This is a genomic window from Actinosynnema sp. NPDC050801 (genome assembly GCF_040673975.1).
Lineage (GTDB): Bacteria > Actinomycetota > Actinomycetes > Mycobacteriales > Pseudonocardiaceae > Actinosynnema.
The window spans coordinates 50,366-105,384 of record NZ_JBFAQZ010000002.1 but is presented as its reverse complement, the minus strand read 5'-3'; the positions used below and the strand labels follow the sequence as shown (position 1 = coordinate 105,384).

At 72.2% G+C, this 55,019-nt stretch carries 58 protein-coding genes, 2 pseudogenes and 1 riboswitch (1 of these 61 cut by a window edge); of the genes and pseudogenes, 31 read left to right on the top strand and 29 right to left on the bottom strand.

The features are described 5' to 3' along the window. On the top strand, position 1 holds a 1-nt sliver of the coding sequence (locus AB0K14_RS05385) for a phosphatase PAP2 family protein (RefSeq protein ID WP_360448236.1). 1,397 nt of this gene lie to the left of the window's left edge; a 1-nt sliver of its 1,398-nt coding sequence is all that appears in the window; its start codon lies beyond the left edge, outside the window; its stop codon straddles the left edge of the window (only 1 of its three bases is visible, at position 1). Positions 2-39: 38 nt separating this feature from the next. Further along, a complete protein-coding gene (locus tag AB0K14_RS05380) occupies positions 40-936 on the top strand; it encodes a helix-turn-helix domain-containing GNAT family N-acetyltransferase (protein ID WP_360447719.1) in 897 nt (298 codons plus the stop codon). Between the two features lie 52 nt (positions 937-988). On the opposite strand, the gene AB0K14_RS05375 is transcribed toward AB0K14_RS05380, so the two are convergent. Then, the gene (locus AB0K14_RS05375; RefSeq protein WP_360447717.1) at positions 989-2,059 is read right to left on the bottom strand and encodes a ScyD/ScyE family protein; all 1,071 of its coding nucleotides are present in this window, start codon (positions 2,057-2,059) and stop codon (positions 989-991) included. Between the two features lie 185 nt (positions 2,060-2,244). Here AB0K14_RS05375 and AB0K14_RS05370 point away from each other — a divergent pair, with 185 nt between their 5' ends. The 5 genes from AB0K14_RS05370 to AB0K14_RS05350 all read left to right on the top strand — a co-directional run bounded on the left by AB0K14_RS05370 (position 2,245) and on the right by AB0K14_RS05350 (position 7,409). After that, positions 2,245-3,006 carry an IclR family transcriptional regulator gene (locus tag AB0K14_RS05370; protein WP_360447715.1) on the top strand — a complete coding sequence of 254 codons (762 nt, stop codon included), beginning with the start codon at positions 2,245-2,247 and terminating at the stop codon, positions 3,004-3,006. Between the two features lie 103 nt (positions 3,007-3,109). Beyond that, positions 3,110-3,820 carry an MIP/aquaporin family protein gene (locus AB0K14_RS05365; protein WP_360447713.1) on the top strand — a complete coding sequence of 237 codons (711 nt, stop codon included), beginning with the start codon at positions 3,110-3,112 and terminating at the stop codon, positions 3,818-3,820. Between the two features lie 34 nt (positions 3,821-3,854). Continuing rightward, complete coding sequence (glpK, locus tag AB0K14_RS05360) at positions 3,855-5,360, top strand: glycerol kinase GlpK (RefSeq protein ID WP_360447710.1); 1,506 nt, start codon at positions 3,855-3,857, stop codon at positions 5,358-5,360. After that, positions 5,353-6,909 carry a glycerol-3-phosphate dehydrogenase/oxidase gene (locus tag AB0K14_RS05355; RefSeq protein WP_360447708.1) on the top strand — a complete coding sequence of 519 codons (1,557 nt, stop codon included), beginning with the start codon at positions 5,353-5,355 and terminating at the stop codon, positions 6,907-6,909. The genes glpK and AB0K14_RS05355 overlap by 8 nt, the downstream gene beginning before the upstream one ends. A 47-nt stretch (positions 6,910-6,956) precedes the next feature. Next, the gene (locus AB0K14_RS05350) at positions 6,957-7,409 is read left to right on the top strand and encodes a thioesterase family protein (RefSeq protein WP_360447706.1); all 453 of its coding nucleotides are present in this window, start codon (positions 6,957-6,959) and stop codon (positions 7,407-7,409) included. A gap of 43 nt (positions 7,410-7,452) precedes the next feature. On the opposite strand, the gene AB0K14_RS05345 is transcribed toward AB0K14_RS05350, so the two are convergent. Then, positions 7,453-7,797, bottom strand: a complete 345-nt coding sequence (locus AB0K14_RS05345) for a hypothetical protein (protein ID WP_360447704.1) — start codon at positions 7,795-7,797, stop codon at positions 7,453-7,455. 260 nt (positions 7,798-8,057) lie between these two features. Here AB0K14_RS05345 and AB0K14_RS05340 point away from each other — a divergent pair, with 260 nt between their 5' ends. After that, complete coding sequence (locus AB0K14_RS05340) at positions 8,058-8,303, top strand: hypothetical protein (protein ID WP_360447702.1); 246 nt, start codon at positions 8,058-8,060, stop codon at positions 8,301-8,303. A gap of 54 nt (positions 8,304-8,357) precedes the next feature. Here the strand turns inward: AB0K14_RS05340 and prcA are convergent, their stop codons facing one another. The 5 genes from prcA to AB0K14_RS05315 all read right to left on the bottom strand — a co-directional run bounded on the left by prcA (position 8,358) and on the right by AB0K14_RS05315 (position 14,402). Continuing rightward, positions 8,358-9,161 (bottom strand): proteasome subunit alpha, encoded by an 804-nt coding sequence (gene prcA, locus AB0K14_RS05335; RefSeq protein WP_360447700.1) that lies wholly within the window; start codon positions 9,159-9,161, stop codon positions 8,358-8,360. A 55-nt stretch (positions 9,162-9,216) separates the two neighbouring features. Then, entirely contained in the window at positions 9,217-10,065 is an 849-nt protein-coding gene (gene prcB, locus AB0K14_RS05330) for a proteasome subunit beta (RefSeq protein WP_360447698.1), read from the bottom strand. Between the two features lie 34 nt (positions 10,066-10,099). After that, entirely contained in the window at positions 10,100-10,294 is a 195-nt protein-coding gene (locus AB0K14_RS05325; RefSeq protein WP_053716644.1) for a ubiquitin-like protein Pup, read from the bottom strand. A gap of 84 nt (positions 10,295-10,378) precedes the next feature. After that, entirely contained in the window at positions 10,379-11,872 is a 1,494-nt protein-coding gene (gene dop / locus AB0K14_RS05320) for a depupylase/deamidase Dop (protein ID WP_360447696.1), read from the bottom strand. Between the two features lie 52 nt (positions 11,873-11,924). Next, positions 11,925-14,402 carry an FtsX-like permease family protein gene (locus AB0K14_RS05315; protein ID WP_360447694.1) on the bottom strand — a complete coding sequence of 826 codons (2,478 nt, stop codon included), beginning with the start codon at positions 14,400-14,402 and terminating at the stop codon, positions 11,925-11,927. A 171-nt stretch (positions 14,403-14,573) separates the two neighbouring features. Between AB0K14_RS05315 and AB0K14_RS05310 the strand changes: the two genes are divergently transcribed. Then, a complete protein-coding gene (locus AB0K14_RS05310; protein WP_360447692.1) occupies positions 14,574-14,870 on the top strand; it encodes a DUF6191 domain-containing protein in 297 nt (98 codons plus the stop codon). Here the strand turns inward: AB0K14_RS05310 and AB0K14_RS05305 are convergent. From AB0K14_RS05305 to AB0K14_RS05290, 4 genes are all read right to left on the bottom strand, one after another. Next, positions 14,842-15,762: an aldo/keto reductase gene (locus tag AB0K14_RS05305; protein ID WP_360447690.1), complete on the bottom strand. Its 921-nt coding sequence runs from the start codon at positions 15,760-15,762 to the stop codon at positions 14,842-14,844. The two genes, AB0K14_RS05310 and AB0K14_RS05305, sit on opposite strands and share 29 nt — an antisense overlap. Positions 15,763-15,829: 67 nt before the next feature. Beyond that, on the bottom strand, positions 15,830-16,000 hold the full coding sequence (locus AB0K14_RS05300) for a hypothetical protein (protein WP_360447688.1): 171 nt from the start codon (positions 15,998-16,000) through the stop codon (positions 15,830-15,832). Between the two features lie 334 nt (positions 16,001-16,334). Next, positions 16,335-17,102 carry an ABC transporter permease gene (locus tag AB0K14_RS05295; protein ID WP_360447686.1) on the bottom strand — a complete coding sequence of 256 codons (768 nt, stop codon included), beginning with the start codon at positions 17,100-17,102 and terminating at the stop codon, positions 16,335-16,337. Further along, a complete protein-coding gene (locus AB0K14_RS05290; RefSeq protein ID WP_360447684.1) occupies positions 17,099-18,007 on the bottom strand; it encodes an ATP-binding cassette domain-containing protein in 909 nt (302 codons plus the stop codon). Before AB0K14_RS05290 ends, AB0K14_RS05295 begins: the two co-directional genes overlap by 4 nt. Positions 18,008-18,121: 114 nt before the next feature. Here AB0K14_RS05290 and AB0K14_RS05285 point away from each other — a divergent pair, with 114 nt between their 5' ends. From AB0K14_RS05285 to AB0K14_RS05270, 4 genes are all read left to right on the top strand, one after another. Further along, positions 18,122-19,225, top strand: coding sequence for a histidine kinase (locus tag AB0K14_RS05285; protein ID WP_360448234.1), 1,104 nt, complete (start codon positions 18,122-18,124; stop codon positions 19,223-19,225). Further along, the gene (locus tag AB0K14_RS05280; protein WP_360447682.1) at positions 19,222-19,866 is read left to right on the top strand and encodes a response regulator transcription factor; all 645 of its coding nucleotides are present in this window, start codon (positions 19,222-19,224) and stop codon (positions 19,864-19,866) included. Before AB0K14_RS05285 ends, AB0K14_RS05280 begins: the two co-directional genes overlap by 4 nt. 171 nt (positions 19,867-20,037) lie before the next feature. Then, complete coding sequence (locus AB0K14_RS05275) at positions 20,038-20,238, top strand: hypothetical protein (RefSeq protein WP_360447680.1); 201 nt, start codon at positions 20,038-20,040, stop codon at positions 20,236-20,238. Further along, positions 20,235-20,384 (top strand): hypothetical protein, encoded by a 150-nt coding sequence (locus AB0K14_RS05270; protein WP_360447678.1) that lies wholly within the window; start codon positions 20,235-20,237, stop codon positions 20,382-20,384. The genes AB0K14_RS05275 and AB0K14_RS05270 overlap by 4 nt, the downstream gene beginning before the upstream one ends. A gap of 127 nt (positions 20,385-20,511) precedes the next feature. Here the strand turns inward: AB0K14_RS05270 and arc are convergent, their stop codons facing one another. Continuing rightward, on the bottom strand, positions 20,512-22,311 hold the full coding sequence (gene arc, locus AB0K14_RS05265) for a proteasome ATPase (RefSeq protein WP_360447676.1): 1,800 nt from the start codon (positions 22,309-22,311) through the stop codon (positions 20,512-20,514). Positions 22,312-22,549: 238 nt separating this feature from the next. Between arc and AB0K14_RS05260 the strand changes: the two genes are divergently transcribed. Next, positions 22,550-23,359 carry a hypothetical protein gene (locus AB0K14_RS05260; protein WP_360447674.1) on the top strand — a complete coding sequence of 270 codons (810 nt, stop codon included), beginning with the start codon at positions 22,550-22,552 and terminating at the stop codon, positions 23,357-23,359. A 69-nt stretch (positions 23,360-23,428) separates the two neighbouring features. Here the strand turns inward: AB0K14_RS05260 and AB0K14_RS05255 are convergent, their stop codons facing one another. The 3 genes from AB0K14_RS05255 to AB0K14_RS05245 form a co-directional block, all read right to left on the bottom strand. Next, a complete protein-coding gene (locus tag AB0K14_RS05255) occupies positions 23,429-24,256 on the bottom strand; it encodes a tRNA (adenine-N1)-methyltransferase (protein ID WP_360447672.1) in 828 nt (275 codons plus the stop codon). Positions 24,257-24,322: 66 nt separating this feature from the next. Continuing rightward, positions 24,323-24,526 (bottom strand): hypothetical protein, encoded by a 204-nt coding sequence (locus AB0K14_RS05250; RefSeq protein WP_360447670.1) that lies wholly within the window; start codon positions 24,524-24,526, stop codon positions 24,323-24,325. Then, on the bottom strand, positions 24,526-25,101 hold the full coding sequence (locus tag AB0K14_RS05245; RefSeq protein WP_360447668.1) for a hypothetical protein: 576 nt from the start codon (positions 25,099-25,101) through the stop codon (positions 24,526-24,528). Before AB0K14_RS05245 ends, AB0K14_RS05250 begins: the two co-directional genes overlap by 1 nt. A gap of 109 nt (positions 25,102-25,210) precedes the next feature. Here AB0K14_RS05245 and AB0K14_RS05240 point away from each other — a divergent pair, with 109 nt between their 5' ends. Then, entirely contained in the window at positions 25,211-26,326 is a 1,116-nt protein-coding gene (locus AB0K14_RS05240) for a histidine kinase (protein WP_360447666.1), read from the top strand. Further along, the gene (locus AB0K14_RS05235; protein ID WP_360447664.1) at positions 26,323-26,961 is read left to right on the top strand and encodes a response regulator transcription factor; all 639 of its coding nucleotides are present in this window, start codon (positions 26,323-26,325) and stop codon (positions 26,959-26,961) included. Before AB0K14_RS05240 ends, AB0K14_RS05235 begins: the two co-directional genes overlap by 4 nt. Before the next feature lie 63 nt (positions 26,962-27,024). Here AB0K14_RS05235 and AB0K14_RS05230 read toward each other — a convergent pair whose 3' ends face one another. Both AB0K14_RS05230 and AB0K14_RS05225 read right to left on the bottom strand, forming a co-directional pair. Then, a complete protein-coding gene (locus AB0K14_RS05230; protein ID WP_360447662.1) occupies positions 27,025-28,155 on the bottom strand; it encodes a site-2 protease family protein in 1,131 nt (376 codons plus the stop codon). A gap of 90 nt (positions 28,156-28,245) precedes the next feature. Next, entirely contained in the window at positions 28,246-28,962 is a 717-nt protein-coding gene (locus AB0K14_RS05225; RefSeq protein ID WP_360447660.1) for a TetR/AcrR family transcriptional regulator C-terminal domain-containing protein, read from the bottom strand. Positions 28,963-29,049: 87 nt separating this feature from the next. On the opposite strand from AB0K14_RS05225, the gene AB0K14_RS05220 reads away from it, so the two are divergent. The 4 genes from AB0K14_RS05220 to AB0K14_RS05205 all read left to right on the top strand — a co-directional run bounded on the left by AB0K14_RS05220 (position 29,050) and on the right by AB0K14_RS05205 (position 32,671). Next, complete coding sequence (locus AB0K14_RS05220) at positions 29,050-30,225, top strand: FAD-dependent monooxygenase (RefSeq protein WP_360447658.1); 1,176 nt, start codon at positions 29,050-29,052, stop codon at positions 30,223-30,225. A gap of 66 nt (positions 30,226-30,291) precedes the next feature. Beyond that, entirely contained in the window at positions 30,292-31,158 is an 867-nt protein-coding gene (locus AB0K14_RS05215; RefSeq protein ID WP_360447656.1) for a RecB family exonuclease, read from the top strand. 63 nt (positions 31,159-31,221) lie between these two features. Further along, entirely contained in the window at positions 31,222-31,995 is a 774-nt protein-coding gene (locus AB0K14_RS05210; RefSeq protein ID WP_360447654.1) for a thioesterase family protein, read from the top strand. Between the two features lie 43 nt (positions 31,996-32,038). Next, entirely contained in the window at positions 32,039-32,671 is a 633-nt protein-coding gene (locus AB0K14_RS05205) for a phosphoribosyltransferase family protein (protein ID WP_360447651.1), read from the top strand. Here AB0K14_RS05205 and AB0K14_RS05200 read toward each other — a convergent pair. The 3 genes from AB0K14_RS05200 to AB0K14_RS05190 form a co-directional block, all read right to left on the bottom strand. After that, on the bottom strand, positions 32,656-32,943 hold the full coding sequence (locus AB0K14_RS05200) for an antibiotic biosynthesis monooxygenase (RefSeq protein ID WP_360447649.1): 288 nt from the start codon (positions 32,941-32,943) through the stop codon (positions 32,656-32,658). The two genes, AB0K14_RS05205 and AB0K14_RS05200, sit on opposite strands and share 16 nt — an antisense overlap. Beyond that, positions 32,940-33,203: a phosphoribosyl-ATP diphosphatase gene (locus AB0K14_RS05195; RefSeq protein WP_033434999.1), complete on the bottom strand. Its 264-nt coding sequence runs from the start codon at positions 33,201-33,203 to the stop codon at positions 32,940-32,942. Before AB0K14_RS05195 ends, AB0K14_RS05200 begins: the two co-directional genes overlap by 4 nt. Before the next feature lie 123 nt (positions 33,204-33,326). Then, on the bottom strand, positions 33,327-33,782 hold the full coding sequence (locus tag AB0K14_RS05190; protein WP_360447647.1) for a GNAT family protein: 456 nt from the start codon (positions 33,780-33,782) through the stop codon (positions 33,327-33,329). Between the two features lie 82 nt (positions 33,783-33,864). Between AB0K14_RS05190 and AB0K14_RS05185 the strand changes: the two genes are divergently transcribed. Next, positions 33,865-35,040 carry a GNAT family N-acetyltransferase gene (locus AB0K14_RS05185; protein WP_360447645.1) on the top strand — a complete coding sequence of 392 codons (1,176 nt, stop codon included), beginning with the start codon at positions 33,865-33,867 and terminating at the stop codon, positions 35,038-35,040. Between the two features lies 1 nt (position 35,041). Here AB0K14_RS05185 and AB0K14_RS05180 read toward each other — a convergent pair whose 3' ends face one another. Together AB0K14_RS05180 and AB0K14_RS05175 are read right to left on the bottom strand one after the other, a co-directional pair. Continuing rightward, positions 35,042-35,791, bottom strand: coding sequence for a nucleotidyltransferase domain-containing protein (locus tag AB0K14_RS05180; RefSeq protein ID WP_360447643.1), 750 nt, complete (start codon positions 35,789-35,791; stop codon positions 35,042-35,044). A gap of 22 nt (positions 35,792-35,813) precedes the next feature. Then, positions 35,814-36,743: a LysE family transporter gene (locus AB0K14_RS05175; RefSeq protein WP_360447641.1), complete on the bottom strand. Its 930-nt coding sequence runs from the start codon at positions 36,741-36,743 to the stop codon at positions 35,814-35,816. Positions 36,744-36,761: 18 nt separating this feature from the next. Here AB0K14_RS05175 and AB0K14_RS05170 point away from each other — a divergent pair, with 18 nt between their 5' ends. From AB0K14_RS05170 to AB0K14_RS05160, 3 genes are all read left to right on the top strand, one after another. Further along, on the top strand, positions 36,762-37,427 hold the full coding sequence (locus AB0K14_RS05170) for a (2Fe-2S)-binding protein (protein ID WP_360447639.1): 666 nt from the start codon (positions 36,762-36,764) through the stop codon (positions 37,425-37,427). A 54-nt stretch (positions 37,428-37,481) separates the two neighbouring features. Beyond that, a riboswitch (cobalamin riboswitch) is annotated at positions 37,482-37,666 on the top strand. Between the two features lie 30 nt (positions 37,667-37,696). After that, on the top strand, positions 37,697-37,900 hold the full coding sequence (locus AB0K14_RS05165; RefSeq protein ID WP_360447637.1) for a CbtB-domain containing protein: 204 nt from the start codon (positions 37,697-37,699) through the stop codon (positions 37,898-37,900). A gap of 10 nt (positions 37,901-37,910) precedes the next feature. Then, complete coding sequence (locus tag AB0K14_RS05160) at positions 37,911-38,651, top strand: CbtA family protein (RefSeq protein ID WP_360447635.1); 741 nt, start codon at positions 37,911-37,913, stop codon at positions 38,649-38,651. On the opposite strand, the gene AB0K14_RS05155 is transcribed toward AB0K14_RS05160, so the two are convergent. Further along, positions 38,640-39,302, bottom strand: a complete 663-nt coding sequence (locus tag AB0K14_RS05155) for an HAD family phosphatase (RefSeq protein WP_360447633.1) — start codon at positions 39,300-39,302, stop codon at positions 38,640-38,642. The genes AB0K14_RS05160 and AB0K14_RS05155 overlap by 12 nt on opposite strands. Positions 39,303-39,530: 228 nt before the next feature. Between AB0K14_RS05155 and AB0K14_RS05150 the strand changes: the two genes are divergently transcribed. Together AB0K14_RS05150 and AB0K14_RS05145 are read left to right on the top strand one after the other, a co-directional pair. Beyond that, the gene (locus AB0K14_RS05150; RefSeq protein ID WP_360447631.1) at positions 39,531-40,427 is read left to right on the top strand and encodes a PAC2 family protein; all 897 of its coding nucleotides are present in this window, start codon (positions 39,531-39,533) and stop codon (positions 40,425-40,427) included. Beyond that, on the top strand, positions 40,424-41,635 hold the full coding sequence (locus AB0K14_RS05145; protein ID WP_360447629.1) for an MFS transporter: 1,212 nt from the start codon (positions 40,424-40,426) through the stop codon (positions 41,633-41,635). The genes AB0K14_RS05150 and AB0K14_RS05145 overlap by 4 nt, the downstream gene beginning before the upstream one ends. Here the strand turns inward: AB0K14_RS05145 and AB0K14_RS05140 are convergent. From AB0K14_RS05140 to AB0K14_RS05125, 4 genes and pseudogenes are all read right to left on the bottom strand, one after another. Next, positions 41,592-42,755, bottom strand: a pseudogene (locus tag AB0K14_RS05140) (MFS transporter); the annotation flags it as partial. The gene AB0K14_RS05145 and the pseudogene AB0K14_RS05140 sit on opposite strands and share 44 nt — an antisense overlap. Then, positions 42,752-43,309, bottom strand: a complete 558-nt coding sequence (locus AB0K14_RS05135; protein ID WP_360447627.1) for a helix-turn-helix domain-containing protein — start codon at positions 43,307-43,309, stop codon at positions 42,752-42,754. The pseudogene AB0K14_RS05140 and the gene AB0K14_RS05135, both read right to left, overlap by 4 nt. Before the next feature lie 51 nt (positions 43,310-43,360). After that, positions 43,361-44,953, bottom strand: a complete 1,593-nt coding sequence (locus AB0K14_RS05130) for an ABC transporter permease (RefSeq protein WP_360447625.1) — start codon at positions 44,951-44,953, stop codon at positions 43,361-43,363. After that, positions 44,950-45,870, bottom strand: coding sequence for an ABC transporter ATP-binding protein (locus AB0K14_RS05125; RefSeq protein ID WP_360447623.1), 921 nt, complete (start codon positions 45,868-45,870; stop codon positions 44,950-44,952). The genes AB0K14_RS05130 and AB0K14_RS05125 overlap by 4 nt, the downstream gene beginning before the upstream one ends. Positions 45,871-45,963: 93 nt before the next feature. Between AB0K14_RS05125 and AB0K14_RS05120 the strand changes: the two genes are divergently transcribed. From AB0K14_RS05120 to fxsT, 3 genes are all read left to right on the top strand, one after another. Next, positions 45,964-46,473 carry a MarR family transcriptional regulator gene (locus tag AB0K14_RS05120; protein WP_360447621.1) on the top strand — a complete coding sequence of 170 codons (510 nt, stop codon included), beginning with the start codon at positions 45,964-45,966 and terminating at the stop codon, positions 46,471-46,473. A 196-nt stretch (positions 46,474-46,669) separates the two neighbouring features. Continuing rightward, the gene (locus AB0K14_RS05115) at positions 46,670-48,475 is read left to right on the top strand and encodes a S8 family serine peptidase (RefSeq protein ID WP_360447619.1); all 1,806 of its coding nucleotides are present in this window, start codon (positions 46,670-46,672) and stop codon (positions 48,473-48,475) included. 100 nt (positions 48,476-48,575) lie between these two features. After that, positions 48,576-50,903: an FxSxx-COOH system tetratricopeptide repeat protein gene (gene fxsT, locus AB0K14_RS05110; RefSeq protein ID WP_360447617.1), complete on the top strand. Its 2,328-nt coding sequence runs from the start codon at positions 48,576-48,578 to the stop codon at positions 50,901-50,903. Here the strand turns inward: fxsT and mshC are convergent. After that, positions 50,900-52,138: a cysteine--1-D-myo-inosityl 2-amino-2-deoxy-alpha-D-glucopyranoside ligase gene (gene mshC, locus AB0K14_RS05105; RefSeq protein WP_360447615.1), complete on the bottom strand. Its 1,239-nt coding sequence runs from the start codon at positions 52,136-52,138 to the stop codon at positions 50,900-50,902. The genes fxsT and mshC overlap by 4 nt on opposite strands. A gap of 103 nt (positions 52,139-52,241) precedes the next feature. Between mshC and AB0K14_RS05100 the strand changes: the two genes are divergently transcribed. Together AB0K14_RS05100 and ctaD are read left to right on the top strand one after the other, a co-directional pair. Continuing rightward, the gene (locus AB0K14_RS05100; protein ID WP_360448231.1) at positions 52,242-53,030 is read left to right on the top strand and encodes an SPFH domain-containing protein; all 789 of its coding nucleotides are present in this window, start codon (positions 52,242-52,244) and stop codon (positions 53,028-53,030) included. 70 nt (positions 53,031-53,100) lie between these two features. Then, a complete protein-coding gene (ctaD, locus tag AB0K14_RS05095; RefSeq protein WP_360447613.1) occupies positions 53,101-54,891 on the top strand; it encodes a cytochrome c oxidase subunit I in 1,791 nt (596 codons plus the stop codon). Positions 54,892-54,932: 41 nt separating this feature from the next. Here the strand turns inward: ctaD and AB0K14_RS05090 are convergent. Next, a pseudogene (locus tag AB0K14_RS05090) lies at positions 54,933-55,019 on the bottom strand (GntR family transcriptional regulator); the annotation flags it as partial.

Here is a 55,019-nt window from a genome sequence, read left to right as displayed (position 1 = left end):
AGGTTGACTCAGTCAACGGTTTCGTTGAAGGAGTCACAGATGACGGTCGCGGACGTCCGCGCGTTCAACCGCTTCTACACCGGCGTGATCGGCCTGCTCGACCGCGGCTACCTGTCCTCGCCGTACTCGTTGACCGAGGTGCGGGTGCTGTTCGAGGTGGCGGCGGGCCCCTGCGAGGTGCCCGACCTGCGCACCTCGCTGAACCTGGACGCGGGCTACCTCAGCCGCATCCTGACCGGCTTCGACCGCGACGGCCTGGTCACCCGCACGCCGTCCGAGCGCGATTCCCGCCGCCACGTCGTGGCCCTCACCCCGCGCGGCGAGTCGGTGTTCGCCGAGCTGAACGCCCGGTCAGACGCCGAGATCGGCGCACTGCTGGAACGGGTGCCGCCGTCGGACCGGGCCGGGTTGGTGGCGTCGATGCGCAAGATCGAACGCCTGCTCACCGGCACGCCGAGGGCGTACCTGCTGCGCCCGTTGCGGCCCGGTGACCTGGGGTGGGTGGTGCAGCGGCACGGTGTGCGGTACGCGGAGGAGTGCGGTTTCGACCAGACCTTCGAAGCGCTGGTGGCGCGGGTCGCGGGCGAGTACGTGCAGCACCACTCCCCCGACCGCGAGGCGGCGTGGATCGCCGAGGTCGACGGCGAGCCGGTGGGGTCGGTGTTCTGCGTGCGGGTCGACGACCGCACCGCCAAGCTGCGCCTGCTGCTGGTCGAGCCGGCCGCCCGGGGCCTGGGCATCGGTGCGCGACTGGTCGACGAGTGCCTCCGCTTCGCCCGGCGGGCCGGGTACGAGCGGGTGGTGCTGTGGACCGTGGCCGGGTTGGCCGCGTCGCGGCACATCTACGAGAAGGTCGGCTTCACCATCGAGCAGAGCACGCCCGAGCGCCTGTTCGGCCGTGACGTCGAGGCCCAGACCTGGTCGCTGGACCTCTAGCCGACGACCCGACGGGTTCGGCCGCGCCGTCGCGCGGCCGAACCCGGACCGGTCAGCCGAGGGGGATGCGCACGACCGTGCCTCCTCCGGGGCACACGCCGCAGTTGGAGACGTAGGCCGCGCCGTCGCGGATCGCCAGGCCGCCGGGCATGACCAGGCCCTCCGACGCGACGACCGTGTGCGAGCCGTCGCGCTCGACCCGGATCAGCGCGCCGGTCGGGTCGCCCGAGAGCAGGCCGTTGTGCGCGATCTCCAGCACGTAGAGCCTGCCCCGGTGGTCGAAGGCGACGTCGATGATGTTGGTGAAGCCGGTGGCGAACACCGTGGCCCCGCGCCCCGGCTGCACGCGGTGCACCCGCGCCTGGCCGGGCGGGAACGGGAAGCCGGTCAGCTCACCGACGTAGAGGGCGTTGTCCCGACCGTGTGCCACCGAGGTCGGCACGGCCTGCACCGGCTGACCGTCGATCGTCCTGGTGTCGAAGACGGCCAGCGTCGAGATCCCCTGGTGGTGGGCCAGCAGCAGGGCGTTGCCGCCCGCGTCGACGACGGCCTGGCCGCCGGGCACGCTGAGCACCGAGTTGGGATTGGTGTCCGGCAGGCCGCCGTCCGGGTTCGCCTCCGCCTCGTAGGTGCCGATGTCGGCCACCTGCCGCCAGCCGTCGTGGTGGCCGCGCAGCAGCCAGGCGGACGCGTTCTGCCCCAGTGGTGGCAGCCCGGCGCGCACGGCGGGGTCGGCGCCCAGCCCGACGGTGAAGTACAGCCCGCCGCGACCGAACGGGTCCACGTCGCTCGGGCCGATCGCGCCGGAACCGTCCGGCGCGGCGATCGAGGGCAGACCGGTGATCACCCGGTTCTGCGCGCCCCCGGCGATCCGGGTGATGGCCCCGGAGTCGCCGAAGCACACCTCGCCGCCTTCCGGGCCGGGGAAGCACGGCCCGGCACCGCCCCGGCCGGACTCGGCGACGTACAGCGCGCCGTCCGGGGCGAATGCCAGGCCGCGTGGGCCGTCCAAGCCCTGGGCCACCACCGTCATCCCACCGGCGTTCGCGGTCGCGGTCGCGGTCGCGGGCGTCAGCACGGCCACGACCACCGCACCCACCGCGGCGAGCACTCGGGTCCTCATGTCCACTCCTCTCGTAGGCCACCCCCTCGGGGAGTTTGCGCCGAACGGCCCAACGCGGCCATTGGTCCAACCGGTCGAGTGACCCTCCGGCAGGTCCGGCCGCACGGCGCCGGTACCGAGGTCGCGACGAACCCGACCGGGTCGGAGTTCGACATGGTCGAACGGTCAAGCGCTAGAGTGATCTCGTGCCGGGACCCATCCAGTCCATCGAACGGGCAGCCGCGGTGTTGCGACTGCTGGCCAGTGGCGCGCGGCGGATGGGGGTCGCGGAGCTCGCCCGAGCCCTTGAGCTGCCCAAGCCGACCGTCCACGGCATCCTCAGGACGCTCCAGCTGGTCGGGTTCGTCGAGCAGTCGCCGGACAGCGGCAAGTACCAGCTGGGCGCGGCGCTGTTCCACATCGGCAGCAGCTACCTCGACGGCAACGAGCTGCGCACGCGCGCCCTGAACTGGTCGGACTCGCTGGCCTCGCGCAGCATGGAGAGCGTCCGCATCGGCACCCTGCACGAGAACCAGGTCCTGGTCGTGCACCACGTGTTCCGCCCGGACAACTCGCGCCAGGTCCTGGAGGTCGGCGCCCTGCTGCCCTCGCACGCCAGCGCGCTGGGCAAGGTCCTGCTCGCCGACGACCCCGTCGGCCTCACCGACGAGGAGCCCCTCAAGGCCTACACGGCCGCCACGATCACCGACCCCGACCGGCTCGGCGACGCGTTGGAGCAGGTCAGGCAGCGCGGCTGGGCCTCCGAGGTGGAGGAGCTGGTCGAGGGCGAGGTGTCGCTGGCCGCGCCCATCCGGGACCGCCGGGCGGTGACCGTCGGCGCGGTCGGGATATCCGGTCCCGTCGAGCGGTTGTGCGACGAGCACAAGCAGCCGCGCACCGAACTCGTGTCCTACGTCCGCGAGGCCGCGCGCTCCATCTCGCGCGAGCTCGGCGCCATCCCCTGGTAAAGCGGACGTTCCGAGAGGGTTGACATCTTGTGAGCGTCGGCACAGGATTCACGCGCACCGTACGACATTGTCGAACGGCATTCAGGCCAGAGAGGGCGCGTGGATGACCAACCAGTCCATCTTCATCGGTGAGTTCCTGGGCACCGCACTGCTGTTGCTGCTGGGCAACGGCGTCGTCGCGGGCGTGGTGTTGGCGAAGTCGAAGTCCAACGGCGCGGGCTGGGTGGTGATCACGTTCGGCTGGGGCTTCGCGGTCCTCGCGGGCGCCTACGCGGTCGCACCGCTGTCCGGCGCCCACCTCAACCCGGCCGTCACCCTGGGCCTGGCCATCCACAACGGCGACTGGGGCACCGTCCCGATCTACCTGCTCGCCCAGTTCCTCGGCGCGTTCACCGGCGCGGTCCTGTGCTACCTCGCCTACCTCGGCCAGTTCCGCGCCAACACCGGCGAGGTGCTCGGCATCTTCGCCACCGGCCCCGAGATCCGGCACCGCGCGCAGAACCTGACCACCGAGGTCATCGCCACGTTCGTGCTGGTGTTCGTCATCCTGGCGACCGGCCAGACCAAGGGCCTGGAGACCTCCGGCACCGGCGTGCTGATCGTGGCCCTGCTGGTCGTCGGCATCGGCATGTCCCTGGGCGGGCCCACCGGCTACGCCATCAACCCCGCGCGCGACCTCGGTCCCCGCCTCGCGCACGCCGTCCTGCCGATCCCCGGAAAGGGTGGATCGGACTGGGGATACGCCTGGATCCCCGTAGTCGGTCCGCTGATCGGTGGAGCATGTGCCGGTCTGGTCGACATCGCCGTCTTCTGAATCGCCGTCTCGTAGGCAGCTGAGGAGCAACCCCGTGAGCACCTACTCCGCCCGTTCTTTCGTGGCCGCCATCGACCAGGGCACCACGTCCTCCCGCTGCATCGTCTTCGACCACGGGGGCGGGATCGTGTCCGTGTCGCAGAAGGAGCACCGGCAGATCTTCCCCAAGCCCGGCTGGGTCGAGCACGACGCCGAGGAGATCTGGGCCAACGTGCTCGACGTCGTGCACGGCGCGCTGCAGAAGGCCTCGCTGACCGTGCACGACCTGGCCGCGGTCGGCATCACCAACCAGCGCGAGACCACGCTGGTGTGGGACAAGGCCACCGGCAAGCCGGTGCACAACGCCATCGTCTGGCAGGACACCCGCACCGACCAGCTGGTCAAGGAACTCGGCGAGCAGAACCGGTTCCGGGACAAGTGCGGGCTGCCGCTGGCCACCTACTTCTCCGGCCCCAAGGTCCGCTGGCTGCTCGACCACGTCGACGGCCTGCGCGAACGGGGCGAACGCGGCGAGGTGCTGTTCGGCACCATGGACACCTGGCTGATCTGGAAGCTCACCGGCCGCCACGTCACCGACGTCACCAACGCCAGCCGCACCATGCTGATGAACCTGGAGACGCTGGACTGGGACGACGAGCTGGTCGACGCGATCGGCGTGCCCAAGGCGATGCTGCCCGAGATCCGCTCCTCCGCCGAGGTCTACGGCCACGCCACCGGCACGCTGGAGGGCGTCCCCGTGGCGTCCGCGCTCGGCGACCAGCAGGCGGCGCTGTTCGGCCAGACCTGCTACTCCCCCGGCGAGGGCAAGTGCACCTACGGCACCGGCAGCTTCCTGCTCGTCAACACCGGCGACAAGCCGGTCGTCTCGGAGAACGGCCTGCTCACCACGGTCGGCTACAAGATCGGCGACCAGCCGGCCGCGTACGCGCTGGAAGGCGCCATCGCGGTGACCGGCGCGCTGGTGCAGTGGTTCCGGGACAAGATGGGGCTGATCTCCAGCGCCCCCGAGATCGAGACGCTGGCCAGGTCGGTCGAGGACAACGGCGGCGCGTACTTCGTGCCCGCGTTCTCCGGCCTGTTCGCACCGCACTGGCGGTCGGACGCGCGCGGCGTCATCGCGGGCCTGACCGGCTACATCGACAAGGGCCACATCGCCCGCGCGGTGCTGGAGGCGACCGCGTGGCAGACCCGCGAGGTCGTGGACGCGATGAACGCCGACTCCGGCGTCGAGCTGGTGGCGTTGAAGGTCGACGGCGGCATGACGGCCAACAACCTGCTCATGGGCTTCCTGTCCGACGTGCTGGACGTGCCGGTGGTGCGGCCGATCGTCGCCGAGACCACGTGCCTGGGCGCGGCCTACGCGGCGGGCCTCGCGGTCGGCTACTGGTCGGACACCGAGTCCCTGCGGGAGAACTGGCACAAGGCCGCCGAGTGGCTGCCGACCATGGACGCGAAGACCCGCGACAAGGGCTACCGCAAGTGGAAGAAGGCGGTCGAGCGGACCGTCGGCTGGATCGACGAGGACGACAACGATGAGTGAGCAACGGGCCAGGGCGCGCGAGGCGTTGGGACACGGCGCCTTCGACCTGGTGGTGATCGGTGGCGGCGCGCTGGGCATCGCCACCACGTGGGCGGCGGCCCGGTCGGGCCTGCGGGTGGCGCTGGTGGAGGCGGGCGACTTCGCGGGCGCCACGTCCAGCGCCTCGTCCAAGCTCGTGCACGGCGGCCTGCGGTACCTGGCGATGGGCCCGGGCGCGGTGCCGATGGTGCGGGAGAACCACGCCGAGCGGCGCGCGTTGGGCGACCACCTGGCACCGCACCTGGTCCGGCCGCTGCCGTTCCTGGTGCCGGTGTACCGGGGCGGACCGCACTCGCGGTCCGTGCTGGGCGCGGGCGTGGTGCTGTACTCGGCGCTGTCCGGGTTCGGCGACGGCGTCGGCAAGGTGCTGTCCGCGCGGCGGGCCGTCGAGTACGTGCCGCACCTGCGCACGGAAGGGCTGCGCGGCGCGGCGCTCTACTACGACCACCAGATGAACGACTCACGCGTGGCCATCACGGCGGCGCGTGCGGCGGCCGAGGCCGGTGCCGTGCTGCTCAACCACGTCGAGGTGGTGGGGATGCGCAAGCGCGGCGGGCTGGTGACCGGTGTCGAGCTGCGCGACCGCGTGGACGGCTCGGCCTTCGGGTTGGACGCCTCGGTGGTGGTCAACGCGACCGGACCCTGGCTGGACGCGTTGCGGCGGATGGAGGACGCGGCGGCCGAGCCGAGCATCCGGCTGTCCAAGGGCTCGCACCTGGTGCTCAAGACGGACACGCCGTGGCGTGCGGCCATGACCATCCCGGTGGACGACGTGCGGGTGTCGTTCGCCATCCCGTGGGAGGGGCAGCTCCTGCTGGGCACCACCGACGAGGCCTACGAGGGCGACCCGGCCGACGTGCGGTGCTCGCAGGCCGACATCGACCAGATCCTGGGCGAGGCGTCGGTCGGCATCAACCCGTCGGCGTTGGACCGGTCGCGGTTGGCGTACACGTTCGCCGGGCTGCGCGTGCTGCCCCGCGGTCCGGGTGACAGCGGGTCCGGCGACACCAGCCACGCCAGGCGCGAGACGGTGATCACCCGCGGGCGCGGCGGGATGATCAGCGTGGCGGGCGGCAAGTGGACCACGTTCCGGCGCATCGGCGCCTCGGTGCTGGCCCGCGTCGGCGAGTCGCTCGGGCGCGACCTGTCGCACGCGTTCGACGGCGTGCCGTCGGCGTTGCCGGGCGCGGCGCTGCCCGAGCGGGTGAGCGCGCAGCTGGGCCGTGAGCTGCCGTCGGTGCCGCACGACGTGCTCCGGCACCTGGCCACGCACTACGGCACGGTGAGCCACGAGGTGCTGGCGCTGGCGCTGGACGACCCGTCGTTGCTGGACCGGGTGCACCCGGACGGACCGGACATCTGGGCGCAGGTGGCGCACGCGCAGCGCTACGAGTGGGCGACCGAGGTGGACGACGTGCTGCGGCGGCGGACCACGGTGGTGGTGCGCGGGCTGGACACGCCTTCGGTGCGTGAGCGCACGAGCCGGTTGCTGGCCGAGGCGGTCGCTTGACCGGGTGACCGGCGGGTGGTGCCGGTGGGGGTGCGCATACTCGGCGCATGCCCTTCACCAGCACCACCCACGTGCGCTGGCCGGACGTCGACCAGAACGGCCACATGCGCACCACCGCGTACCTGGACGCGGCCGAGGACAACCGGATGCAGTACTTCGCCTCGGCGGACTTCCCGGTCACCGAGTTCGCCGCCCGCCGCATCGGCCCCGTCTCCCACGGCGACGACATCCGGTACCGCGCCGAGATGCGCCTGCTCGACCCGATCGTGGTGGAGCTGCGCCTGGCCGGCCTCGCGGCGGACGGCGCGCGGTTCCGCCTGCACAACAGGATCATCAGGGCGGACGGCCGCACCGCCGCCACCGTCGTGACCACCGCGGGGTGGCTGGACCTGGACGCCCGCAAGCTCACCGCGCCGCCCGCCGACCTGCTCGCCGTGCTGACCTCGTTGGAGCGCACGAAGGACTTCACCGACCTGCCGTCACCACTGGCGCACGCCTGAGGACAGGCGAGAGGGGCACTCTCCCGAGTGCCCCTTCGCCGCGTCAGCCCCGCCTCCGGGTCCTCTCTCCCGACCAGGACGCACGTCGCGCGATCATCGCGACCAGCCCGAACAGGCCGATCTGACCGGCGGTCAAGCCGACCGTCGCCCACACCGGGAAGTCCACCGGGACCGCCCTGAGCGTCAGCACGGGGCCGAGGACCACCCCGCTCATCACCAGTGCCAGCACAGCCGCGTGCAGGAGGCGGGGCGCTTGGTTGGAGGGCACGGCCACTTCAACCTTGAGACCCGACTTCTCCACGCGCACTCGCGCTTCGCGGGTCGGGTCGCCCCAGCCCGCCGGGTTGTCGGTTCCGGGCGTGCCCGGTTCCGGCGTTGCGATACTCATGCGAGGCGCCTTTCTCTCCCCCCTCCCCCCTGCACCCACGTAGGTGCAGAACGTCGGAGGAACCAGGGTTGTCGTGATGGCCGGCTGTCACCCCCACGATCGCCGGCCGACCACGCCCCTCGGTTCGAGGCGCCGCGTGAACTCGCAAGTTGATCCTGCCACGCACTCGTGCCCGGAGTCCACACTTTCACCACCGAATCTGTGGCGGATTCGCACAGATGGTGCAATGCTGGGCAGAACAACGGGGAGCGGGGTGCGCCATGTCGTCGGTCGAACGGGTCGCGTCGGACAAACCTGCCGTGGCGGACCGGGTCAACGTCGCGCTCATCGCGGAGGCGGTCGCGGCGTTGGGCACGTTGCAGGAGCGGACCGGGCTCAAGAAGGTCGACCTGGTCAACCGGGCGTTGCTGGTCTACGAGTTCATCGACTCGGAGCTGCGCGCGGGCAACCAGGTGGTGCTGCGCGACCCCGAGGGGCGCGACCAGCTGGTCAAGATCTTCCTGTAGCGCGATGAAGGCCCCCGGCGGTGTGCCGGGGGCCTTCGCGGTCGGGTGCGGAACCTACGCCTTGTCGTCGTTCGGCGGCAGGTTCACGTCCGTCACCGGCTTCTGCTTGCCGCCCTTGGCGGGCGGTTCCTCGGCCTCGGCAGGCGCCGGGTCGTCACCGGGCAGCAGGGCCGCCAGGGCGGCGCCGGTGATGCGCCGGAACGCGCGCCGCGGCCGGGAGCGCTCCAGGACCGCGACCTCCAACTTGCCGCGGTCGAGGATGTCCGGCTTGCCGTTGCCGGTGGTGGTGCTGCCGGAGCTGAGGGCCTTCACCGCCGTGCGCACGGCGTCGGCCAACGGCTGGGACTCGGTGTAGGCGTCCTTCAAGGCCGTGCTCGTCGCCTCGGCCTGGCCGCCCATCACGACGTACTGCGGCTCTTCCACGATCGAACCGTCGTAGGTCAGCCGGTACAGCGTGTCCTGCTCGGGCGCGGTGCCGACCTCGGCCACGCAGATCTCCACCTCGAGCGGCTTGATCTGCTCGGCGAAGATCGAGCCCAGGGTCTGGGCGTAGACGTTGGCCAACGACCGGCACGTCACGTCGCGCGGGTCGTTCTGGTACCCGCGGATGTCGGCGAACCGGATGCCCGCCTGGCGCAGGTTCTCGAACTCGCTGTAGCGGCCGACCGCGGCGAACGCGATGCGGTCGTAGATCTCGGACACCTTGTGCAGGGTGGCGGAGGGGTTCTCCGCCACGAACAGCACGCCGTCGGCGTACCGGAGCACGACGACGCTCCGGCCTCGGGCGATGCCCTTCCGGGCGTACTCCGCGCGGTCGCGGAGGATCTGCTCGGGTGAGGCGTACAACGGCATCGTCACTGCTGCGGCTCCCGGGCTCGGCGGATGCGGGTGGGGATGGGGGTCGGCACGGCGCTCAGCCCGCCGGCCTGATCCGACGGCCTTCGACGACCGACTCGGCCAGCGTGGCGGTCTGCTCGTCGGTCATGTGCGCCGCACCGTCGGCGGTGATCGTCACGACGACCGGGTAGATCTTGCGGATCACGTCCGGGCCGCCGGTGCCGGAATCGTCGTCGGCCGCGTCGTACAGCGCCTCGATCGCGGTCCTGGCGGCCCGCTCGGCGTCGGCGTCCGGGTCGTAGAGCTTCTTCAGCGCCGACTTCGCGAACAGCGAGCCCGAGCCGACGGCCTGGTAGCCCTGCGACTCCTCGTAGCGCCCGCCGGTCACGTCGTAGGACACGATGCGGCCCGCGCGGTCCGTCTCGGGCGCGTCGGTGTCGAAACCCGCGAACAGCGGCACGACCGCGAGGCCCGCCAGCGCGGCGTCCAGGTTGCCTTTGATCATCGCCGAGAGCCGGTTCGCCTTGCCGTCCAGCGACAGCGAGACGCCCTCGATCTTCTCGTAGTGGCGGAGCTCGACCGCGTAGAGCCGGACGATCTCGACCGCGATGCCCGCCGTGCCCGCGATGCCCACCGCCGAGTAGTCGTCGGTGATGAACACCTTCTTCATGTCGCGCTGGGCGATCACGTTGCCCATCGTGGCGCGCCGGTCGCCCGCGATCACCACACCGCCCTTGAACGTGAGGGCGACGATGGTCGTGCCGTGCGGGGCCTGCACCGCGCTGCCCTCGGGCAGGGTGCGGCTCGACGGCAGCAGTTCGGGGGCCTGGGCGCGGAGGAAATCGGTGAACGACGACGACCCCGGCCTGAGGTAGGCCGGGGGCAACGACGCGGCCGGGTAGCGCCCGGTCGAGCTGTGGTCCATGTGTGCGTTCTTCTCCTGTCCCGCCGGCGGCTTCTTACTCGCCGCCCTTTTGCACGTATGCGCGGACGAAGTCCTCTGCGTTCTCTTCGAGCACGTCGTCGATCTCGTCGAGGATGGCGTCGACGTCCTCGCCGAGCTTCTCCCGGCGTTCCTGGCCGGCGCCGGCCGCGCCGTCGCCGTTCTCGTCGCCGTCACCGCCGCCTTGGCGCTGAACCTGTTCCTGGGCCATGTCGACCTCCCGGTCCTCGGGTCCTGCGAGTTAAACACTACCCACCAGGTACGACATCCTGCGCCTGCCACTCGGGTCTGTTGATCAGCCCCGGGTCAGCGCCTCCACCAGTTGCTCGGCCGTGTCCGAGGCCTCCAGCAGGGCTCCGACGTGCGCTTTCGTGCCGCGCAGTGGTTCGAGGGTGGGGATCCGGACGAGTGATTCCCGGCCGAGGTCGAAGATCACCGAATCCCACGATGCGGCGGCCACCGAAGTGGGGTAGCGCTCCAGGCAGCGGCCGCGGAAGTAGGCGCGGGTGTCCTCCGGCGGCGCGAGGATGGCCGCGCGCACCTCCTCCTCGCTGACCAGGCGTTTCATCGAGCCGCGCGCCACCAGCCGGTTGTACAGGCCCTTGTCGAGCCGCACGTCGGAGTACTGCAGGTCGACCAGCGACAGCCGGGGCGAGCCCCAGGCCAGGCCGTCGCGGGCGCGATAACCTTCGAGCAACCGCAGCTTCGCCACCCAGTCGAGCCGGTCGGCGCACTCCTGCGGGTCGCGGGCCAGCGCGTCGAGCACCTCGCCCCACACGCGCAGCACGTCCCGGTCGCCGTAGCCCTCCTGCTCGACGAACGCGGAGGCGCGCTCGTAGTAGGCGAACTGCAGGTCCAGCCCGGTGAACTTGCGCCCGTTGGACAGCTCGACCTTCACCTTGAGCGTCGGGTCGTGGCTGATCTGGTGCACCGCCCGGACGGGCTCCTGCAGCCGCAGGTCGTCGAACCGGCGGCCGGCCTCGATCATGTCCAGCACCAGCGACGTGGAGCCGCACTTGATGTAGGTGGAGTACTCGGCGAGGTTCGCGTCACCGATGATCACGTGCAGCCGGCGGTACTTGTCCGCGTCGGCGTGCGGCTCGTCGCGGGTGTTGATGATGCCGCGCTTGAGCGTGGTCTCCAGCCCGACCTCGACCTCGATGTAGTCGGAGCGCTGGGACAGCTGGTAGCCGGCCTCCTCGCCCGCCGAGCCGATGCCGACGCGGCCGGAGCCGACCACGACCTGGCGGGACGCGAAGAACGGCGTGAGCCCGGAGATCACCGCGGTGAACGGCGTGCTGCGCTGCATCAGGTAGTTCTCGTGGGTGCCGTAGCTGGCGCCCTTGCCGTCGACGTTGTTCTTGTACAGCTGGAGCCGGGGCTGACCGGGGACGGTGGCCGCGCGCATCGCGGCCTCCTCCATCACCCGCTCCCCCGCCTTGTCCCAGATCACCGCGTCACGCGCGTTGGTGACCTCGGGCGCGGAGTACTCCGGGTGCGCGTGGTCGACGTACAGGCGCGCGCCGTTGGTGAGGATGACGTTGGCCGCGCCCAGGTCCTCGACGTCGCTGTCGCCGGGGTGGCCGCCGGGCGTGCCGAGGTCGAAGCCGCGCGCGTCGCGCAGCGGCGATTCGACCTCGTAGTCCCAGCGCGCCCGGCGTGCCCGCGGTATGTCGGCGGCCGCCGCGTACGCCAGCACGACCTGTGTCGAGGTGAGCACCGGGTTCGCCGTGGCGTCACCCGGCACCGAGATGCCGTACTCGACTTCGGTTCCCATGATCCGCCGCATGTACGCAGACTACGACCTTCCACCGGCACACCGCCGGAACCCGGGTCACGTTTCAGCCGGCGGCGAGTCCGGCGGCGGGCCTGATCCGCGACGCGCCGCGGGCCGGACCGAACGCCGCGAGCACCGCGAGGACCACCACGCCCGCGCCACCGAACAGCAACGGCGCCACGGCCGCGGTCGGCCACATGAACACCCCGAGCGCGGCCAACGTCAGCTCGGCGTAGAGGAGGCCGAACAGACCGCCGCCCAGCACTCCGACCAGCGCCAACAGCACCGCTTCGGCCACCACGCCGCCTTGCAGCCCGCCCTTGGTCACGCCGAGCGCGCGCCGCAGTGCCAGCTCCTTGCGCCGTTCCTGCACGGAGATCGTCAACGCGGTCCCGATGCCGGTCACCGCGACCGCGACGGACAGCCCCAGCAGCACCATCAGCATCACCATCCCCAGGTCGAGGTAGCGCTGGTTCTGCGCGCTGGTCTCGGCCTTGGTGTTCACCAGAACGGTGGGTGAGTCGGCCAGGGCCGCCCGCACCCCCGCCTGGTAGGCGGCCGGGTCCGCGCCGGGCTTGAGCGTCACCAGCACCTTCGACGGTGGCGCCAGGTCGGGGTCGGGCAGCACCACGTCGGCGTCGTCGAGCAGCGAGCCGGTGAACGTGCCGACGACCGTGGCCGTGCGCGGCCCGCCGGGCAACCCCTCCACGGTGAACGGCCGGCCCCGTTGCGCGCCGAACCGCTCGGCGTACCACTCGTTGAGCAGCACGGTGCCGTGGGTGAAGTCGGCGGCGTTCACGTTCTGCCTGGTCAGCCACTCGCGCATGCGGTCGGGGTCGGCGCCGACGACCTGCGTCGGGAACGTGTCGCCGTCCGCGTCCGCCTGCTCGACGTCGAGGCCGTGCACGACGACCGTGCCGGCCGCCTCGGGCCGGTTGGCCGCCGCGCCGACGCCGCCGGCGAGCGCCCGGCCGCCGGCGTCCGCCACCACGGCGTCGGGCTGCGGCTCGTTGCTGAACTCGTCCTCCATGCGCTGTGCCGAACCCACCGTGACGGCGAAGAAGGTGACCATGGCGGCGGCCAGGAGCAGCGGCATCGCCACCGACGCGGACCGCTGCGGCACCCGCCGCACCTCGGCCGCGGCCAGCTTCCACTGCGCGCCTCCGAAGCGGCTCGCCACCGAGCCGAAGATCCGGCCCAGCGCGGGCACCACGACCGGCCCGAGCACGCCGAACAGGCCGAACACGGCGGTGATGCCGGAGAACAGGACCAGGAAGATCGCCGCCAGCGACGGCCCCGTGAGCACCGCCAGCGCACCCATGGCCGCCGCGGTGGCGACCAGCACGATGCCGAAGATCCGCCGACGGCGCACCACGGCCTGGTCCGGTGTCTGGCCTTCGGACGTCCGCAGTGCGGCGAGCGGCGAGATGCGTGCGGCGGCCAGCGCGGGCCGGACCGCGGCGAACGCGCTGAGCGTGGCGGCGGTGACGACGCCGATGACGAGCTGGCCGACCGTGGGCAGCAGCGAGGGGCTCAGCTCCACCGCGCCGAGCAGCGCGGACAGGCCGGTGCCGTCGAACAGCCTGGCCAGCAGCCACGCCACCGACCCGCCGAGCACCGCGCCGACCGCACCCGCGGCGACGCCGGTGACGAGTGCTTCGAGGAGGTTCGCCCAGACCAGCGGGCCTCGGTGCGCGCCGAGGCAGCGCAGCAGGGCGGTGTGCCGCTGGCGTTGCGCGTAGACGGCGCGGTAGGTGGCGGAGGCGACGAAGACGGACGTGGCCAGCGCCAGGATGCTGAACGGCAGCAGCACGGCCGCCAGGTCGTTGTTGGGCGGTTCCGCGGCGATCGCCGCCTTGGTGTCCACCCGGAAGTTCCCGCCCGCGGCCTGCGCGACGGCGGCCCGGTCGCCGCCGAGGACGTAGATCGCCTCGACCCGGGGCGTGCCGCCGAGCTTGGCGGCCAGGCGCTCGCCGACCACGATCAGCGGCTCCTCGCCGAGCGAGCCGCGCTTGGTGATGCCCCGGACCACCACGTCCACCGGCTTGCCCGCCGCGTCGGCGAGCTTGACCGACGTGCCCGGCATGAGGCCGTGCTCGTAGGCGGTGACCCGGTCGACCGCGATCTCGCCGTCCGGGCCGGGCGAGCGGCCCTCCAGGATCGGCACGCGGTGCAGGTCGGCGCGGTCCGGTTCGATGTCGGCGGTGGCCCGGCGGTCGTTCGCCCGTCCGCCGTCGAGCAGCAGGTCGGCGCGGACCTCGCGGATCGGTTGCGCCAGCGTCACCCCGGCGGCCTGCGCCACCCGGTCGGCGGTCGCCTGGTCGAGGTCCGCGGTGTCGCCGCGGACCGGTGGGCGGACGACGAGGTCGACCCCTGCGGGCACGGTGGGCGCGCCCTCGTCGGTGGCGCGGACCATGGCGTCGCTGAGCATCAGGGCGGCCAGCAGGCACGCGACGCCGACCACCAGGGCGACACCGGGCAGCACGGCGCGGCCGGGTCGGTTGCGGAACTCGGCGACCGCGAGCCGCAGGGATGTGGGCACAACTCCTCCTCGTGACGCGAACGCCACGACGGTAGGAAGCGACGACGTCGGCAGGCGTCGGTCCGGGGTAGCACGGGCCGGTACGACCTGGGGAGGATCTTGGCGCGGCCGGTCCGGAACCATTCGCCCGGTCGCGCGCGTTCAGCAGGTGGCCGGCCGGAGGAGGACCACATGGGCATGGTGTTCGCGATGTCGATCCCAGGCCTGGCCGTGCTGCTGGTCGGCCTCGCGACCGCGGAGCGCCTGCTGCGGTGGGCGCGTCGGCGCCAGGGTCAGCCGGTCGTGTCCGCGACCGCGTTCGAGGAGTTCACCACCGTGTTCCAGGGCGGCAAGCACATCGAGCTGCAACAGCGCCAGGTGACGCGGATGCTGGGCGAGGACGAGGAGTCGGGCGCGCCACCGCGCGGGCCGGTCGACCTCGACTCGGGCCGGGTCAGGCTCAATCCCAAGCCAGGGACGCCCGGGTAGCCCAGTACCGCTCGGCGGGCTCGGCGCAGTCGGCGAGCTCGTCGGGGGTCAGGTCGACGTCGCGTGCCATGAGGTTGGCGTGCAGTTGTCGCGGGCTCGCCGCGCCGGAGAGCACGACGTCGGCCCACGGTTGGGCGCGCACGGCGGCCAGCGCGATGGCGTCCGGGCCGACACCGTGCCGGTCGGCCAGGTCGCGCACCCGCGGCGGCGGGTCGACCGCGAGCCTGCCGTTGGCCAGGCCCTCCTTGACGAACACCTCCGCGCCGGACTCCTTGGCGAACGCCAGCGCGGGGCCCACCGAGGTCTCCAGGACGTTCCAGGTGGACTGGACGCTCTCGAACAGGCGCCGCCCCTCGACCGTGAGCTCCAACGCGCGCCGCACCGTCTCGCCCTGGCGCGGGCCGGAGGTGGAGAAACCGAGGCGGACACCCGAATCCCGCAGCCCGCCCAGGGCGAGGAGCAGGTCCGGGTCGCCGAACAGCGGGCTGTCCGACGTCAGCGAGTGCACGTCGTAGAGGCCGACGTGCGGCCCCAGCAGCGCCTCGGTCTCCCGCCACTGCCGGGTGAACCGGTCGAGCGAGTGCTCCTTCACCTCGTGCGTGGTCGCGTCGCGCCGCCAGTCGGCGACGTAGGCGTAACCCCACTTGCTGGACACCTGCACGTCCTGGTGGCCGCGCTCGGCCAGCCACTGGGCCAGGAACTCCTCCGCGCGGCCGTAGGACCGGGCCGCGTCCACCCGGCGCACGCCCGCCGCGTAGGCGGCGTCCAGCACGGTGTGGCACTGCGCGCGCATGGCGTCCACGTCGCGGTGGTCGGGCAGGGCGTGCTCGCGGCCGAGGTTGATGTACGCGGGGCGGCCGAGGGCGGCCAGGCCTAGGGCGAAGTCGGACACGCCCGACACGGTAACCGGCGGCTTCGCGGGCCGCCGGTCATCGTGATCACCGTGACGGGACCGGGGGTCAGCCGGTCGGGACGTCGTCGACCGTGCGGATGCGGTCGTGCACCCGGGCGCTGGCTCCAGCACGGTCGCCCCGGAGAACGTGCTCGATGTAGACCTTGACCCGCGCCCAAGACACGCCGTTCGGCTCGTTGGCGAACCACCGACGCCACCAGCCGTCCACCGTGGCCACAAAGGTCACTCCTTGGTATGAACGCGACCCGCCGGACCGCGAATCCGGCCACGACAGCAGGATGCGCGCGAGGGCGATCGCCCCGACGTGACGGCCCCACGGAGCGACCGCCCCGACAACCAGCGGTAGCAAGGAAACCCGCGCGATGGCGCCCGAGCATCTCTGCCTGGACCCCGGCTCCACGACCGGCCAGCCCGCAGTGAGGGTTCGCACGACGCGACCCGGCAGAGCGATCCAGCAGAGCGACCCAGCCGGACGACCCAGCCGGACGACCCAGCCGGGCGACCCAGCCAGGCCCCAGAGGCCACACGTTGGCGAGGTGGGTGGAGACGGCTCAGGCGTCGCGGCGGAGCAGGGCGATCGTGCCGGCGCCCACGGCGGCGATCAGGTAGGCGACCATCGTCAGGGCGGCGCCCAGCGGGGACAGCAGGGGGTTGGTGATATCGCCCGACAGCTGGGGGGCGAGCACGGGCAGCATGACGGAGTACGCGCGTTCGTTCCACGGTTCCGGTAGGACGAGGGTCAGGGTCGGGAGGACGAACAGCAGGGCGCAGAGCGAGACCAGTGCGCCGGCCGTGGAGCGGAGCAGGAAGCCCAGGCCCATTCCCACCAACGCCAGCAGGACCATCGACGCGGTGTTCGCCAGCAGCCCCGGCAGGGCGTCGGCGAACGAGTCGTAGGCCGAGATCGGCCGCGGGCGGTCGCCGGTGATCCACTCGCCCGCCTGGTAGGCCAGCAGGGTGGCCATCAGGGCGATGGCCAGGGACGCGCCGGCCACCACGAGTGTCTTGGCCACGAGGAAGGCCTTGCGCTGGGGCACGGAGACCAGCGCGGTGCGGATCATGCCGGTGCCGTACTCCGAGGTGATCGCCATGGCACCCAGCACGCCCAGGCAGAACTGGGTGAACGGCACGACCAGCATGCCAGGGTCCGCCGAGCCGAACTTCTGCTGCAGGTCCGGTGGCGAGGTGTCCCAGTCGGCCGTCATCAGGAACGACACCAGCACGCCGCCCAGCAGGGCCGCCGTGATGGCCAGCAGGATGTAGGTGGTCGAGCGGACGGAGCGGAGCTTCAGCCACTCCGAGTTCAGCAGGTCGGTCATCGTGCGGTCTCCTTGGTCCGGTACTCGACGCTCTCCTCGGTCAACTCCAGGTAGGCGTCCTCCAGCGACGCGCTGCGCGGGGTCAGCTCGTGGACGCGGATGCCGTTGAGGGCGGCCAGGTCGGCGATCTCGGGGGCGTCGAGCCCCTGCACGAGCAGCGCGCCGTCCTCCGACCGGGTGCTGGCGCCGGCGGCGGTCAGGACGGACACCAGGGCGTCCGGCGTGGGCGAGCGGACGAGGACGTCCGTCCGGAACTTCTCCTGCAGGTCCTGCATGGACGACTCCAGGATCAGCCTGCCGCGGCCGATCACGATGACCCGGTCGGCGGTCAGGGCCATCTCGCTCATCAGGTGGCTGGACACCAGCACCGTGCGGCCCTCGCGGGCCAGGCCGCGCATGAGGTGGCGGATCCACCGGATGCCCTCCGGGTCGAGGCCGTTCACCGGCTCGTCGAACAGCAGCACGCCGGGATCGCCGAGCAGGGCCGCCGCCACGCCGAGGCGCTGCTTCATGCCCAGCGACAGCGATCCCACCCGTCTCTTCGCCACGCCCGCCAGACCCACCTGCTCCAAGGTCGCCACGACCCGGGTGTCCTTGATGCCGTTGCTGCGCGCCAGCACGCGGAGGTGGTCGTAGGCCGACCGACCGCCGTGCACCGCGCCCGCGTCGATCAGCGCGCCGACGTGGTGCATGGGACGGCGGAGGTCGGCGTACCGGCGGCCGTCGACGAGCGCCTCGCCGCTGGTCGGCCGGTCCAGGCCGAGGATCGCCCTCATGGTGGTGGACTTGCCCGCGCCGTTGGGGCCGAGGAAGCCCGCGACGTAGCCGGGCTTCACCTCGAACGAGAGGCCGTCCACGGCCCGGGTGGCCCGGTAGCGCTTGGTCAGCTGCCTTACTTCGATCATGGGTTGGAGCTTGCCGGGGCGGGGCGCGGGGCGAATCGGACCGAGGTCTGTGATTCCGGATCGGACCGTGGTCCGACGCCGCGGGCGGCCCGGCCGATTACCGTGCCGATCGTGATGTCGCGAGTCCTGCGGATGCTGCCGATCGCCTACCTGTACGTGCTGGACGGGGCCGCCGCCGTCGTGCTGGTCATGGTGTACCTGGATTTCGCCCGGATGAGCGACGTGCCGGCGTGGCTGGGGTACCCGGTGGCCGTGCTGGTCGGGGCGCCGTTGGCGCTGCGCCGCAAACGCCCCTTGCTCACGCTGGGACTCGTCCTGGCGGCGCAGAACGTCGCCACGATCACCCACATCACGCTCGAGCCCTACAGCGCGACGGCATTCGCCATCTACATGGTGGCTTCGGTCTGCTCGCAGCGGGTGGCCGTGGGCGCGCTGGCCACCGCGCTCGGCACGGCGTGGGTCGCGGTGCTCGCCAGTGAGCCGTGGCCGGAGTCCCTCGGGTTGTGCGTGTTCCTCACGCTGGTCGTGGGTGCCGCGTGGGCGTTGGGGCGCGCCACGCGGATCCGCCGGGCCTACGAGGCCCGCCGGGCCGCGGAGGCGTCGACCAAGGCCGTCGCCGAGGAGCGCATGCGCATCGCCCGCGAGCTGCACGACGTGGTGGCGCACAGCCTGAGCCTGATCACGGTCAAGGCAGGCGTCGCCGCCCACGTCGCGCCGACGCAGCCCGAGCAGGCCCAGGAGGCGTTGCGGATCATCGAGACGACGTCCCGCGGCACCCTGGTCGAGATGCGGCGGCTGCTGGGCGTGCTGCGGTCCGAGAACGCGGAGGCCGACCTGGCACCCATGCCCGGGATGGACGACCTGCCCGAACTGGTGTCGCGGGCGTCGATGGCCGGCGTGGACGTGTCGCTGTCGGTGTCCGGTTCGCTGCCCGACGGGCTGGGGCTCACCGTGTACCGCATCGTGCAGGAGTCGGTGACCAACGTGGTGAAGCACGCGGCGCCGGCCGCCTGCGAGGTGTCGATCGCCGTCGGGGACGATGCGGTGGAGGTCCGGGTGGTCGACGACGGACCCGGTGAACGGGTGTTGGCCGGTGGCGGCGGGGGGCACGGGTTGATCGGGATGAGGGAACGGGTGGCGGTCTACGGCGGGACGTTCTCCGCCGGCCCGCTGGCCGGTGGGGGCTTCGCGGTGCGCGCCGAGGTGCCGCTGTCGTGATCGACGTGGTGATCGTGGACGACCAGGCGCTGCTGCGCGGCAGCTTCCAGGTGCTCGTGGACTCGGCGCCCGACCTGCGGGTGGTCGGCGAGGCCGGTGACGGCGCCGAGGCGGTGTCCGTGGTGCGGTCGACGTCGCCGGACGTGGTGCTGATGGACGTGCGGATGCCGGGCGTCGACGGTATCGCCGCCACCCGCCGGATCAGCTCGTTCTCCGACGCCCGGGTGCTGATCCTGACCACGTTCGACCTGGACGAGTACGTGTACTCGGCGCTGCGGGCCGGCGCGAGCGGGTTCCTGCTGAAGGACACTCCCCCGGCCGACCTGCTGGCCGCGATCCGCGTGGTGGCCGCCGGCGACGCCCTGCTGTCGCCCTCCGTGACGCGCCGGCTGGTGGCCGAGTTCTCCCGAACACCCCCACCGCGTGCCGTCCGCCTCGACGCGATCACGGAACGTGAGCAGGAGGTGCTGCTGCTGATCGCGCGCGGCTACTCCAACGCCGAGATCATGGACGAGCTGCACCTGTCGGTCGGCACGGTGAAGACCCACATCGGTCGCCTGCTGCACAAGCTCCAGGCCCGCGACCGGGCACAGCTGGTGATCGCCGCCTACGAGTCCGGCCTGGTCACCGCCCGCTCCTGACGACCGGCACCCGATCGCGGTCTTCCGCCGCCGCACCGGCTCTGCCAGGTCGCCAGGCGTTCGCACAGGGCCTGCGCGTGATCCCCGTACTGCTGGACGGCACGCCGCCGCTGGTCGAGGACGGCGTTCGCCGAGGGCGCCGTGACGGTGTGCTCGCCGCCCGATCTGACGGTGGAACGGCGGCTCGACCTGCCCGCCACGCCGGAACCCGGAGGTCCGTGCGACGAGGCGCGGTCGACCCTGTCGATGGTCCCGGTCGTCGGCTCGGAGCTGGTCGTGGCCTGCGACGGCGTGCTGACCAGGTGGGATACCGCCACGGGCGACATGCTGGGCGCTCCGCTGACCCTGGGCGCCGGGAGCGGATCGGGGTGATCCCCCTCGGCCTGCCGCTCACGACCGCCGGAACGCCGCTGATCGCCGATCCGACCGGGCGGCGGCTCGCGCTGCACCACCTCGACGGGTCGGTCACGCTGCGGGACCTCCTGGTCGACGGCCGGGACGAGGGCGTCTGCGCCTGACCCGCGACCGAGCAGACCCTGGAACGCGGAGGACCTGGAACGCGGAGGACCTGGAACGCGGAGGACCCGTCCGGCGCGGTGGCCGGACGGGTCCTCCAGGCGGGTTCCGACGGTGGAGCTGCGGGTGCTACAGGTACTGACCGGTGTTGGTCGCCGTGTCGATCGCCCGACCCGACTCCTGGTTCTTGCCGGTCACGAGCGTGCGGATGTAGACGATCCGCTCGCCCTTCTTGCCCGAGATCCTGGCCCAGTCGTCCGGGTTGGTCGTGTTGGGCAGGTCCTCGTTCTCGGCGAACTCGTCCACGATCGCGTCCAGCAGGTGGCGCACCGACAAGCCCGGCTGCTTGGTGTCCAGCAGGCTCTTGATGGCCGCCTTCTTCGCGCGGTCGACGATGTTCTGGATCATGGCGCCGGAGTTGAAGTCCCGGAAGTACAGGACCTCCTTGTCACCGTTGGCGTAGGTGACCTCCAGGAACCGGTTCTCCTCGGACTCCTCGTACATCCGCTCGACCGTGTGCTGCACCATGCCGTCGATGCAGGCCACCGGGTCGCCGCCGAACTCGGCGAGGTCGTCGGCGTGGATCGGCAGGTCGGGCGTGAGGTACTTGTTGAAGATGTCCTTCGCGCCTTCGGCGTCCGGACGCTCGATCTTGATCTTGACGTCGAGCCGGCCCGGCCGCAGGATCGCCGGGTCGATCATGTCCTCGCGGTTGGAGGCGCCGATCACGATCACGTTCTCCAGGCCCTCGACGCCGTCGATCTCGCTGAGGAGCTGGGGCACGATCGTGGTCTCGACGTCGGAGGACACGCCGCTGCCGCGGGTGCGGAAGATCGAGTCCATCTCGTCGAAGAACACGATCACCGGGGTGCCCTCGGAGGCCTTCTCCCTGGCCCGCTGGAAGATCAGCCGGATGTGCCGCTCGGTCTCGCCCACGAACTTGTTGAGCAGCTCGGGGCCCTTGATGTTGAGGAAGTAGCTCTTGGCTTCGCGGTGGTCCTCGCCGCGGGCGGCGTGGACCTGCTTGGCCAGGGAGTTCGCCACCGCTTTCGCGATGAGCGTCTTACCGCAGCCGGGAGGGCCGTACAGCAGCACGCCCTTGGGCGGGCGCAGCTTGTACTCGCGGAACAGGTCGGCGTGCAGGAACGGCAGCTCCACGGCGTCGCGGATCTGCTCGATCTGCCGGAACAGGCCGCCGATGTCCTCGTACTTGACGTCGGGCACCTCTTCCAGCACCAGGTCCTCGACCTCGGCCTTCGGCACGCGCTCGTAGGCGAAGCCCGCCTTCGAGTCGACCAGCAGCGAGTCGCCCGCCTTGAGCGGCGAGTCCATCAGCGGCTGGGCCAGCCAGACCACCCGCTCCTCGTCGGCGTGGCCCACGACCAGGGCCCGGCCGATGGAGCTGTCGGCGGTCTCGGACAGCAGCACCTCGCGCAGCGTGCAGACCTCGCCGATGCGCTCGAAGTCGCCGCCCTCGACCACGGTCAACGCCTCGTTCAGGCGCACCGACTGGCCCAGGACCAGCGACGACGTCTCGACCGCGGGCGATACCGAGACCCGCATGCGACGGCCGGAGGTGAACACGTCCACCGTGCCGTCCTCGAACCTGGCCAGGAAGACGCCGTAACCGCTGGGCGGTTGCGCGAGGCGGTCCACTTCCTCGCGCAGCGCGAGCAGCTGGCTGCGCGCTTCTCGAAGGGTGTCGATGAGCTTCGTGTTGCGCTCGGTCAGTTGGCTGACGCGCTCCGTCGCCTCGGCCAACCGCTGCTCCAGCAACCGGACGTGTCGTGGGGATTCCGTCAACTTGCGGCGCAGCAACGCGATCTCGTCCTCGAGGAACCGGATCTGCGCAGTCAGCTCACCAGGGTTGTTGCTTTTGTTCAGCTCGCCGCCCTCATCGGGCTGGCTGCCGGGATGACCGTGCTGCATGTCGGCACCCTCCTCCCGTGTTCGTCCCACAACGGTACCGGCGATCACCGACAAAAGCCGACACCCAGCGCGTTCCGGGCGTCGTGTGATCACACTTACCGCCCGCTCGGCCGGACGAACTGCTCCATACCGGTGTCTGCCGGGACCTCCCACCCGCTACCGTGCGTCCAGTACGAGTCCCACGTGAGTGGTCCGGGCAGTGTCCACTGCCACCAGCGGAAAGTTCTAGGAGAACGTGATGTCCGTCCCGCCGCAGCAGCCGGGTCCCTACGGTCAGCAGCCGGGTCAATTTGGCCAGCAACCAGGCCAATTCGGCCAGCAGCCGGGGTACGGCCAGCAGCCCGGCGGATACCCGCCGCCTGGTCAGGGCTTCCCACAGGGTGGGCAGCAGCCCGGTTACGGCACGCCGCCCGGTGGCTACGGGCAGCCCGGCCAGCCCGGTCCCGGCCAGCAGCCGTACGGCCAGCCCGGCCAGCCGGGCCAGTTCAACCAGCCCGGTTACGGCCAACCGGGTGGTTTCGGCGATCCCTACGGCACGCCGCCGAAGAAGAAGAGCCCCCTGCCGTGGATCCTCGGCGGTGTCGGCGCGCTGGCCGTGATCGGTGTCGTGGTCGTGCTGGTCGTGGTGATGGGCGGCGGTGGCAACGGCACCGCCAAGGACGCCGCCGACAGCTACGTCGCCGCGGTCAACTCCCGGGACTTCGACAAGCTCAAGACGCTGACCTGCACCGAGAAGCACGGCACGATCGACGACATCAAGAAGGCGACCGACCCGGGCGCCTTCGCGGCGGAGCTCGAGAAGGAGCTGGAGAACCTGCCGCCGGAGTTCAAGGAGCAGGTCGAGGCGGCCCAGGAGGCCGCGAAGAACATCAAGGTCAACCTGACCGTCGACAAGGTCGAGGAGAAGAGCGACACGGAGGCCACGGCCACCGTCTCGGTCAAGTTCCAGGGCGTGCCCGACAGCATGAAGGAGTACGTCAAGGACGACACCGACACGCTGCCGTTGAAGAAGACCGACGACGGCTGGGTCGCCTGCCCGACCAGTTGACGGACGAGCACCCACGACAACGGCCCCGCACCTCGCGGGCGGGGCCGTTGTCGCAGTTCAGAGCCCCTGTCAGCCCTTGGACGGACGCCGCTGCGGCCGGGGCGGGGTGACGCCGTCGGCGAGCCTGCGGGTGGTCAGCAGGAACGCCGTGTGCCCGATCATCCGGTGCTCCGGGCGCACCGCCAGGCCCACCACGTGCCACGGCCGCACGAGGGTCTCCCACGCGTGCGGCTCGGTCCAGTGCTGCTGCTCCCGGATCGCCTCGGTGACCTTCGACAGCTGGGTCGTGGTCGCCACGTACACCACCAGCACGCCGCCCGGGATCAGGCTGCGGGACACGGCGGGCAGCACGTCCCACGGGGCGAGCATGTCCAGCACGACCCGGTCGACCTCGCCCTCGTGCTCGTTCACGTCGGCGACGGTCAACGACCAGTTGCCCGGCCGCTCGCCGAAGAACTGCTCGACGTTGCGGATGGCGTGGTCGGCGTGGTCCTGGCGGACCTCGAACGACGTCACGCTGCCCTTCTCCCCGACCGCCCGCAGCAACGAGCAGGTCAGCGCGCCGGACCCGGCACCGGCCTCCAGCACCCGCGCGCCGGGGAACACGTCGCCGTACATGACGATCTGGGCGGCGTCCTTGGGGTAGATCACCTGCGCCCCGCGCGGCATGGACAGCACGTAGTCCGACAGCAGGGGCCGCAGCGCCAGGAACGACGTGCCGCCGACCGAGACGACCACGGACCCCTCGGGCTGCCCGATCAGCTTGTCGTGCGACAACGCGCCGCGGTGGGTGTGGTACTCCTTGCCCGGTTCGAGCACGATCGTGTAGTGCCGTCCCTTCGGGTCGGTCAACTGCACCCGGTCTCCGGGCCGGAACGGACCACTGGCGGTGCTCACCGCGGTAAACCTCCTGCTAGGACGCGCGTCAACAGCGCACGATGGTCGCACGGAGGCCTCACCCGGCTACCGGCGGGACTTCGCCGCGCGCATCCCCGAGTAGGTCAGCGCCGCGCCGACGACGACAAACCCGAGCGCGGCGGGCAGCCGGGCCCACGCCGGCAGGTGCATCACCACGAACCAGCTCTTGCTGTCCACGTCCAGCGCCATCAGCACCAGGGGCACCAGCCCCTGCGGCACCAGCATGATGATCCCGACGACCTCACGCATCACTCCCCCTTGTCAGTGATCTTCTCGGTACGTCCCTTGGCCAGCTCGGTGACCGTGTGGTAGACGGGCCAGCCCAGCAGCCAGATGACGCCGACGACCGTCATGCCCCGCATCTGCCCCCACAGCGCCTGCGTCCGCTCCGGCGTGCCGACCACGTACATCAGCAGCAGCATCACCGAGCAGGCGATGGCCCACGCGATCGCGAACTTCACCCATTCGCGCCACTCGTGGCGGACCCTCGCCGGGCCCTCCTTCGGCGGCTTGACCGGTGGCGGACCACCGGCGAACCGGTGGGCGACCCGCTGGTCCGCCCACCGCAACATGCTGTGCCCGAACGCCACGCTCACCCCCAGGTAGATCGCGGCGAGCCCGTGCGCCGTCCCGGCCTCACCCCCCGAGCGCAGGTCGAAGACGGTCGCGACGAGCAGCACCACGTCCACGACGGGCGTGCAGACCAGCAGCGCCGCGCCGAGCCTGCGCATCCTGAACGCGTACCGGGCCAGCAGCCCCGCGCCCAGCACGACCCAGAACCCGACCTCGCACGCGACGATGACGACAACCAGCGGATCGACCACGTCGGCAAGCCTGCGGCCCGCGGCGGCCGCGGCGCGTCGTCGGGCCGACCCACCGCGGGTCATCAGTTCGTAGGACGCCGGGCGCCGGGCGCTGTGCTGTGATGACGGGGTGCAGCTCCACCGCGGACACCGGGACGTGCTGATCGCGGTGGCCTTCTTCGCCGCGGGCGTGCTGCTCTACCGGCTCGGCATGGACCTCGTGCTCGGCGGCCCGGACGCGCGCACGCCGTTCGCGATCCGGGCGGCGGTCCTCGCCGTCGCGTGCGCCGGCCAGGCGTTCCGCCGCAGGTCGCCCGTGATGGCGCTGGCCGTGGTCACCCCGGTCACGGCGGTCGACGTGTACTTCGACCTGAGCATGCCGGTGATGATGGTGTGCATCGACGTGCTGTTCATGGCCACCATGCACGGTTCCCGCAGGTTGCACCGGGTGATCGTCGGCGCGGTGGCGGTGTTGACGGTCGGCATCACCGTGGCGGTCGCGGTGCTGGGCGACTGGCGGCAGTCGTTCTACGCCGGCCTGCAGGCGTTCTCGCTGTTCGTGGTGCCGGTGTGGTGGGCGACGAACGTGCGGCAGCACCGGGAGGGGGCCGAGCACGTCACCCGGATCGCGGAGCTGGACCGGCGGGCGGCGGTGAACGCCGAGCGCAACCGGATGGCCCGCGACCTGCACGACGTGGTGGCCGGGCACCTGTCCGCCATCGCGATCCAGTCCGAGGCGGTGCTGTCGATGCGCGAGGGCGACCCGGAGACGGTGCGCACGGTGCTCAAGTCGGTGCGGGAGAACAGCGTGCGGTCGTTGACCGAGATGCGGATGATGATCGACGTGCTGCGGGCGGACGAACCGGCGGACGAGCCGGTGACCGTGCGACTGGCGGACGTGGGCAGGCTGGTCGAGTCGGCCGTGGCGGGCGGGCTGGTGGTGGAGCTGCGCGGCACGGACGTGGACGAGCTGCCGGTGGGCGTGGACGTCGCGGCATACCGGATCGTGCAGGAGGCGTTGACCAACGCGTTGAAGCACGCACCGGGCGCGCGCACGTCGGTGGTGCTGGAACGGCAGGTCAGACGGCTGGTGGTGGTGGTGCGCAATGGCGCGGTCGACGGTCCGACGGGCATCGGGACGGGGTTGGTGAGCATGGCGGAACGCGCCCACGTGGTCGGCGGTGCGTTCTCCGCGGGCCGGGAGGACGACGGCGACTGGGTCGTGCGGGCGGAGTTCCCGCTGTGATCCGGGTGGTGGTGGCCGACGACCACGCGGCGATCCGGGCGGGCCTGGTGATGATCCTCGACGGCGCGGACGGCGTCGAGGTGGTCGGCGAGGCGGCGGACGGCGAGGCGGCGGTGCGGCTGGCCACGCGGCTGCGGCCCGACCTGGTGCTGATGGACATCCGGATGCCCGGGGTGGACGGCATCGAGGCGACCAGGCAGCTCGGCGGCGTGTGCGAGGTGCTGGTGCTGACCACGTTCGACCTGGACGAGTACGTGCGCGGCGCGCTGCGGGCCGGTGCGGCGGGGTTCCTGCTGAAGTCGGTGGAGGCGCCCGCGCTGGTCGAGGCGGTGCGGCAGGTCGCGGCCGGTGACGGGGTACTCGCGCCGAGCGTGACGCGGCGGGTGATGCGGGAGTTCGCCTCGACCGCGCCGAAGTCGCGCCCGGCCGGGTTGGACTCGTTGACCGAGCGTGAGGTGGAGGTGCTGCGGTGCCTCGGCGAGGGACTGTCGAATCACCAGATCGGGCGAAAGTTGCACATCGGTGAGACGACGGTGAAGACCCACGTGTCGCGGGTGCTGACGAAGCTGGACCTGCGGTCGCGGGTGCAGGCGGCGATCCTGGCGCAGGAGGCCGGGCTGCTCAACGGCGGGTAGGTCGGCGCCCGGGGCCGGGTCAGCACCGGGCAGTTCAAGCGGGCAGGTCAGCGCCCCGGCAGGTCAGCGCCGGTTCAGCGCGGCCTTGAGGTCTTCGCGGCGCAGCACGCCCGCGGGCCGTCCTTCGAGGTCGACGACCAGGTACTCCCAGGCGGCGGTGCCGTGCACGCGCTCCACCACCTCGGCGCCGGTCTCGTTCTCCAGCAGCACGGTCTCCGGCCGGATCGGCACGGCGGCCTGCTCGGCCGGCGCGTGCGGCGAGGTGCTGGCCAGCCGGCGCGCCATCTCGCGGTCGAGCAGGCCGGCGGCGACACCGTCCGCGCGGACCAGCACCACGCCCCGGCCGGCGGACGCGGTGAGCGCGCCCGACACCGGGCTCTCGGCGGGCAGTTGCAGCACCGGGCGGACGAGTTCGCCCAGCGTCAGGCCGTCCGGCCAGGTGCTGCGGCGCTCGGCGGTGAGCTCGCCGCGCGCGCCCGCCAGCACGAACCACGCGGTCAGCAGGCACACGCCGAAGCGGATCCAGCGGTCCTCGGCGCCGTCGAGGACGCCCCAGACCGCCCAGACGACGAGCAGGGCGGCCACGACCCCGCCACCGATCACGGCGGCCTTCGTGCCCGACGCGCGACGACCCGTGACCGCCCACACGCCCGCGCGCAGGATCCGGCCGCCGTCCAGCGGCAGGCCGGGCAGCAGGTTGAACACCGCGACGGCGGCGTTGGCGAACGCGGTCTGGGCGATCAGCAGCCACACGGCGTCGGGCTGCGGGATGGCGGAGGCGGCCAGGGCGAACAGGCCGGCCAGCACGATGGAGACGATCGGGCCGGCCGCGGCGATGGCACCCTCGTGGCCGGGGCGGGTCGGGGTGCGCATGACCTCGGACACGCCGCCGAGCAGGAACAGGCGCAGCCGGCGCACCGGCAGGCCCAGGCGCAGGGCGACCAGGCTGTGGCCGAGTTCGTGCGCCAGGACCGAGAGGCCGAGGAAGACCGCGAACGTGGCGGCGAGGAGCACGCCGGTGAGGCCGCTCGTGCCGGGTGCGATGCGGCCGACCAGCGGCGCGTAGAGCACCACGATGGCCGCCGAGCCGAGCCACCACGAGGGCGCGAGCAGCACCGGTATCCCGGCCGCGCGGAACAGCGGCAGCCCACCGTCCCGGCCGACCTGCCGCCGCCAACCACCCGTCGTCGCCACGTGCCGAGCCTAGGCCGCGGCGTGTATCAGGACTGTGTTGGATCAGTGCGGTGTCGGACCAGTACCGCACCCGGTCGGCGACGCGTCCGATCAGCGCGGGGTCGGGTCGTCGCGGGACGCGATCCGCGCCCGCAGGCCGTCGAGGATGAGGTCGAGGCCGAAGCCCAGGGCCTGGTCCTGACCGCCCTCCGCCACCGACTCGGCCAACGCGGCCTTGACCGCGGGGTACCGGTCACCCCGCTCGCGCACGATCTCGACCAGGACCGCGCCGAACTGCGTGCCCACGTCGCCGCCCGGTGTCGTCGCCGCCTGCTGCGCGATGCCGCGCACGTGCCCGGCGAGCACGGCCAGCACGTCCATCCGCTCCGCGCCGCGCAGCCGCGTGCCGTCGAGCAGGGCGAGCCCGGACTCCATCCAGGCCAGTTCGTTGGGTCCGACGACGCGCGGACCCGTGGTGGCCTCCAGCACCCACGGGTGCCGCACGAAACCGGGCAGCAGCGCCAGCGCCCACGCGCGCAGCCGAGCGCACCGGTCACCGTCGCCCGGGTCGGCGGGCGGCGTGCCCATCGCCAGGTCGGCCATGAGCGCGATGAGTTCCGCCTTGCCGGGCACGTAGCGGTACAGGGACATCTTGGTGAAGCCGAGGTCCGCGGCGACCCGTTGCATCGAGACGGCGGCGAGGCCCTCGGCGTCGGCGATCGCGATGCCGGCGCCGGCGATGAGCTCGTGGGTGAGCGCGGGCTTGGGGCCGCGACGCGGGCCGGGACGGTCGCCCCACAGCAGTTCGAGGCTGCCCGTCAGGTCCATCGCCACCTCCGGTGTTGCCGTCGCCAAAGAACTGTGTCTAAGGTACACAAATAGAATTGCTTCCGATGGACACAGTTTGGGGTTGTCATGGCGGACAAGCAGGTCCTGGTCTCCGGCGCGGGCGTCGCCGGGCCGGCGGTGGCCTACTGGCTGGCGCGGCACGGCTTTGAGTCGACCGTCGTGGAGATCGCGCCCGCGCTGCGCGGCGGTGGCGCGCCGGTGGACTTCCGCGGTGAGACCCACCTGACCGTGCTGGAGCGGATGGGTGTGCTGGACCGGCTGCGCGGGATCCAGACCGGCGGCAGCCCGATGACGTTCGTCGACGAGCACGGGCGCACGGTGCTCCACCTGCCCGCGGACTTCGCGGGAGGCGACGTCGAGGTGTTGCGGTCGGACCTGTCACGGGTGCTCCACGAGCACGGCCGAGGGCTCGTGGACCACGTCTTCGGCGACTCGATCACCGGGTTGACCGAGACACCCGACGGGGTCGACGTGACGTTCGCCTCGGGCAACCAGCGCACGTTCGACCTGGTCATCGGTGCCGACGGCATCCACTCGGGCGTCCGCCACCTCGTCTTCGGCCCGGAGGAGCGCTACGTCCGCCACCTGGGCTACTACGTCGCGAGCTGGGACCTGCCCGACGACCTCGACATCGGGCCGGAGTCGTTGAACTACAACGTGCCGGGGCGGTTGGTCTCCACTGGTGGCGGCCCGGACCGGCCGGGCGCGTTCGCGGCTTTCCGGTCGCCCCGACTGGAGTACGACCGGCGTGACGTGGCAGGGCAGCGCGCGCTGCTGGTCGACGCGTTCGGCGGGCTGGGGTGGAAGACGCCCCGGCTGCTGGCGGCCTTGGAGCACACCTCCGAGCTGTACTTCGACTCGATCAGCCGGGTGGACGTCCGACCCTGGTCACGGGGCCGCGTCGCGCTGGTCGGCGACGCCGCGTGCGGCGCGACCATCGGCGGGATGGGCGCGGGCACCGCCGTCGTCGGCGCGTACGTGCTCGCCGGCGAGCTGGCCGCCGCGAAGGGCGACCACGTGACGGCGTTCCGGCGCTACGAGGACCTCATGCGCGACTACGCGCGGCGGTGTCAGAAGGGAGGTGACCGGACCGGGAGGTTCCTGGCGCCGGCGAGCGGTCTCGCGTTGCGCATGCGCAACGCTCTGCTGGGCAACCGGTTCCTGCTCGACCTCATGCTGAAGGCGGGCAGGGACGTCACCAACCGGATCGACCTGCCGGACTACGCGACCGCCGCCGCCTGACGCGGGCGCCGGCCTGACGCCGATCGAACCCGATCTTGTCGGGGTCGTGGCCTATGGTTCTGGGCCATGGCAGTGCCGACGATCACCGAGCGCCCTGTTCGCAGGCCAGCGCTGTCGCCTTCGAGAGCGGGCGACTTCAAGCAGTGCCCGCTGCTCTACCGCTTCCGCGCCGTCGACCGGCTGCCCGAGAAGCCGACCAGGGCGCAGGTGCGCGGCACGGTGGTGCACGCGGTGCTGGAGGACCTGTTCGGCCTGCCCGCCGCCGAACGGCTGCCGGAGACGGCACGGGCGCTGGTGGGTCCGGCGTGGGAGCGGGTGCGCACCGAGCGGCCGGAGTTCGCCGAGCTGTTCGCCGAGGGCGACCCCGAGCAGGAGCGGTGGCTGGCCTCGGCGGAGGAGCTGCTGGACGGCTACTTCGGGCTGGAGGACCCGCGCCGGTTCGACCCGGACGCCCGCGAGCTGCTGGTGGAGTGGGAACTGCCCTCCGGTGTGCTGCTGCGCGGGTACATCGACCGGGTGGACGTGGCACCGACCGGCGAGATCCGGGTGGTCGACTACAAGACGGGCGCGGCGCCGCGCGAGGTCGGCGAGGCCAAGGCGTTGTTCCAGATGAAGTTCTACGCGCTGGTGCTGTGGCGGCTGCGCGGCGTGGTGCCGCGGCAGCTGCGGCTGATGTACCTGGCCGACCGGCAGGCGCTGGCCTACCAGCCCGACGAGGCGGAGCTGGCCCGGTTCGAGCGCACGTTGGAGGCGATCTGGAACGCCATCCTGCGCGCGGGGAAGTCCGGCGACTTCCGGCCGAGCCCGAGCAGGCTGTGCGACTACTGCGACCACAAGGCGCTGTGCCCGGCGTTCGACGGCACGCCGCCGCCGTACCCGGGCTGGCCGGAGCCGGACGCCGGCGTGGAGACCGCGCTGGACCGGTCCGACTGACCCGAACCCGGCCGGGCGGACCGGTGGTTCGACCGGCCGGGGTCCGACCGATGGGGTTTGCCGATGGACGCGTTCTACGAACGGCTCGACGACGACCGGTTCGCCGCCACCGGGCACACCGTCGGACCGTGGGGCGAGGACAGCCAGCACCTGGGGCCGCCGTCGGCCCTGCTGGTGCGGGCGTTGGAGCGGTGCGCGCCGCGTCCGGGCGTGCTGCTGTCACGGGTCGCGTTCGAGGTGCTGGGCCCGGTGCCGGTGGCGGAGCTGACCGTGACGGCGTCGGTGGCGCGGCCCGGGCGGTCGGTGGAGCTGCTGACCGCGGCGCTGGCGCACCGGGGCAGACCGGTGCTGCGGGCGAGCGCCTGGCGGATCGTCGTCGGCGACACGGCGGCGGTGGCGTCCGAACCCGGCGGACCACCGGCGCCGCCGTCGGCGTGCGAGCCGATGGCCATCCCGGAGCACTGGCAGGGCGGCTACCTGGCCGCGATGGAGTGGCGCTCGGTGAGCGGCGGGATCTTCGCGCCCGGTGACGCGGTGGTGTGGGCGCGGCCGCACGTGCGGGTGGTGGCGGGCGAGGAGCCGAGCGCGGCGCAACGCCTGTTCACCGTGGCGGACTCCGCGAGCGGGGTGTCCAGCCGGCTCGACATCCGCACCTGGTACGCGATCAACACCGACCTGACCGTGCACCTGCACCGGGAGCCGGTCGGCGAGTGGTTCGCACTCGACGCGCGGACGGTGATCGGCCCGTCCGGTGTCGGCGTGGCGAGCAGCGTGCTGCACGACGAGCACGGTCCCGTGGGGCGCGGCGCGCAGTCGCTGTTCGTCCGGGAGCGCTAGAGCCCTGCTCGCAGTCCGGGCACGACGGGCGCACCATGGGGGTGTGAGGTTCGCCGACCGCTCCGAGGCAGGCCGGGTGCTGGCCCGGGCGCTGGTCGGCGAGCCGTGGACCGATCCGCTGGTGCTCGGCCTGGCCCGCGGTGGCGTGCCGGTCGCGTTCGAGGTCGCCGCGGCGTTGGGCGGCGAGCTGGACGTGGCCGTGGCCCGCAAGATCGGCGCGCCCGGTCACCCCGAGTACGGCATCGGCGCGGTCACCGCCGAGGGCGAGCCCATCTTCGACCACGACGCGCTGAACATGCTCGGCCTCACCCCGGAGGACCTGGCCGAGACGTGCGCGGCCGAACGACGTGAGGCACGACGGCGGCTGGAGCTGTACCGCGACGGGCCGGTGCGGCTGGCGGACCGGGACGTGCTGGTCGTGGACGACGGCCTGGCCACCGGCGTCACCGCCCGCGCCGCGCTGCACGAGGCCCGCGGACAGCACCCGCGCCGCCTGGTGCTCGCGGTGCCGGTGGGCGCGGCGGACTCGGTGCGCGCCCTGGGCGCGGACGCCGACCTGGTGGTCTGCCCGCACCCGCGCACCGACTTCCGGGCGGTCGGTCGGTTCTACGGGCACTTCGACCAGACCACCGACGACCAGGTGGTCGACCTGCTGCGCGGTCAGACCTCGCGGTAGTGCTCGACGGTCGGGAACGGGTCGTAGAAGTGGTGCAGCAACGCCTTCCACCGCGGGTACAGCGGTCCCTGCCGGAAGCCGACCGTGTGGTCCTCCAGCTTCTCCCAGCCCACCAGCAGCAGGTACCGGGACGGCTGCTCGACCGATCGCCGCAGGTCCAGCGAGACGAACCCGGGCGATTGCGCGATGAGCGTGCGCGCCTGCCCGAACGCCCGCTCGAAGTCCGCCTCCAGACCGGGGCGGACGTCGAGCGCGGCGACCTCCAGGATCACAGGTGCTTGTACACGTCTTCGAGGGTCAGCCCGCGGCCGAGCATCAGCACCTGCACGCGGTACAGCAGCTGGGAGACCTCTTCGGCCAGGCGCTCGTCCGACTCGTGCTCCGCGGCGATCCAGACCTCGCCGGCCTCCTCCAGCACCTTCTTGCCCTGCGCGTGCACCCCGGCCTCCAGAGCCGCGGCGGTGGCGGAGCCCTCAGGGCGGGTGCGTGCGCGTTCGCTCAGCTCGGCGAACAGCTCGTCGAAGGTCTTCACGGGGTCTGATCCTCCCATCCCCCGAACGGCCGCAGGAACCCAGGTCGGGCATCGCGACGGACGCGCCGGGGAAGGTCCGCCGCCGGAGTGGTCGGACAGCCCGACGAGGTCACCGTGCGACCATCAGATCCCGTAGTGCGGGCTGCCGAACGGCCACGCCTCGGCGATCCACCTCGGCACGAACGCGTCCAGCGCGCGCTCCAGGTCGGTGCCCGCGTGCTCGTCCACGACCCACCACGAGATCTGCGCGTCGTCGGCACGCCCGGGATCGTCGACGGGGTCGATGTAGACGCACCCGAGCAGCTCGGTCTCGTCGGCGTTGAAGAGCGCGTAGTTGAACGACTCGTGCGCGTCCTGCTCGCGTTCGTGCCGGGCCAGGTCGACGCGGTCCTGTTCGTGGGTCATGTGCGCGGGCGGCCAACCCCACTTCTCCCCGTACCGCGACCACAGCCGTTCCCGCGAACCCATCACGGCCGGGTAGTCGATGTCCACATCGGACTCGCGGATCGGCCGGAGGTGGTGTTCGCCGTCGAGCGGCACGAGGGTCGGGTGGGCGTAGTCAGCGGGAAGCCACGGCATGCGCGGATTCTGCGTGGGAAGGCCCGCGACCGCCACCGAAAATCCGATGGCGCCACCGCGGGTGCAGCGACACACTGCACCGATGACCGAGGGGTTGGTGCTGCGGGCCGCGCGCCCGGAAGACCTCGACCAGATCGGCGCGCTGCTGGTCGAGCGCGGTGAACCGGCGGACGCGGTCGACCACCGCCTGGTGGTCGAGGACCCGGACGCGGGCTGGGAGGCGTGCGCGGTCGTCGTGGACGGCGACAAGGTCGTGTCCACCGCGACCCTGCTGGACGAGACGCTGGTGCTCGACGGGGTGGAGATCCCGGCGGGCCAGGTGGAACTGGTCGCCACCGACCGCGCCTACGAGGGCCGGGGGTTGGTGCGGGCGCTCATGGGTTGGGCCCACGAGCGGTCCGTCGCACGCGGCCGGCTGGTGAACGTCATGCTCGGCATCCCCTACTTCTACCGCGTGTTCGGCTACACCTACGCGATCCCGATCTCGGCCACCCGACCGGTCACGGGGCGTCCCGACGCTGGCGGGTACGCGCTGCGCGAGGCGACCACCGACGACATCCCGGCGATGGCCCGCTTGCAGGACGCCGAGCAGGCCCGCGCCGACCTGCGGATGCCGCACTCCCCCGGTCTGTGGCGGTGGTTGGTGGCCCGTGACGGCAGCACGGAGTGGCTGGTGGAGCGGGACGGCGTGCCGGTCGCCACCGGTCGCACCACCCCGCCGGAGGAGGGCGTGCGGCTGTGCGAGGTGGCGGCCGTGGACGAGGCGGCGGCGCACGCGCTGCTCGCGTTGACCGAGGCCACCGAGCTGACCGAGCGGCCGGGCACCGTCGCGGGCGAGGCGCTGGAGCCGTTCCTCGGGCCGGCGGCGGAGGAGGCGGCCTCGTACTACGTGCGGATCGGCGACCCCGTCGCGTTGCTGGAGCACCTGCGGCCGGTGTTCGGCCGGCGGTTGGTGGACGGCGGTTTCGCCGACCGGGAGGGCGAGGCGGTCGTCTCGTTCTACGGGTCGCACGTGCGGCTGCCGTTCAAGGCGGGCGAGGTCGGGTCGATCGTGCCGGGCGGGACGATGCAGGCGCCGGGCGCGGCGGGCGGCGCGGGCGTGGCGCCGGACCTGCTGGCGTCGCTGCTGTTCGGCCCGCACGGTCTGCGGGGCCTGACCGCGCGGCACCCGGATGTGTACCCGGGTCCGAACGCGGACCTGATGCACACCCTGTTCCCGCCGGTGCGCGGCGACCTGATGACGTTCTACCTGCCGTAGGTCAGGCCGCCGCCCGGAACAGCCGCTCCGCCTCGGTGATCGCCCGCGCCAGCGCACCGGGCTCCGGCCGCAGCCCCGCCACGACGGCGTCGACACCGCGCAGTCCGGCCTGCTGCAACAGCCGCTTCTCGTTCGTGGTCCAGTAACCGCGCGCGGCGAGCACGGCGTGTGCGGTCTGCAGCGCGGCGGTGGCCAGGGCGCCCGCGACTTCGACCAGCCGGCCGTTCGGGGCGTGGGCGGTGCGGGCGTAGCCCAGGGTGAGGGCCGCCCTCTCGTGCCACACCGGCGGTGCCGCCACCCGCAGCGCCTCCGGGTAGGCCGGGCGGGGCAGGTCGCCGCGCAGCACCCGGTTCAGCGCGAGCTCCGCCACGACCACGTAACTGGGGATGCCGGCGAGGTGGAACATCAGCGGCTCCCAGTGGAAGCGGCCCCGCTCGGCCTCGGCCAGTTCGTGCTCGACCACGTCGAGGTCTCGGTAGTGGACGTCCACGCGCCGGCCGTCGACGGTGAGCCAGGCGCCGCCGTTGAAGACGCCGCCGCCCCAACCGCCGATCTCGGAGACCTCGCCCGGCCAGCCGAGCGCGCGCAGGTCGGCCGGGTCGAAGTCGCCCCGGTAGTAGACGGCAAGGTCCCAGTCGCTGTCCGGGGTGTGGGCGCCTTGGGCACGTGAGCCGCCGAGGGTGACCGCGTGCACGGCGGGCAGGGCCGCCAACCGGTCGGCGACGTGGTCGAGGAACGCTTCGTCGGTCATGGGGAACACGATCTCCGAGCGTTCAGAGGGACGCGAACTCGACCCCCATCACCACGCCGGCGAGCACGAGCATCGCGCCCGCGCCGGTGAGTGCGCGCCGGTAACCGGTGTCGCCGAGGCGTCGTCGCCCGCGGGCGACCAGGAGGGCGATCACCACCTTGCCGCCCACGAGGGTCAGGTAGAACCCGATCAGCAGCGCCGCGCCGGCGGCGGGCGATCCGCGCCAGGTGGTGATGGTCAACGGACCGAGCGCGGTCGCCCAGGCGAGCCACGGGTGCGGGCTGAGCACGTTCACCAGGACCGCTCGGCGGAGCGCGCGCGAGCCGGTTTTGTCGGACCTCGTCGGTAGAATCGAAAACAGGGGTCCCCTGGGCGGGGACGGCTGCGAAGCACGGTCTTCCTGCGGCACAACGGTTCCGGCGGAAGCCGGCTCGTCCTGAGCAGGCGCGCTGGAAGCAGGCTCGCCGACGGGCGGATCGGCGGCACGGTCGGCCTCGGCAGGTCCGGCGGCACCGGCAGGACGGGCGGCACCGGCAGGTCCGGCGGTCTCGACAAGACCGGCGGCATCGGCAGCACGGCCGGCATCGGCAGGCCCGGTGGTACCGGCAGCACGGTCGGTCTCGACAGGACCGGCGGCATCGGCGGGTCCACCGGTCGCGGAGCCGGCGGCCAGGGTGGCCGACCGCGCCTCCCGGACCGTCTGCACGCCGCTCCACACCACGAACACCGCGCCCACAACCCCGAGCACGCCCAGCGCCCGCGCGGGCAGGCGGTCCAGCAGGAGCAGCGTCACGGCGACCACCACGGCGTCCGACAGCAGCGGCGCGCACGCGGTCAGCGCGCCCGCCCGCCAACCCGAGCGCAACGCCGACGTCACCACCAGCACCAACAGCGGCCCGGGGCTGATGCTCGCGGCCAGGCCGAGGGCCAGTCCCAACCCCAGTGCGTCCACGGCGGCAGACTAGGTCACGTGTCCGAGTTCGCCCGAGTCCTCACCACCCTGCGGCAGATCCGCGGCCTCAGCCCGTTCTTCGCCCTGGACGTCGGCCGGCCCGACGACACCTGGCACGACGGCGCGCGGCTGCTCGACGGCCCCGACCTGCCCGACGCCCTCGACCGGATCGGCGACCGGTACCGCACCGGTGAACGGCGGGTCGCCGCGTCGCTGTTCTTCCTCGGCTACACCGCACGGCTGCTGAGCCCGGTGGTCGCCGCCCGCGCGGTCGGCGGGGTCGCGCCGGACATCCGTCCCGCCAACCTGTGGTGGCGCTACCGCCCCGACGGTCTCCAGGTCCGGCTCAAGGAGCCGCTCGCGGGCATCGGCGTGGCCGAGTCGCTGGAGCCGGTGGTGGAGGCGGTGCACGCGGTCACGCCGGTGGCGCGCGGCCTGTTGTGGGGCAACGCGGGGTCGTCCATGGCGGGCGCGTTGCGCACGGTCCACCGCGGCGGGATCGACTGCGCCGGGTTGGCCGACGAGCTGTTCGCCGACCCGCCGCTCAAGGGCACGGGCGAGTTCATCCCATTCCCGGGCGAGGTGGTGTTCCGGCGGCGCAGCTGCTGCCTGTACTACCGGCTCGACGGCGGCGGCACCTGCGGTGACTGCCCGCTGCCCCGAACCACCCCGCCGCGGCGCTGACCCGCGCACGTGAGGAACACGACAACTCGTCTGGTCGGTTGTGCCGGCCCACGATCGACATCTACGGTTCGCAGCGCCGCAGTGGACGGGAAGCCGGTGTGAATCCGGCGCGGTCCTCGCCACTGTGACCGGGGAGCCAACCCGCCGAGAACGTCACTGGTCGCGTGGAGCGGCTGGGAAGACGCGGGGACGGCGTCGATCCGGGAGTCAGGAGACCGGCTGCGGCACGAGTTGTTGTTGACCTTCCACGAGGTATGGAGGAGGCCGTCATGACGAGCCCCGCGCACACCCCTGCTCTCACCGACCCCTGGGTCACCCCGGTTCCCAAGTGGGCCTACGCCGTCGCACTGGTCGCGTTGACCGTGACGTGGCTGGTCCTGCAGGAGAACGGCATCGCGCTCGGCCACGCCGCCGAGACCGTGCACGAGTTCTTCCACGACGGGCGCCACGCGCTCGGCGTTCCGTGCCACTAGGCGCGGCGACGTGACAACACCCACCTACCGGGGGTTGCTGCTGCGCGGTGTCGGCGCGGGCGCGGTGTCCGGGCTGCTCGCGGGCCTGGTCGGCGTGCTCGTGGTCGAGGCGCCGATCCGGGCGGCACTGGCCGTGGAACGGGCACGTCCCGCGGAGCCGGGCTCGGACCACGGGCACGGCGAGTTGTTCAGCCGGGGCACGCAGGTGGTCGGCGGTGTGCTCGCCGCCGTGGTCGTGGGCGTCGCCGTCGGCGCGCTGTTCGCCACCGCGTACGCGATGTCGCGGCGTTGGTTCGCGGCCAAGGCGCCGTTCGTCCGGGCGGTGGCGCTGTCGGCGGCGGCGTTCGGCGCGGCGGCGTTGCTGCCCGCGGTGAAGTACCCGGCCAACCCGCCCGGTGTCGGTGATCCGGGCACGGTGGAGTACCGCACGGTGCTCTACCTGGGGTTGATCGCGGCCGGGTTGCTGGTCGCGTTCGGGGCAGGCCACCTGGCGTCCCGGCTGGGCAACCTGGGCGGTCCGGTGCGCTGGACCGCGGTGGCGGCGGCCGTGGTGGCGGCGGTGGTCGTGCTGCTGGTGGTGTTCCCGGCGACACCGGATGTCGTGCCCGCCGACATGCCGGCCGGCGTGGTGTGGGACTTCCGGTTGGCCTCGCTCGCCGAGACGGCGACGCTGTGGCTGGGTCTCGGTGTGGTGTTCGGCCTGCTGGTCGACCCCGCCACGCGCCGGGCGGAGCAGGGGTCAGCGGTCTAGCAGCGGGGCGAGCGTCTCCAGCGTGACACCCACCAGGGAGTCGCGGAACACGCGGCGCTCGCCCTGCTCGACCGGCACGTCGCACGGCACCACCAGCACCGTGCAGCCGGCGGCCGCGGCGGAGTTCACCCCGGTCGGCGAGTCCTCGACGGCGACGCACCGGGTGGGGTCCACGCCCAGCAGTCGGGCGGCCTTGAGGTACGGGTCGGGCAGCGGCTTGTTGCGGCGGTCGACCTCGTCACCGCACACCGTGACGTCGAACAGGTCGCGGCCGATGGTGTCCAGCGCGACCTCGGTCAGCCGCCGTTCGGTCGAGGTGACCAGCGCCATCGGCACGCCCGAGTCGCGGACCGCGCGCAACGCCGCGGCCGCGCCGGGACGCCAGGGCAGGCCGGCCCGGAACAGCTCCTCGGTGCGCCGGCTGATCCAGGCCGCGCCGTCGGCGAGGTCCTCGTCGGTCGGTTCGACACCCGCTTCGGCGAACAGCAGGCCCATGGTCCGGGCCGTGCTGGAGCCCACCAGGGCTTGCCTGGTCGCGAGCGACAGCGTGCCGCCCAGCTTCTCCACGAACTCGTTGAGCGGGATGTCCCACAGCTTCTCTGAGTCCAGCAGCGTGCCGTCCATGTCCCACAGCACAGCCTCGACCGTCATGTGCACCTTTCCGTGATCACGCGCCGGTGGCCGGCAAGACCCCGTGACGACGCCCATGACCTGCGCAATCCTGCGGGGTCGGGTCGGCGGCCCGGAGCACCTCGCCCGTCGCGCCGTCCGCGACGGGCGCGCGGTCGGCGTGCGCGCCGACGTGGGGTGGCGTGACACGAACCGACATGCGCCAAGCCTACGACGTCGGGTGTGCGGCGGTGGTCGTAGTCTGGCCGCGTGACCGATCCGGACCAGGCCGCCCAGACCCCCTTCGACCCCAGCGAACCGCTCACCAACCCGATCATGGTTGCCGCGTTCGAGGGGTGGAACGATGCAGGCGACGCCGCCAGCACGGCGATCGAACACCTGCAACTCACGTGGGACGCGACGCCGTTGGCGGAGATCGATCCGGATGACTACTACGACTTCCAGGTGACGCGACCCACAGTCCGCATGGTGGACGGCGTCACCCGACGGGTTGAATTTCCGACGACCCGGTTGTCGGTCTGCCGCCCGCCGGGGTCGTCCACGGACGTGGTGCTGGTGCATGGGATCGAGCCGAACATGCGGTGGCGGAAGTTCGCCGCCGAGCTGCTGGGCCACATCGAGAACCTGGGCGTGACCACCGTGGTCACGCTGGGCGCGTTGCTGATGGACACCCCGCACACCCGGCCGGTGCCGGTGACGGGCACGGCGTACGACGAGGCGGCGGCGGCGAAGTACGGGTTGGAGCGGTCCCGGTACGAGGGGCCGACCGGCATCGTCGGCGTGTTCCAGGACCTGTGCGTGCAGGCGGGGGTGCCGGCGATCTCGTTCTGGGCCGCCGTGCCGCACTACGTCTCCCAGCCGCCCTCGCCGAAGGCGACGTTGGCGCTGCTGCACCGGGTGGAGGAGGTGCTGGACGTCGAGGTGCCGCTGGGCGCGCTACCGGAGCAGGCCGAGGAGTGGGAGCGCACGGTCAGCGAGATGGCCGACGAGGACGAGGACGTGCGCAACTACGTGCGGGCGCTGGAGGAGCGCGGGGACGCGGAGATCCAGATCACCGAGGCCAGCGGTGACGCCATCGCGGCGGAGTTCGAGCGGTACCTGCGGCGGCGGGGACGCGGGCCGGGCCGCGGGCCGACCGGGATGTGAGCACGCCCCGCCCGACCGCCGGGCCGGTGGTCCGGGTGCGGTTGGCGGCGTTGTACGCGGGCGGGTTCCTGGGGCCGTTCGGCGGTGCCATGACGTCGTCGGTGCTGCCCGAGGTGGGTGCCGACTTCGGCGTCCCGGCGGGCTCGGCGGCGGCCACGTTGACCGGGTACCTGGTGCCGTTCGCGCTGCTCATGCTGGTCTCCGGCACGTTGGGTGAACGGTGGGGCGCCCGGCGGACCGTGCGGGTGGCGTACGCCGTCTACGTGGTGGCGTCGGTGTTGTGCGCGGTGTCGTGGTCGTTCCCGGTGCTGCTGGGCGGACGGGCCGTGCAGGGTGCGGCGAACGCGTTCACCACTCCCCTGCTGCTGGCGGCGATCGCGGCGGTGACGCCGAAGGCCCGGCTGGGGCGGGCGTTGGGCGTGTTCGCGTCCATGCAGGCCGCCGGCCAGACGACGGCGCCGTTGCTGAGCGGGTTCGCGGCGGAGGCGTCGTGGCGGTGGGCGTTCGTGGGCGCGGCGGTGGTGGCCGCGGCGTTGGCGGTGGTCGGCCTGCCCGCCGACCCGCCGCGTGGGAGCGAACGGCCACGTCTGCGCAGCGCGTGGCGTGGCCGGACGCCGCGGTTGGCCGCCGCCGGGTTCGTGGCCTGGGGTTGCCTGGGTGGGTTGTCGTTCCTGGTGGCGCTGCGGCTGGGTGACTCGTTCGGGCTGGGCGCGGGGCAGCGCGGGTCGGTGCTGACCGGGTTCGGCCTGGTCGCGATCTTCACCGCGCGGCTCACCGGGTGGTCGATCGACCGGTTCGGCGCGCGGTGGTGCGCGGTGGCCGGCGCGGCGGTCGGGGGTGTGCTGCTGGCGGGGGTCGGCGTGCTGCCGTCGGTGGTGGCGGTGGGTGTGCTGTGGGCGGTGGCCGGTGCGACGAGCCAGGCGGTGACGGTGGGGTTGACCGCCCTGGTGCTGTCCGCGGACGGCGGCAACCGGGGCGGGTCGGTGTCGGTGGTGCAGTCGTTGCGGTTCCTGGGCGCGTCGGTGTCGCCGGTGGCGTTCGTGCCGCTCTACCACGCCGACCCGGTCAGCGCGTTCCTCGTGCCCGCCGCGCTGGTGTCGGTGGTGCCTCCCGTGCTGCTGCTGCACCGCGGTCGGTCGGGGCGCGGGCGTCGAGGGTCGCCAGCGCCAGCACCCCGGCCACCAGGTAGAGCCCGGCCTGGGCGTTGAGCAGCGCGGACAGGCCGAGCACGGGGGTCAGGGCACCGGCCAGCACCATGCCGAGCGCCTGACCGCCGTCGTAGAGGCTGACGAACGTGGCCATCACCCGGCCGCGGACCTCGTCGGAGGAGTGCAGCTGGAGCACCGACATCATCCCGGCGCCCGCGATCACGCCCGGCACGCCCACCGCGGCGAACGCGGCCAGGTAGAAGACCAGCGCGGTGGTGACGTGCGGCCCGTTCCAGCCGAGCGCGGCGATCGCGGCGAAGCCGACCAGCGACACGCCCAGGAGCCTGCCGGGTGCGAGCCCGCGCACCAGCACGCCGACCAGCAGGCCACCGAGCAACCCGCCGACGGCCTGCACGCCGCGCAGCAGCCCCACCTCCGCCGCTCCCCCGCCGAGGCGCTCGGTCACGAACACCACGAACAGCACCACGAACAAGCCCTGGGCGGTCGACATGAGCGCGACCACGGCGACCATCGGCCGCAACGGGCCCCGGATCTCGCGCAGGCCGTCCAGCCAGGCCCGCCACGCGGGTTTGCCCGCCGCACGCACCGGATCGCGGGTGCCGAGCGCCGCCAGCAGGGCCGCCGCGAGCAGGAACGACGCCACGTCGGCCAGCACCACGCCCGGCAGCCCGGTGTAGCCGAGCAGCAGGCCGCCCAGCGACGCGCCGACCAGCCGGGCCAGGTTGCCGTTCAACCCGACCAGCCCGTTGGCCGCCGCCACCTGCTCGCGCGGCACGAGCGTCGGCAGCAGCGCGTTCTTGGCCGGTTCGAACAACGCCGCCAAGCCGGCCTGCACCGCCGTCACCACGTTCACCAGCACCAGGTCGCCGGTGAGCAGCGGCAGCAGGGTGACCGCCTGCGCGAGGCTGACCAGCAGCATCAGCTTGCGCCGGTCGAAGCGGTCGGCCAGCACCCCGGCCAGCGGCGACAGCGCCAGGCTCGGCAGCAGCGCCACCACGAACGTCGTCGCGGTCGCCGCCGCGGAGCCGGTGCGCTGGTACACGTACACCGGCAGCGCGACCAGCAGCACCCAGTCGCCGATCTCGGAGACGAACCCCGCGATCCACAGCCGGCGGAACGCGGGCCGCCCCAGCGGTCCCGACGACAGCCGCCCGGTCATCGCGGGAACGCCCGGATGCCGACGTGCGCGGGCAGCGCGCCCTCGGGCACGTCCTGGCGCACCGGCACGAGGTACGGGCGCAGGATGTCGTCGATCATGCCGAGCAGGCCGCCCAGCTCCTCGGCGGTCACGTTGACCGTGTAGCCGTGCAGCGCGGAGGCCTCCAGCCACTCGCGCGGCAGCTCGTGCTGCCGGTCGAGGAACCGTTGCACCAGCCGGTTGTCCTCGTTGAGGCTCAACGCGAGCAGGGCGTCCTGCTGGGTGCGCACCTCCGGGTCGTCGGCGAACGCGCCGACGTCGTAGCCGACCGAGGTCGCCCGCCAGGGCCGTTCCCGCGCGTCGCCCGCCTCGACCCGCTCGACGAACCCGGACTTGGCCAGCTGCCGCAGGTGCCAGCTGCAGTTGGAGGCGGTCGACCCGACCGCCTCGGCGCACTCGCTCGCCGTGCGCGGGCCGACGGCCAGCAGGTGGTGCAACAACGACACCCGCAGCGGGTGCGCCAGCGCCTTGAGCGCGTCGACATCGGTGACCCGTCGGGGCCCTGGGAGGTCCATGACCCCGACGGTAGACCTGAAAGACTTCTTTCGAAAGAGTCCTTTCAGATATCAGCCGACGTCCCGCCGGCGGAAACCGACGAACCCCAGGACGACCAGCGCCGCCGCGACCGCCGTCAGCCAGAGCAACGGCGTGGCGGTCACCTCCGCCCCCGGCACCTTCGGGATGTGGGTGAACGGCGACAGGTCCATCGCCCACTGGTCGAGCTGGAGCAGCGGCCCCAGCTGGCCGAGCACGAGGAACACCACGATCACCGCCCAGCTCGCCGAGGACAGCCTCGGCGCCAGCGCGAACAGCGCCAGCGCGAGGCCCGCGACCACCCACACCGCCGGGACGTGCGTCAACGCCGCGCCGACCAGCCGCGCGACCTGTCCGCCGACGTCGCCGACGCGGGCGCCGTGCACCAGTCCCGCGCCCAGGCCGGCGGCGGCCAGCACGACGGCCGTGCCGACGGTGGCGAACAGCACGTGGCTGCCGACCCACGCGGACCGGCCGACCGGCGTGGCCAGCACCGGCTCGGCGCGGAACCCGGTCTCCTCGGTGCGCAGCCGCAACGTCGCCTGCACCACGTAGATCGCGCTGAACAGGGCGATGATGCCGACGATCGAGGCCAGGTAGACGTCCACGACCGCGCCGGCGCCGCCCATCTGCGCGATGATCTTCTGCAGCGCCGGGTTGGCCTCCAGCATCTGCTCGACGCCGCGCGCGACCGACCCGTAGACGGCGCCGAGCACGAACAGGCTCAGCGTCCAGCCGATGAGCATGCCCCGTTGCAGCCGCCAGGCCAGGCCGAACGCGCTGCCCAACGAGCGGGGCGCGCGGGGCGGGCCGAGCCGCGTCGGCAGCAGGCCGCCGCCGTGGTCGCGCCTGGTCACCAATGCCGAGGCCGTCGCGATCAGCACCGCGAACAACGCCACCGGCAGCAGCAGCACCCAGTACCGGTCGTCCGCGAACGCCCTGGTCTGCTCCAGCCAGCCCAACGGCGACAGCCAGGTCAGCCAGGTCGGGCCCTCGTCGCCCGCCGCGTCGCCGACGGCGCGCAGCAGGTAGGCGACGCCGAGCACGGCGCCGGAGATCGAGTTGGCCGTGCGGGCGCTCTCCGACAGCTGCGCGCTGACCGCGCCCACCCCGGTGAACACCCAGCCGACGGACGCGAACGCGAGGCCGAGCGCCCACGACCCGGACGCCCGCTCGCCCAGACCGGTCAGGCCGAGCGCGACGAGCACGCCGATCACCGTGCTCGCCAGCAGCGCCACCACGACCGCGGCGGCCAGCGGCGCGTGCCGGGCGACGACGGCGGAGCCGATCAGCTCCAGCCGGCCCGACTCCTCCTCTGCCCTCGTGTGGCGGGTGACCAGGAACGTGCTCATCAGCGCCACGAGCAGCGCGCCGAACACGCCCCACCGCCAGGCCACCACGCCGCCGGTGGTCGACGCGTCGTGCAGCGGGCCGAGCATCGCCAGGAACGCCGGGTTGCTGCCCGCGGTCGCGCCCAACTGCCGCCGCGACTCCGCCGAGCCGTACAGCTCGCCCACCGTGGACGCGGTGGCCAACGTGATGCCGACCAGGCCGACGACCCAGACGGCGAGCAGCAGCCGGTCGCGGCGCAGCGCGAGGCGCACCAGCGCGCCGAGGCCGGTCACGACGACATCGCCCCCTCCACCGCGCCACCGGACGGCACCTCGTCCTCGTAGTGGCGCAGGAACAGCTCCTCCAACGTGGGCGGTTGGCTGGTCAGCGTGCGGACACCGCTGCCGACCAGGGCGCGCAGCGCGGCGTCCAGGTGGTCGGTGTCGACCTCGAACCGCACCCGCAGGCCCTCGACCCGCAGGTCGTGCACACCGGGCAGGTCGGCCAGCCCGTCGGGTGCGCCGGCCAGCTCGGCGGAGACGCTGGTGCGGGTGAGGTGGCGCAGGTCGGCCAGCGTGCCGGTCTCGACCGTGCGGCCGTTGCGGATGATGCTGACCCGGTCGCACAGCGCCTCGACCTCGGCCAGGATGTGGCTGGACAGCAGCACGGTCCGCTCGCCGCGCAGCTCGTTGACCGCCTGCTGGAACACGGCTTCCATCAGCGGGTCCAGCCCGGAGGTCGGCTCGTCCAGGATCAGCAGCTCCACGTCCGAGGCCAGCGCCGCGACCAGCGCGACCTTCTGCCGGTTGCCCTTGGAGTAGGTGCGGCCCTTCTTGCGCGGGTCCAGCTCGAAGCGCTCCAGCAGCTCGGCCCGCCGCTTCTCGTTCACCCCGCCGCGCAGCCTGCCCAGCAGGTCGATCACCTCGCCGCCGGTGAGGTTCGGCCACAGGCTCACGTCCCCCGGCACGTAGGCCAGCCTGCGGTGCAGCTCGGCGGTGTCACGCCACGGATCGCCGCCCAGCAGCGACGCGGAGCCCGCGTCGGCGCGCAACAGGCCCAGCAGGACCCGGATGGTGGTCGACTTGCCCGACCCGTTCGGGCCGAGGAAGCCGTGCACCTCCCCCTCGCGGACGGTCAGGTCGAGACCGTCCAGTGCACGCGTCGGGCCGAAGGTCTTGACCAGGCCCGACACGGATATCGCAGCAGTCATGAACGGTAAGCTACAGTCATTTCACAAAGTCGTGAAGTTAAGGAAGCGTATAAACTGCTCCCGGTTCAGCGGGCACGAAGGGATGATCCGGCGGTGACGCACGTGGGCGAACGGGACGATCAGGCAGTGCTGCGCTTCATCGAGCGCTTCGCCGCGGTGTTCGCCGAGTCGGGCATGCCGAGGATGCCCGCACGCGTGTTCGTCGCCCTGCTGGCCTCGGACTCGGGTGAGCTGACCGCCGCGGAGCTGGCCGACCTGCTGCGCGTCTCGCCCGCCGCGATCTCCGGCGCGGTCCGGTACCTCACCCAGCTGAGCCTGGTCAGCCGGGAGCGGGAGACGGGCACCCGCCGCGACCTCTACCGGGTGCTCGACGACCTCTGGTACGAGGCGCTGTTCCGCCGCGACGAGATGCTCCGCCGGATGACCGGGCCGCTCAAGGAGGGCGTCAGCGCGCTCGGCCCCGAGACTCCCGCGGGCAAGCGCATCACCGAGACGCTGATGTTCTTCGAGTTCTTCCACGCCGAGCTGCCGAACATGCTCAAGCAGTGGCGGGCCTACCGGGACGAGCGTTTGGGCCAGGACCGATCCGCTGATCGGTCCTGATCGGTTCCTGATCGGTGCTGATTCGACGTAGTTACGACTAACGGCGCTACTGGTGGGTCGGTTTTGTCCCGACCATGCATGTGACCAGGTCGCACCACCCCGTTCGCGCGGACGTCCCATCCCCTGCATCGCACGGCCGACCGGAGCACCCGCCCGGCACGGTCGCGCAGCCCTGCCCAAAGGGAGAACCCCCGTCATGGGACACGCCCGAACAACCAGAAGACTGGCCGTGCTCGGCCTGGCCGCCGTGTCGGCCGCCGCGCTGGCCCTCTCCAACGTCGGAGTGGCGGCAGCCGAGGGCAACGTGCTCGGCGCGGAGCGCGCCGACGCCGTCCCCGGCTCCTACGTGGTGGCCCTCCACGACTCCGCGTCACCGAGGTCCGCGTCCGCGTCGACCGCGTCCGCGCTGGTCGACAAGTACGGCGGCCAGGTCCGGGTGGCCTGGCAGCACGCGCTCAACGGCTTCCACGCCACCATGTCCGCGGCACAGGCCCGGCGCCTGGCCGCCGACCCGCGGGTGGCGTTCGTCCAGGCAGACCTGCCGATCTCGATCGACGCCGTCCAGCCGAACCCGCCGTCGTGGGGCCTGGACCGCATCGACCAGCGCAACCTGCCGCTGGACAGCGCCTACAACTACGCCACGACCGCGAGCAACGTGCGGGCGTACATCATCGACACCGGCATCCGGACGACGCACTCGGACTTCGGCGGCCGGGCCACCTGGGGCACCAACACCGTCGACACCAACAACACCGACTGCAACGGCCACGGCACCCACGTCGCCGGCACCGTCGGCGGCACCGCGCACGGCGTGGCCAAGGGCGTGCAGCTGATCGCCGTCAAGGTGCTCAACTGCGCCGGCTCCGGCACCACGGCGGGCGTCGTGAACGGCGTCAACTGGGTCACCCAGAACGCCGTCAAGCCCGCGGTCGCGAACATGTCCCTGGGCGGCGGCGTCGACACCGCGCTGGACACCGCGGTGCGCAACTCCATCGCCGCGGGCATCACCTACGCGGTCGCGTCGGGCAACTCCAACGCCAACGCGTGCAACTACTCCCCGGCGCGGGTCGCCGAGGCGCTGAGCGTGAACGCCTCGACCAACACCGACGCGCGGGCCTCGTTCTCGAACTTCGGCACCTGCACCGACCTGTTCGCGCCCGGCCAGAACATCACCTCGGCGTGGATGACCAACGACACCTCCACCAACACCATCAGCGGAACGTCGATGGCGTCGCCGCACGTCGCGGGCGCCGTGGCGCTGTACCTGGCGGACAACCCGACCGCCACCCCGCCGACGGTGAACGCGGCGATCGTCGCCGCCGCCACCTCCGACAAGATCACCAGCCCGGGCACGGGCTCGGCGAACAAGCTGCTGTTCACCGGCACCGCCACCCCCGGCGGCCCGGCGGTGACCAACCCGGGCAACCAGTCGACCGTCGTGGGCACCCCGGTCAGCCTCCAGCTGTCGGCCAGTGGCGGCACCGGGCCGTACGCGTTCTCGGCGACCGGCCTGCCCCCCGGCCTGTCCATCAGCTCGTCGGGCCTGATCAGCGGCACGCCGACGACCGTGGGCAACTACTCGGTGACGGTGACCGCGACCGACTCGGCGGGGCGCACCGGCACCGGCAACTTCTCGTGGACGATCACGCCGAGCGGCGGCGGCTGCGACCCGGTCACCAACGGCACCGACGTGACGGTCGGGGACAACTCCGACGTCAACAGCCCGATCACGCTGAACTGCGCGGCCAACGCCTCGGCGACCACCTCCGTGCAGGTCAACATCGTGCACACCTACATCGGTGACCTGGTCGTCGACCTGGTCGCGCCCGACGGCTCGGTCTACAACCTGCACAACCGCAGCGGTGGCAGTGCCGACAACATCAACCGCACCTTCACCGTGAACGCCTCCTCCGAGGCCGCCGCGGGCACCTGGAAGCTGCGCGTCCGCGACCAGGCCTACCTGGACACGGGCTACATCAACAGCTGGACGCTCGACGTCTGAGCCCGACCTGCCCCGGCGGGGCCGTCTCCCCAGGGAGGCGGCCCCGCTGCCGTAACCCGGCGCTCTTGGGCCACGATGAGCGGCCAAGGGGTGGTGACGGGTGGAGTGGGACTTCTTCGTCTCGTGCACGAGCGCCGACCGGGCGTGGGCGGAGTGGATCGCCTGGGAGCTGGAGCGCGACGGCTACCGCGTGCTGGTGCAGGCGTGGGACTTCGTGCCGGGCGGCAACTGGGTCGATCGCATGCACACGGCCGTGCAGGGCGCGGAGCGGACGATCGCCGTGCTGTCCACCGCATACCTGTCGTCCGCGTACGGTCGGGCGGAGTGGCAGGCGGCGTGGCGTGACGACCCGCTCGGTGAGGGGCGCAAGCTCCTGGTCCTGCGCGTCGAGGAGTGCGAACGGCCAGGCCTGCTGGGTTCGGTCGCCTCGGAGGACCTGTTCGGCCTCTCGGAGACCGCTGCCGGGCAGCGATTACGCCAAGCCGTGCACGGCGCTCTCTCAGGACGCGCCAAACCCACCGCTCCCCCGGCGTTCCCGGGCGCGCCACCACGCTTCCCGGGTTCGCTGCCCGACGTCTGGAACGTCCCGCCGCGCAACCCCCACTTCACCGGCCGCGCCGAGCAGTTGGCCGCGCTGCACCGCGCGTCCGGCACGGTGTCGGTGCATTCCGTGCGCGGCATGGGCGGGGTCGGGAAGTCGCAGCTGGCCATCGAGTACGCCCACCGGTTCGCGGGCGAGTTCGACGTGGTGTGGTGGATCCCGGCCGAGCAGCCCACCGTCATCCCCGACCACTTCGCGGCCCTGGCCGACGCCGTCGGCCTGACCGTGCGCGGTGATCCCGTCGCGGCGGTGCACGCGGTGTTGCGGCAACAGCGCCGCTGGCTGCTCGTCTTCGACAACGCCGACGACGCGGACGTGCTGCGGGCCGTCCTGCCCTCGGGGCCCGGCCGGGTCCTCGTCACGACCCGGCGAGCGGGCTTCGACGCGCTCGGCGTCGTGCTGGACCTCGACGTCCTGGACCGCGCCGACAGCGTCGGCCTGCTCAAGCGCCGCCTCCCCGACGCCGCGGACCGCGAGCTGGCCGCCCTCGCCGAGGTCGTGGCCGACCTGCCGCTGGCGATCGAGCAGGCGGCGGCCTACGTGAACGCCACCGGCCTGTCCGTCACCGCCTACACCGAGCTGCTCCGCGAGCGCACCGCCGAGATGATCGAGCAGGGCCGGGTGGCGGGGCGGGACGGCGCGCTGGCGTCCCAGTGGGACGTCTCGCTCACCGCCTTGGCCGAACGGCACCCGGCCGCCAGGCAGCTGCTGGACCTGCTGGCGAACCTGGCACCGGAACCCGTGCCGCTCGACCTGTTCACCGGGCACGCCGACGCGCTGCCGGACCCGCTGCGCGCCGCCGTCGGCGACCCCATCACCTGGAACAACACGATCAGCGCGCTCCTGGACCACTACCTGGTCCACCGCACCGCCGGGTACCTGACGATCGTGCACCGGTTGTTCCGACAGGCCCTCCGCGCGCGGGAGCCCGCCGACCGACCGGCCCGCGTCACGGCGGTCGAGCTGGTGAACCGCCACCTCCCGGATTCGATCCGCGCGGAGCCGGACCGGTGGCCGATCTGGCGGGAGTTCCTCCCCCACGTGCTCGCCGTGACCGAGGACGACCTGCCCGTCGGGCAGCTCGGGCTCGTCGAGCCGGTCCTGGAGCTGCTCAACGAGGCCGCGACCTACCTGCGCGTCCACGGCCGCGTGTCGGACGCGGCGTCGATCACGCTGCGCGTCGCGTCCCTGGCGATCGAGCACCTCGGCCCGGCCGACCCCCTGGTGGCGACCTTCATCGGCAACCACGCCTCCGCGCTGAGCGACCTCGGCCACCACGACGACGCCCGCCGCCTGGCCGAACAGTCGCACTCGATCCTCGAAGCCACCCTCAGCCCCGACGACGTCAGGCTGGCGTTGAGCCTCGGCAACCTCGGCGAGATGCTCCGGGTCGCCGGCAAGCCCGCCGAGGCCAGGCTGATCCTCGAACGCGCCATCGAGCTGGACCGCGGCGACGAGCGGCGCGAGGGGTTCGTCTACCGGCTGAGCAACCTGGGCCTGGCGCTGGTCGCGCTCGGTGAGCTGACCACCGCCGAAGCGCACTACCGGCGCGCCCTGGCGATCGCCGAGGCCGCCTGGGGACCCGAGCACCCGGACATCGCCGAACTGCTCAACAACCTGGCGTTCGCCCTGATCGACCAGGGCCGCCCGGCGGAGGCCATGGCCCTGCTGCGCCGGGCGATCCCGCTCACCAGGGCGGCCTTCGGCCCCAAGCACCCACGCCTGGCGAACCACCACGTGGGCGTGGCGCGCGTGCTGGTCCTGCTCGGCCAACCCGAGGAGGCCAAGCGCGCGTGGGAGCGCGCCCGGCGCATCAGGGAGGGTTAGACCTCCACGCCCAGCAGCGAGTCGACCGCCGCGCGGAACAGGGTCGGGCCCGTGTGGTCCGAGCCGCCGGTCGACAGGGCCTCGGCCGCCCACGCGTCCAGCGCCGCCAACGCGCGGGGCGTGTCGAGGTCGTCGCTGAGGTGGTCGCGCAGGCGGGCGACCACGGTCACCGCGCTCGGCCCCGAGGGCAGGGCCGCGGCCTGGCGCCACGTCGCCAGCCTGGCCTCGGCCTCGGCCAGCAGGCTCGCGCTCCACGGCCGGTCCGTGCGGTAGTGGCCCGCGAACAACGCCAGCCGGACCGCGTTGGGGTCGACCTTCTCCGCCCGCAGCTTGGACACGAACACCAGGTTGCCGCGCGACTTGGACATCTTCTCGCCGTCCAACCCGATCATGCCCGCGTGCACGTAGTGCCGGGCGAACGGGTGCTGGCCGGTCAGCGCCTCGGCGTGCGCGGCGGAGAACTCGTGGTGCGGGAAGATCAGGTCCGAACCGCCGCCCTGCACGTCGAACGGCATGCCGAGCCGGTTGAGCGCGATGGCGCTGCACTCGATGTGCCAGCCGGGCCTGCCGTCGCCCAGCTCCGAGGGCCACGACGGCTCACCGGGGCGGGCGGCACGCCACAGCAGGGCGTCCAACGGGTGGCGCTTGCCCGCGCGGTCCGGGTCGCCCCCGCGTTCGGCGAAGAACCGGTTCATCGTCTCCAGGTCGTAGTTCGACTCGTAGCCGAACCGCTCGGTCGCCGAGTGGTCGAAGTACACGTCCGGGTACTCCTCGTCATCGACCCGGTACGCGGCGCCACCGGCCAGCAGCTTCGCGATGACCTCGACCACCTCGGGGATCGCGTCCACGGCGCCGACGTAGTCGCGCGGCGGCAGCACCCGCAGCGCCACCATGTCCTCGCGGAACAGCGCCGTCTCCCGCATGCCCAGGACCACCCAGTCGTCCTGGTCGCGCTCGGCCCGCTCCAGCAGCGGGTCGTCGATGTCGGTGACGTTCTGCACGTAGTGCACGTCGTGGCCGTTGTCCAGCCACACCCGGTGGACCAGGTCGAACGCCAGGTAGGTGGCCGCGTGCCCCAGGTGGGTGGCGTCGTACGGGGTGATGCCGCAGACGTACAGCCTGGCGGTCACGCCGGGAGCGGTCGGGCGGACCTCGCCGGCGGAGGTGTCGTACAGCCGCAACGGGCGCGGCTCTCCCGCTACCCGCGGGACAGGAGTAGATGACCAGGTCTGCATGTCAACGACCCTAACTCGCCCACCGGAGCAGGGCCGAAACGTCCGCCCTGCGGGAAGCGCGCGGGCGTACCCTCGGCACCAGGGGACCTGGGAGATGGTCGCGATGATCCTCGACATCGTCATCGGCGCGCTCGGTGTCCTCGCGCTCGGGCTCGCGAGCAGCGCCCGCATCGTCAAGCAGTACGAACAGGGCCTGGTGTTCCGGTTCGGCAAGGTGCGCCCGGCGCTGCGCGGACCGGGTCTGACCATGGTGGTGCCCGGCATCGACCGGATGCGGAAGGTGAACCTCCAGATCGTCACCCAGCCGATCCCCGCGCAGGACGGCATCACCCGCGACAACGTCACCGTGCGGGTGGACGCCGTCGTCTACTTCAAGGTGGTCGACGCGGTGCGGGCCGTGGTCACGGTCGAGGACTACCGGTTCGCCATGTTGCAGGTCGCGCAGACCTCGTTGCGCTCGATCATCGGCAAGAGCGAGCTGGACGACCTGCTGTCCAACCGGGAACGCCTCAACCAGGGCCTGGAGCTGATGATCGACAACCCGGCGCTGGCCTGGGGCATCGAGATCGACCGGGTCGAGATCAAGGACGTGGCGCTGCCGGAGGGCATGAAGCGGTCCATGTCGCGGCAGGCCGAGGCGGAGCGGGAGCGGCGGGCCCGGATCATCACCGCCGACGGCGAGCTGCAGGCGTCGAAGAAGCTGTCCGAGGCGGCCGCGACCATGGCCGCCACGCCCGCCGCGCTCCAGCTGCGGCTGTTGCAGACGATCGTGGAGGTGGCGGCGGAGAAGAACTCGACGCTGGTGCTGCCGTTCCCGGTCGAGTTGCTCCGCTTCCTCGAACGGGCGTCGGGCGCGCTGGAACAGCAGGCCAGGGCACCCGAACAGGGCTGAGCGTTTGCCCCCGGCCGCGGACGGGGGGACGATGTGGGCTGGCTCACGTCGTCGGGACGAGGGAGGCGGCATGACCGCGCTCAAGCCGGAACCCGTGATCACCCACCCGGGTGCGGCCCGACGACGGTCGAAGGGCGCCGTGCTGCTGGGGCTGTTCCGCACGACCGACCCGAAGCAGATCGGGCTGCTCTACCTGGTCACGTCGTTCATGTTCTTCATGGTCGGCGGCGTGATGGCGCTGCTCATCCGGGGCGAGCTGGCCCGGCCGGGGCTGCAGTTCCTGTCCAACGAGCAGTACAACCAGCTGTTCACCATGCACGGCACGATCATGCTGCTGCTCTACGCGACACCCATCCTGTTCGGGTTCGCCAACTACATCCTGCCGCTGCAGATCGGCGCGCCGGACGTGGCGTTCCCCCGGCTCAACGCGCTGTCGTACTGGCTGTTCCTGTTCGGCGGGCTGACCGTGATGGCAGGGTTCCTCACCCCAGGCGGCGCGGCCGACTTCGGCTGGACCGCCTACACGCCGCTGAGCAGCGCGGTGCACGCGCCGGGCGTCGGCCCCGACCTGTGGATCATGGGCCTGGCGGTCGGCGGCCTGGGCACGATCCTCGGCGGCGTCAACATGGTGACGACGGTGTGCTGCCTGCGCGCGCCCGGCATGACCATGTTCCGGATGCCGATCTTCACCTGGAACATCTTCGTCACCAGCATCCTGATCCTGCTGGCGTTCCCGATCCTGACCGCCGCGCTGATGGGCCTGGCCGCGGACCGCCACCTGGGCGCGCACGTGTTCGACCCGGCCAACGGCGGCGTGATCCTGTGGCAGCACCTGTTCTGGTTCTTCGGCCACCCCGAGGTCTACATCGTGGCGCTGCCGTTCTTCGGCATCGTGAGCGAGATCTTCCCGGTGTTCAGCCGCAAACCGCTGTTCGGCTACAAGGGACTGGTCTTCGCCACGTTCGCGATCGCCGCGCTGTCGGTGGCGGTGTGGGCGCACCACATGTTCGCCACCGGGGCGGTGCTGCTGCCGTTCTTCTCGTTGATGACGTTCCTGATCGCGGTGCCCACGGGCATCAAGTTCTTCAACTGGATCGGCACCATGTGGAAGGGGCAGCTGACGTTCGAGACGCCGATGCTGTTCAGCATCGGGTTCATGGCGACGTTCCTGCTCGGTGGGCTGACCGGCATCATCCTGGCGTCGCCGCCGCTGGACTTCCACGTCACCGACACGTACTTCGTGGTGGCGCACTTCCACTACGTGCTGTTCGGCACGATCGTGTTCGCCACCTACGCGGGGATCTACTTCTGGTTCCCCAAGATGACCGGGCGGATGCTGAACGAGCCCTTGGGCAAGCTGCACTTCTGGACCACGTTCCTCGGCTTCCACGGCACGTTCCTGATCCAGCACTGGCTCGGCAACATCGGCATGCCGCGCCGGTACGCCGACTACCTGCACAGCGACGGCTTCACCCTGATGAACACGATCTCCACGATCGGGGCGTTCCTGCTGGGCGCCTCCGTGCTGCCCTTCGTGTGGAACGTGCTGCGCAGCTACCGGTTCGGCGACCCGGCCGAGCGCGACGACCCGTGGGGCTTCGGCAATTCCCTCGAATGGGCGACATCGTGCCCGCCGCCGCGGCACAACTTCACCGAGCTGCCCCGAATCCGCTCCGAACGGCCCGCGTTCGAACTGCACTACCCGCACATGGTCGAGCGGATGCGCGACGAGTCCCACTTCTCCATCACCCGTCCGGGTAAGCACCGGGTTCCCCCGGACGCGGCGACGGAGAAGGCGCTGGCCTCGACCGAACGGGAGCGCGAGACCAAGGACGAGGTCAAGGAAGACCGCAACGACTGAGCGGCCGGTGGTCGGGACGCGGTCGAGCACGTGGTGTGAACGAGGGGCTGGTCGGCCTCTTCGTCGGTGGGGGTGTGCACGAACGCGCCCTGCGCCGGGCGCAGGTCGACCCACCCCTCGGTTTGCAG

What these genes read in the sequence shown, in the direction of transcription:
- AB0K14_RS05380 (WP_360447719.1), top strand. Translation starts at nt 40, where the DNA reads ATGACGGTCGCGGACGTCCGCGCGTTCAACCGCTTCTACACCGGCGTG.
- AB0K14_RS05375 (WP_360447717.1), bottom strand. Translation starts at nt 2,059, where the DNA reads ATGAGGACCCGAGTGCTCGCCGCGGTGGGTGCGGTGGTCGTGGCCGTG.
- AB0K14_RS05365 (WP_360447713.1), top strand. Translation starts at nt 3,110, where the DNA reads ATGACCAACCAGTCCATCTTCATCGGTGAGTTCCTGGGCACCGCACTG.
- AB0K14_RS05355 (WP_360447708.1), top strand. Translation starts at nt 5,353, where the DNA reads ATGAGTGAGCAACGGGCCAGGGCGCGCGAGGCGTTGGGACACGGCGCC.
- AB0K14_RS05350 (WP_360447706.1), top strand. Translation starts at nt 6,957, where the DNA reads ATGCCCTTCACCAGCACCACCCACGTGCGCTGGCCGGACGTCGACCAG.
- AB0K14_RS05345 (WP_360447704.1), bottom strand. Translation starts at nt 7,797, where the DNA reads ATGAGTATCGCAACGCCGGAACCGGGCACGCCCGGAACCGACAACCCG.
- AB0K14_RS05340 (WP_360447702.1), top strand. Translation starts at nt 8,058, where the DNA reads ATGTCGTCGGTCGAACGGGTCGCGTCGGACAAACCTGCCGTGGCGGAC.
- prcB (WP_360447698.1), bottom strand. Translation starts at nt 10,065, where the DNA reads ATGGACCACAGCTCGACCGGGCGCTACCCGGCCGCGTCGTTGCCCCCG.
- AB0K14_RS05325 (WP_053716644.1), bottom strand. Translation starts at nt 10,294, where the DNA reads ATGGCCCAGGAACAGGTTCAGCGCCAAGGCGGCGGTGACGGCGACGAG.
- dop (WP_360447696.1), bottom strand. Translation starts at nt 11,872, where the DNA reads ATGCGGCGGATCATGGGAACCGAAGTCGAGTACGGCATCTCGGTGCCG.
- AB0K14_RS05310 (WP_360447692.1), top strand. Translation starts at nt 14,574, where the DNA reads ATGGGCATGGTGTTCGCGATGTCGATCCCAGGCCTGGCCGTGCTGCTG.
- AB0K14_RS05295 (WP_360447686.1), bottom strand. Translation starts at nt 17,102, where the DNA reads ATGACCGACCTGCTGAACTCGGAGTGGCTGAAGCTCCGCTCCGTCCGC.
- AB0K14_RS05290 (WP_360447684.1), bottom strand. Translation starts at nt 18,007, where the DNA reads ATGATCGAAGTAAGGCAGCTGACCAAGCGCTACCGGGCCACCCGGGCC.
- AB0K14_RS05285 (WP_360448234.1), top strand. Translation starts at nt 18,122, where the DNA reads ATGTCGCGAGTCCTGCGGATGCTGCCGATCGCCTACCTGTACGTGCTG.
- arc (WP_360447676.1), bottom strand. Translation starts at nt 22,311, where the DNA reads ATGCAGCACGGTCATCCCGGCAGCCAGCCCGATGAGGGCGGCGAGCTG.
- AB0K14_RS05260 (WP_360447674.1), top strand. Translation starts at nt 22,550, where the DNA reads ATGTCCGTCCCGCCGCAGCAGCCGGGTCCCTACGGTCAGCAGCCGGGT.
- AB0K14_RS05250 (WP_360447670.1), bottom strand. Translation starts at nt 24,526, where the DNA reads ATGCGTGAGGTCGTCGGGATCATCATGCTGGTGCCGCAGGGGCTGGTG.
- AB0K14_RS05225 (WP_360447660.1), bottom strand. Translation starts at nt 28,962, where the DNA reads ATGGACCTGACGGGCAGCCTCGAACTGCTGTGGGGCGACCGTCCCGGC.
- AB0K14_RS05220 (WP_360447658.1), top strand. Translation starts at nt 29,050, where the DNA reads ATGGCGGACAAGCAGGTCCTGGTCTCCGGCGCGGGCGTCGCCGGGCCG.
- AB0K14_RS05215 (WP_360447656.1), top strand. Translation starts at nt 30,292, where the DNA reads ATGGCAGTGCCGACGATCACCGAGCGCCCTGTTCGCAGGCCAGCGCTG.
- AB0K14_RS05210 (WP_360447654.1), top strand. Translation starts at nt 31,222, where the DNA reads ATGGACGCGTTCTACGAACGGCTCGACGACGACCGGTTCGCCGCCACC.
- AB0K14_RS05190 (WP_360447647.1), bottom strand. Translation starts at nt 33,782, where the DNA reads ATGCCGTGGCTTCCCGCTGACTACGCCCACCCGACCCTCGTGCCGCTC.
- AB0K14_RS05185 (WP_360447645.1), top strand. Translation starts at nt 33,865, where the DNA reads ATGACCGAGGGGTTGGTGCTGCGGGCCGCGCGCCCGGAAGACCTCGAC.
- AB0K14_RS05180 (WP_360447643.1), bottom strand. Translation starts at nt 35,791, where the DNA reads ATGACCGACGAAGCGTTCCTCGACCACGTCGCCGACCGGTTGGCGGCC.
- AB0K14_RS05165 (WP_360447637.1), top strand. Translation starts at nt 37,697, where the DNA reads ATGACGAGCCCCGCGCACACCCCTGCTCTCACCGACCCCTGGGTCACC.
- AB0K14_RS05155 (WP_360447633.1), bottom strand. Translation starts at nt 39,302, where the DNA reads ATGACGGTCGAGGCTGTGCTGTGGGACATGGACGGCACGCTGCTGGAC.
- AB0K14_RS05135 (WP_360447627.1), bottom strand. Translation starts at nt 43,309, where the DNA reads ATGGACCTCCCAGGGCCCCGACGGGTCACCGATGTCGACGCGCTCAAG.
- AB0K14_RS05125 (WP_360447623.1), bottom strand. Translation starts at nt 45,870, where the DNA reads ATGACTGCTGCGATATCCGTGTCGGGCCTGGTCAAGACCTTCGGCCCG.
- AB0K14_RS05115 (WP_360447619.1), top strand. Translation starts at nt 46,670, where the DNA reads ATGGGACACGCCCGAACAACCAGAAGACTGGCCGTGCTCGGCCTGGCC.
- mshC (WP_360447615.1), bottom strand. Translation starts at nt 52,138, where the DNA reads ATGCAGACCTGGTCATCTACTCCTGTCCCGCGGGTAGCGGGAGAGCCG.
- AB0K14_RS05100 (WP_360448231.1), top strand. Translation starts at nt 52,242, where the DNA reads ATGATCCTCGACATCGTCATCGGCGCGCTCGGTGTCCTCGCGCTCGGG.
- ctaD (WP_360447613.1), top strand. Translation starts at nt 53,101, where the DNA reads ATGACCGCGCTCAAGCCGGAACCCGTGATCACCCACCCGGGTGCGGCC.